Origin of the sequence: Staphylococcus sp. HMSC070D05, from assembly GCF_001815595.1 — a bacterium.
In the GTDB taxonomy this organism is placed as follows: Bacteria; Bacillota; Bacilli; order Staphylococcales; family Staphylococcaceae; genus Staphylococcus; species Staphylococcus hominis.
In genome coordinates, this window is sequence record NZ_KV821107.1 from 31265 (window position 1) to 75506 (window position 44242).

Annotated in this window: 43 protein-coding genes; 33 read left to right on the forward strand and 10 right to left on the reverse strand. The window is 30.2% G+C overall.

The window, feature by feature from the left end; translation table 11 throughout:
* The 3 genes from HMPREF3046_RS04385 to HMPREF3046_RS04395 all read left to right on the forward strand — a co-directional run.
* A partial coding sequence (locus HMPREF3046_RS04385) for a 3'-5' exonuclease (RefSeq protein WP_070716755.1) occupies nucleotides 1-1538 on the forward strand: 1538 nt, incomplete at its 5' end.
* 3 nt (nucleotides 1539-1541) lie between these two features.
* Nucleotides 1542-3545, forward strand: coding sequence for an NAD-dependent DNA ligase LigA (gene ligA, locus HMPREF3046_RS04390; protein ID WP_070716758.1), 2004 nt, complete (start codon nucleotides 1542-1544; stop codon nucleotides 3543-3545).
* An 11-nt stretch (nucleotides 3546-3556) separates the two neighbouring features.
* Nucleotides 3557-4756, forward strand: a complete 1200-nt coding sequence (locus tag HMPREF3046_RS04395) for a CamS family sex pheromone protein (RefSeq protein WP_070716760.1) — start codon at nucleotides 3557-3559, stop codon at nucleotides 4754-4756.
* A 59-nt stretch (nucleotides 4757-4815) separates the two neighbouring features.
* On the opposite strand, the gene putP is transcribed toward HMPREF3046_RS04395, so the two are convergent.
* Nucleotides 4816-6354 carry a sodium/proline symporter PutP gene (putP, locus tag HMPREF3046_RS04400; RefSeq protein WP_070716762.1) on the reverse strand — a complete coding sequence of 513 codons (1539 nt, stop codon included), beginning with the start codon at nucleotides 6352-6354 and terminating at the stop codon, nucleotides 4816-4818.
* Nucleotides 6355-6779: 425 nt separating this feature from the next.
* Here putP and gatC point away from each other — a divergent pair, with 425 nt between their 5' ends.
* The 7 genes from gatC to dinB all read left to right on the forward strand — a co-directional run bounded on the left by gatC (nucleotide 6780) and on the right by dinB (nucleotide 14573).
* Complete coding sequence (gene gatC, locus HMPREF3046_RS04405) at nucleotides 6780-7082, forward strand: Asp-tRNA(Asn)/Glu-tRNA(Gln) amidotransferase subunit GatC (RefSeq protein ID WP_002450027.1); 303 nt, start codon at nucleotides 6780-6782, stop codon at nucleotides 7080-7082.
* A 1-nt stretch (nucleotide 7083) separates the two neighbouring features.
* Nucleotides 7084-8541 carry an Asp-tRNA(Asn)/Glu-tRNA(Gln) amidotransferase subunit GatA gene (gene gatA / locus HMPREF3046_RS04410; RefSeq protein ID WP_070716765.1) on the forward strand — a complete coding sequence of 486 codons (1458 nt, stop codon included), beginning with the start codon at nucleotides 7084-7086 and terminating at the stop codon, nucleotides 8539-8541.
* A gap of 12 nt (nucleotides 8542-8553) precedes the next feature.
* Complete coding sequence (gene gatB / locus HMPREF3046_RS04415) at nucleotides 8554-9981, forward strand: Asp-tRNA(Asn)/Glu-tRNA(Gln) amidotransferase subunit GatB (protein WP_070716769.1); 1428 nt, start codon at nucleotides 8554-8556, stop codon at nucleotides 9979-9981.
* Between the two features lie 314 nt (nucleotides 9982-10295).
* Nucleotides 10296-11213 carry a diacylglycerol kinase gene (locus HMPREF3046_RS04420; RefSeq protein WP_002455119.1) on the forward strand — a complete coding sequence of 306 codons (918 nt, stop codon included), beginning with the start codon at nucleotides 10296-10298 and terminating at the stop codon, nucleotides 11211-11213.
* Nucleotides 11214-11347: 134 nt separating this feature from the next.
* Nucleotides 11348-12709 carry a 23S rRNA (uracil(1939)-C(5))-methyltransferase RlmD gene (gene rlmD, locus HMPREF3046_RS04425; protein ID WP_070716863.1) on the forward strand — a complete coding sequence of 454 codons (1362 nt, stop codon included), beginning with the start codon at nucleotides 11348-11350 and terminating at the stop codon, nucleotides 12707-12709.
* A 136-nt stretch (nucleotides 12710-12845) separates the two neighbouring features.
* Nucleotides 12846-13394, forward strand: a complete 549-nt coding sequence (locus HMPREF3046_RS04430; protein WP_070716770.1) for a DUF3267 domain-containing protein — start codon at nucleotides 12846-12848, stop codon at nucleotides 13392-13394.
* Between the two features lie 108 nt (nucleotides 13395-13502).
* A complete protein-coding gene (gene dinB / locus HMPREF3046_RS04435) occupies nucleotides 13503-14573 on the forward strand; it encodes a DNA polymerase IV (protein WP_070716775.1) in 1071 nt (356 codons plus the stop codon).
* A gap of 27 nt (nucleotides 14574-14600) precedes the next feature.
* Here dinB and HMPREF3046_RS04440 read toward each other — a convergent pair whose 3' ends face one another.
* The gene (locus HMPREF3046_RS04440) at nucleotides 14601-15158 is read right to left on the reverse strand and encodes a 3'-5' exonuclease (RefSeq protein WP_070716778.1); all 558 of its coding nucleotides are present in this window, start codon (nucleotides 15156-15158) and stop codon (nucleotides 14601-14603) included.
* 241 nt (nucleotides 15159-15399) lie between these two features.
* On the opposite strand from HMPREF3046_RS04440, the gene HMPREF3046_RS04445 reads away from it, so the two are divergent.
* Together HMPREF3046_RS04445 and HMPREF3046_RS04450 are read left to right on the forward strand one after the other, a co-directional pair.
* The gene (locus HMPREF3046_RS04445) at nucleotides 15400-16710 is read left to right on the forward strand and encodes a lipid II isoglutaminyl synthase subunit MurT (RefSeq protein ID WP_070716782.1); all 1311 of its coding nucleotides are present in this window, start codon (nucleotides 15400-15402) and stop codon (nucleotides 16708-16710) included.
* Between the two features lie 2 nt (nucleotides 16711-16712).
* Nucleotides 16713-17429 (forward strand): lipid II isoglutaminyl synthase subunit GatD, encoded by a 717-nt coding sequence (locus tag HMPREF3046_RS04450; RefSeq protein ID WP_002450023.1) that lies wholly within the window; start codon nucleotides 16713-16715, stop codon nucleotides 17427-17429.
* Nucleotides 17430-17472: 43 nt separating this feature from the next.
* Here the strand turns inward: HMPREF3046_RS04450 and HMPREF3046_RS04455 are convergent, their stop codons facing one another.
* A complete protein-coding gene (locus tag HMPREF3046_RS04455; RefSeq protein WP_070716784.1) occupies nucleotides 17473-18462 on the reverse strand; it encodes an FUSC family protein in 990 nt (329 codons plus the stop codon).
* 173 nt (nucleotides 18463-18635) lie between these two features.
* Here HMPREF3046_RS04455 and map point away from each other — a divergent pair, with 173 nt between their 5' ends.
* The 5 genes from map (at nucleotide 18636) to vraR (ending at nucleotide 22834) form a co-directional block, all read left to right on the forward strand.
* Nucleotides 18636-19388, forward strand: a complete 753-nt coding sequence (gene map / locus HMPREF3046_RS04460; protein WP_002455125.1) for a type I methionyl aminopeptidase — start codon at nucleotides 18636-18638, stop codon at nucleotides 19386-19388.
* A gap of 674 nt (nucleotides 19389-20062) precedes the next feature.
* Nucleotides 20063-20449 (forward strand): hypothetical protein, encoded by a 387-nt coding sequence (locus tag HMPREF3046_RS04465; protein WP_070716788.1) that lies wholly within the window; start codon nucleotides 20063-20065, stop codon nucleotides 20447-20449.
* Nucleotides 20450-20470: 21 nt separating this feature from the next.
* Entirely contained in the window at nucleotides 20471-21172 is a 702-nt protein-coding gene (gene liaF, locus HMPREF3046_RS04470) for a cell wall-active antibiotics response protein VraT (RefSeq protein ID WP_070716790.1), read from the forward strand.
* A complete protein-coding gene (locus HMPREF3046_RS04475; RefSeq protein ID WP_070716793.1) occupies nucleotides 21169-22203 on the forward strand; it encodes a sensor histidine kinase VraS in 1035 nt (344 codons plus the stop codon). The genes liaF and HMPREF3046_RS04475 overlap by 4 nt, the downstream gene beginning before the upstream one ends.
* Nucleotide 22204: 1 nt before the next feature.
* The gene (gene vraR, locus HMPREF3046_RS04480; RefSeq protein WP_070716796.1) at nucleotides 22205-22834 is read left to right on the forward strand and encodes a response regulator transcription factor VraR; all 630 of its coding nucleotides are present in this window, start codon (nucleotides 22205-22207) and stop codon (nucleotides 22832-22834) included.
* An 80-nt stretch (nucleotides 22835-22914) separates the two neighbouring features.
* On the opposite strand, the gene HMPREF3046_RS04485 is transcribed toward vraR, so the two are convergent.
* The 3 genes from HMPREF3046_RS04485 to HMPREF3046_RS04495 all read right to left on the reverse strand — a co-directional run bounded on the left by HMPREF3046_RS04485 (nucleotide 22915) and on the right by HMPREF3046_RS04495 (nucleotide 24966).
* Nucleotides 22915-24123, reverse strand: coding sequence for a YihY/virulence factor BrkB family protein (locus HMPREF3046_RS04485; protein ID WP_070716799.1), 1209 nt, complete (start codon nucleotides 24121-24123; stop codon nucleotides 22915-22917).
* 91 nt (nucleotides 24124-24214) lie between these two features.
* Nucleotides 24215-24496: a hypothetical protein gene (locus HMPREF3046_RS04490; RefSeq protein ID WP_070716802.1), complete on the reverse strand. Its 282-nt coding sequence runs from the start codon at nucleotides 24494-24496 to the stop codon at nucleotides 24215-24217.
* 5 nt (nucleotides 24497-24501) lie between these two features.
* Entirely contained in the window at nucleotides 24502-24966 is a 465-nt protein-coding gene (locus HMPREF3046_RS04495) for a low molecular weight protein-tyrosine-phosphatase (protein ID WP_002488081.1), read from the reverse strand.
* Between the two features lie 141 nt (nucleotides 24967-25107).
* On the opposite strand from HMPREF3046_RS04495, the gene HMPREF3046_RS04500 reads away from it, so the two are divergent.
* The 3 genes from HMPREF3046_RS04500 to HMPREF3046_RS04510 are packed head-to-tail and all read left to right on the forward strand — an operon-like array spanning nucleotide 25108 to nucleotide 27139.
* Nucleotides 25108-25314 (forward strand): DUF1128 domain-containing protein, encoded by a 207-nt coding sequence (locus tag HMPREF3046_RS04500; RefSeq protein WP_070716805.1) that lies wholly within the window; start codon nucleotides 25108-25110, stop codon nucleotides 25312-25314.
* A gap of 11 nt (nucleotides 25315-25325) precedes the next feature.
* On the forward strand, nucleotides 25326-26573 hold the full coding sequence (locus tag HMPREF3046_RS04505; RefSeq protein ID WP_070716808.1) for an aminopeptidase: 1248 nt from the start codon (nucleotides 25326-25328) through the stop codon (nucleotides 26571-26573).
* Between the two features lie 32 nt (nucleotides 26574-26605).
* Complete coding sequence (locus tag HMPREF3046_RS04510) at nucleotides 26606-27139, forward strand: acyl-CoA thioesterase (RefSeq protein ID WP_070716810.1); 534 nt, start codon at nucleotides 26606-26608, stop codon at nucleotides 27137-27139.
* Between the two features lie 296 nt (nucleotides 27140-27435).
* On the opposite strand, the gene yfkAB is transcribed toward HMPREF3046_RS04510, so the two are convergent.
* Entirely contained in the window at nucleotides 27436-28581 is a 1146-nt protein-coding gene (gene yfkAB / locus HMPREF3046_RS04515; RefSeq protein ID WP_070716813.1) for a radical SAM/CxCxxxxC motif protein YfkAB, read from the reverse strand.
* Between the two features lie 142 nt (nucleotides 28582-28723).
* Here yfkAB and HMPREF3046_RS11210 point away from each other — a divergent pair, with 142 nt between their 5' ends.
* From HMPREF3046_RS11210 to HMPREF3046_RS04545, 7 genes are all read left to right on the forward strand, one after another.
* Nucleotides 28724-28885, forward strand: a complete 162-nt coding sequence (locus HMPREF3046_RS11210; protein ID WP_141755517.1) for an SE1561 family protein — start codon at nucleotides 28724-28726, stop codon at nucleotides 28883-28885.
* A gap of 111 nt (nucleotides 28886-28996) precedes the next feature.
* Nucleotides 28997-29515, forward strand: coding sequence for a type 1 glutamine amidotransferase domain-containing protein (locus tag HMPREF3046_RS04520; RefSeq protein ID WP_049434624.1), 519 nt, complete (start codon nucleotides 28997-28999; stop codon nucleotides 29513-29515).
* A 443-nt stretch (nucleotides 29516-29958) separates the two neighbouring features.
* A complete protein-coding gene (gene sgtB, locus HMPREF3046_RS04525; protein ID WP_070716814.1) occupies nucleotides 29959-30771 on the forward strand; it encodes a monofunctional peptidoglycan glycosyltransferase SgtB in 813 nt (270 codons plus the stop codon).
* 168 nt (nucleotides 30772-30939) lie between these two features.
* Nucleotides 30940-31743, forward strand: a complete 804-nt coding sequence (gene recX / locus HMPREF3046_RS04530) for a recombination regulator RecX (protein WP_070716817.1) — start codon at nucleotides 30940-30942, stop codon at nucleotides 31741-31743.
* Nucleotides 31736-32050 carry a YfhH family protein gene (locus tag HMPREF3046_RS04535; RefSeq protein WP_070716820.1) on the forward strand — a complete coding sequence of 105 codons (315 nt, stop codon included), beginning with the start codon at nucleotides 31736-31738 and terminating at the stop codon, nucleotides 32048-32050. Before recX ends, HMPREF3046_RS04535 begins: the two co-directional genes overlap by 8 nt.
* 15 nt (nucleotides 32051-32065) lie before the next feature.
* Nucleotides 32066-33583, forward strand: coding sequence for an ATP-binding cassette domain-containing protein (locus HMPREF3046_RS04540; protein ID WP_070716823.1), 1518 nt, complete (start codon nucleotides 32066-32068; stop codon nucleotides 33581-33583).
* A complete protein-coding gene (locus HMPREF3046_RS04545; RefSeq protein ID WP_256278213.1) occupies nucleotides 33562-34356 on the forward strand; it encodes a teichoic acid transporter in 795 nt (264 codons plus the stop codon). The genes HMPREF3046_RS04540 and HMPREF3046_RS04545 overlap by 22 nt, the downstream gene beginning before the upstream one ends.
* A 108-nt stretch (nucleotides 34357-34464) precedes the next feature.
* Here the strand turns inward: HMPREF3046_RS04545 and HMPREF3046_RS04550 are convergent, their stop codons facing one another.
* Complete coding sequence (locus HMPREF3046_RS04550) at nucleotides 34465-35442, reverse strand: metal-dependent hydrolase (protein WP_070716830.1); 978 nt, start codon at nucleotides 35440-35442, stop codon at nucleotides 34465-34467.
* 134 nt (nucleotides 35443-35576) lie between these two features.
* Here HMPREF3046_RS04550 and mutY point away from each other — a divergent pair, with 134 nt between their 5' ends.
* The 3 genes from mutY (at nucleotide 35577) to HMPREF3046_RS04565 (ending at nucleotide 39141) form a co-directional block, all read left to right on the forward strand.
* A complete protein-coding gene (mutY, locus tag HMPREF3046_RS04555; RefSeq protein WP_070716834.1) occupies nucleotides 35577-36623 on the forward strand; it encodes an A/G-specific adenine glycosylase in 1047 nt (348 codons plus the stop codon).
* A gap of 84 nt (nucleotides 36624-36707) precedes the next feature.
* Nucleotides 36708-37250: a nucleoside tri-diphosphate phosphatase gene (locus HMPREF3046_RS04560; protein ID WP_017175215.1), complete on the forward strand. Its 543-nt coding sequence runs from the start codon at nucleotides 36708-36710 to the stop codon at nucleotides 37248-37250.
* Nucleotides 37251-37404: 154 nt separating this feature from the next.
* On the forward strand, nucleotides 37405-39141 hold the full coding sequence (locus HMPREF3046_RS04565) for an ABC transporter ATP-binding protein (RefSeq protein WP_070716836.1): 1737 nt from the start codon (nucleotides 37405-37407) through the stop codon (nucleotides 39139-39141).
* A 76-nt stretch (nucleotides 39142-39217) separates the two neighbouring features.
* Here the strand turns inward: HMPREF3046_RS04565 and HMPREF3046_RS04570 are convergent, their stop codons facing one another.
* Both HMPREF3046_RS04570 and HMPREF3046_RS04575 read right to left on the reverse strand, forming a co-directional pair.
* Nucleotides 39218-40312 (reverse strand): FUSC family protein, encoded by a 1095-nt coding sequence (locus HMPREF3046_RS04570; RefSeq protein WP_070716838.1) that lies wholly within the window; start codon nucleotides 40310-40312, stop codon nucleotides 39218-39220.
* Between the two features lie 154 nt (nucleotides 40313-40466).
* Nucleotides 40467-41756, reverse strand: coding sequence for a glutamate-1-semialdehyde 2,1-aminomutase (locus tag HMPREF3046_RS04575; RefSeq protein ID WP_070716841.1), 1290 nt, complete (start codon nucleotides 41754-41756; stop codon nucleotides 40467-40469).
* A gap of 80 nt (nucleotides 41757-41836) precedes the next feature.
* Between HMPREF3046_RS04575 and HMPREF3046_RS04580 the strand changes: the two genes are divergently transcribed.
* The 3 genes from HMPREF3046_RS04580 to perR all read left to right on the forward strand — a co-directional run bounded on the left by HMPREF3046_RS04580 (nucleotide 41837) and on the right by perR (nucleotide 43793).
* Complete coding sequence (locus HMPREF3046_RS04580; RefSeq protein ID WP_070716856.1) at nucleotides 41837-42292, forward strand: peroxiredoxin; 456 nt, start codon at nucleotides 41837-41839, stop codon at nucleotides 42290-42292.
* Between the two features lie 5 nt (nucleotides 42293-42297).
* Nucleotides 42298-43248, forward strand: coding sequence for a phosphoglycerate dehydrogenase (locus tag HMPREF3046_RS04585; RefSeq protein WP_070716858.1), 951 nt, complete (start codon nucleotides 42298-42300; stop codon nucleotides 43246-43248).
* A gap of 95 nt (nucleotides 43249-43343) precedes the next feature.
* Nucleotides 43344-43793: a peroxide-responsive transcriptional repressor PerR gene (perR, locus tag HMPREF3046_RS04590; protein WP_070716860.1), complete on the forward strand. Its 450-nt coding sequence runs from the start codon at nucleotides 43344-43346 to the stop codon at nucleotides 43791-43793.
* Nucleotides 43794-44242: the final 449 nt, after the last annotated feature.

Sequence of the window (44242 nt, forward strand, 5' to 3'; positions counted from 1 at the left end):
ATGAGTATCAAGATACAAATAAAGCACAATATACACTTGTTAAATTACTTGCAAGTAAATTTAAAAATTTATGTGTTGTAGGTGATTCTGATCAATCCATATATGGATGGCGTGGTGCAGATATTCAAAATATATTATCTTTCGAGAAAGACTATCCTGAAGCAAAGACTATTTTCCTAGAACAAAATTATCGATCAACAAAAACCATTTTAACAGCTGCAAATGAAGTGATTAAACATAATACTGAACGGAAACCTAAAGGGTTATGGACCGCAAATCATGGTGGGGAAAAGATTAAATATTATGAAGCGATGACTGAACGTGACGAAGCAGAATATGTAGTTCGTGAAATTATTAAACATCGTAAGTCTGGAAAAGACTATAATGATATGGCAATTTTGTATCGAACAAATGCACAATCACGTGTATTAGAAGAAACATTTATGAAATCAAATATTCCTTATACGATGGTTGGCGGCCAAAAGTTCTATGATCGTAAAGAAATCAAAGACCTGTTAAGTTATTTAAGAATAGTGGCAAATAGTAATGATGATATTAGTCTTCAAAGAATTATTAATGTTCCTAAAAGAGGGATAGGGCCATCATCAGTTGATAAAATTCAACGATATGCACTAGATAACAATATTAGTATGTTTGATGCATTAGGAGAAGTGGATTTTATAGGCCTTTCTAAAAAGGTAACTCAAGAATGTATACAATTTTATGAAATGATTCAAAACTTAATTAAAGAACAAGAATTTTTAGAAATTAGTGAGATTGTTGAGGAAATACTTGAAAAATCAGGGTATCGTCAAATGTTAGAACGTGAACAAACAATTGAATCGCGTAGTCGTCTTGAAAATATTGATGAATTTATGTCTGTACCTAAAGACTATGAAAAAGATACGCCTTTAGAAGAACAATCATTGATTAACTTTTTAACTGATTTATCACTTGTCGCAGATATTGATGAAGCACAAATTGATAGTGGTGTAACGTTAATGACCATGCATTCTGCAAAAGGATTAGAGTTTCCAATTGTATTCTTAATGGGTATGGAAGAATCACTTTTCCCTCATATTAGAGCAATTAAAAGTGATGACGAACATGAGATGGAAGAAGAAAGACGAATTTGTTATGTAGCCATCACACGTGCAGAAGAAGTGTTATATATTACACATGCGACTTCTCGTATGTTATTTGGACGTTCACAAGCAAATATACCATCACGCTTCTTAAAAGAAATCCCTGAAGAATTATTAGAAACACCAGCAAAATCAAAACGACAAACCATAACTTCTAAGTCAACTACACCGTCAAAACGTGGTTTTAGTAAACGTACGACGTCTACTAAAAAACAAGTATCTGCTTCAGATTGGAAGGTAGGAGATAAAGTGACACATAAATCATGGGGCGAAGGTATGGTGAGCAATGTAAGTGAAAAAAATGGCTCTGTTGAATTAGATATTATATTTAAATCTGAAGGTCCTAAGCGTTTATTAGCTCAATTTGCGCCTATCGAAAAAAAGGAGGATTAGTAAATGGATAACATTCAAAATCGTGTCAATGAACTGCATGATTTATTAAATCAATATAGTTACGAATATTATGTGAAAGATAATCCTTCTGTACCTGATAGTGAATATGATAAATTATTACGTGAATTAATTGATATTGAAAAGGCACATCCTGAACTAAAAACTGATGATTCTCCAACAGTTAGGGTTGGTGGAGAAGCTCAATCATCATTTGAAAAAGTAAATCATGAAACACCTATGCTTAGTTTAGGTAATGCTTTTAATGAGGAAGAACTAAGACGTTTTGATGAACGTATTCGAGCACATATTGGTAACGTGGAATATATGTGTGAGCTAAAAATTGATGGTTTAGCAGTTTCTTTAAAATATGAAGATGGACGATTTGTGCAGGGATTAACGCGAGGAGATGGTACCACAGGAGAAGATATTACAGAAAATCTACGTACGATTCATGCGATTCCTCTTAAAATTAAAGAACCTTTAAATGTTGAAGTTCGTGGAGAAGCATATATGCCACGTCGTTCCTTTATGAAATTGAATGATGAGAGAGAAAAAAATGAAGAACAACCATTTGCTAATCCACGTAATGCAGCAGCAGGTTCTTTAAGACAATTAGATCCTAAATTAGCTGCTAAACGTAAATTAAGTGTCTTTTTATATAGTGTGAATGATTTTACAGATTTTAACGCTACTACTCAAAGTGATGCATTAGATGAATTAGATCGTTTAGGGTTTAAAACTAATCATGAACGTGCACGCGTAGAAGATATAGAGGGTGTACTAGAATATATTAAAAAGTGGACTAAACAACGTGAACAGCTATCTTATGATATTGATGGAATTGTTATTAAAGTGAATGATCTTGATCAACAAGACGAAATGGGATTTACTCAAAAATCTCCACGTTGGGCAATCGCTTATAAGTTTCCAGCTGAAGAAGTTGTCACAGAACTTAAAGATATTGAATTAAGTATAGGACGTACTGGCGTCGTTACACCGACAGCCATTTTAGAACCTATTCGTGTTGCTGGTACTACAGTTTCAAGAGCATCACTGCATAATGAAGATTTAATTAAAGAACGTGATATTAGAATCGGTGATAGCGTTATAGTGAAAAAGGCTGGAGATATTATTCCTGAAGTCGTAAGAAGTATTATTGACCGTCGTCCAAATGATGCAAAACCATACCATATGCCAACGCATTGTCCAAGTTGTGGTCATGAATTAGTGCGTATTGAAGGAGAGGTTGCGCTTAGATGTATCAATCCAAAATGCCAAGCTCAACTTGTGGAAGGATTGATTCATTTTGTTTCTCGACAAGCGATGAATATAGACGGACTAGGAAATAAAATTATTCAGCAACTGTATCATCAGCAGCTTATTAAAGATGTAGGTGACATTTTCTATTTAACTAAAGAAGATTTATTGCCTTTAGAACGAATGGGCACAAAAAAAGTAGAAAACTTATTAAGCGCTATCGAACATGCAAAACAAAATTCTTTAGAACATTTATTATTTGGTTTAGGTATACGACATCTTGGCGCCAAAGCAAGTCAAATTTTAGCAGAGAAATTTGAAACCATGGATCGTTTACTTAAAGTAACAGAAGAAGAACTGGTAGCGATTCATGATATTGGAGATAAATTAGCACAATCTGTAGTAACGTATCTAGATAATGAGGATATTAAAGCACTTATTGAAAAATTAAAAGATAAAAATGTCAACATGACATATAAAGGTGTTAAATCCTCTGAAATTGAAGGACATCCAGAATTTCAAAATAAGACTATTGTTCTTACTGGAAAATTACAACAAATGACACGTAAAGAAGCAACAACATGGTTAGAAATGCAAGGTGCTAAAGTAACAAGTAGTGTAACTAAAAGTACAGATTTAGTAATAGCTGGTGAAGATGCTGGTTCAAAATTGTCTAAAGCGGAACAATTTGGTACAGAAATATGGTCCGAATCACAATTTATTGAAAAACAAAATGAAATAGCAGAATAGAGGAGAACGTAATGAAGCGGTTATTATTATTAGTTATAACGTCGCTTATGATATTGACAGCGTGTGGCAATGGGAATGATAAAAATAGTCAGTCAAATAATAAGCAACAAGAACAAAATTCAAATAATGTAAAAACAGTTGCCACTGATCAAGAAGTTCAAGGAGATAATTATCGTACAATTTTACCATTTAAAGAAAGCCAAGCTCGTGGAGTATTACAAGATAATATGGCTAATAGCTATAACGGTGAAGATTTCGAAAATGGTTTATTACATATAAGTAAGTCTGTATTTCCAACTGATAATTTTTTATATCAAGATGGGCAGTATTTAGACAAAAATACAGTTAACGCATATTTAAATCCCAAGTATTCTAAAGACGAAATTGATCACATGAGTGAAAGTGAAAAAGAATCAAAAAAAGCGACTGAAAATTTAGGTCTTAATCCATCACATGATGGAGAAACTAAACCAGAAAAAATAGCAGAACGCTCTCCTGCTTATTTATCTAATATCTTAGAACAAGATTTTTATGATACAAATGATACAAAAGGAAAAAAAATTAAAGGCATAACAATTGGTCTTGCTATGAATAGTGTCTATTATTATCAAAAAGAAAAAGATGGAGAAACATATAGCAAATCGCTAGATAATAAAGAAATTGAAAAACAAGGTAAAGCAATGGCTCAAGAGTTACTTACACGCCTTAGAGCAAATAAAGATTTGAAAAATATTCCAATTCACTTTGCAATATATATTCAATCGAGTCAAGATGCAATTACGCCAGGACACTTTATTGCTAATACGACTGTTGATGACAAACAAACTAAAATTAATAAATGGAATAAAATTGATGAGATTTCAGCACTTTTACCTTCAACAGAAGCAGAAAAATATGACAAAAATCTAAATAATAACTTTAAGCAATTTAATGACGATCTTCAATCTTATTTCTCTAATTTTACTCAAGCAATTGGAAAAGTGAAATTTGTAGATAAGAAACCTAATAGACTAGTGATTGATTTGCCAATCGATTACTATGGTCAAGCTGAAACAATAGGAATCACACAATATGTAACAGAACAAGCTAAGAAATATTTTGATAATATAGATAGTTACGAAATTCGTATCAAAGATGGTAACAATTCAAGAGCACTTATTAGTAAAACAAAAGATGACAAAGACCCACAAGTCCATATTTATAGTAATTAATTAAAAAGAGGTTGTGACACGTCGTGTCACAGCCTCTTCTTAATTTTCAATAAATTAAGTTATTTTTCGCGAACAATTGTTTTAACTTGATTTAACTGTTGTTCAATAGAATAGTCTGATTTATAGGTGAAGATGCTAACAAGGTATGTAGCGATCACACTACTAATAAAACCAGGTATAATTTCATACATGCCAAATAGTTCATTAATATTAGCAAGTGGTTTAACCCAGACAATCCAAATAATTACTACGAGAGCTCCAACAATCATACCACTTATCGCACCCTCACGTGTTAGTTTTTTCCAATATAAAGAAAAAAGAACAAGTGGGCTAAATGCTGCACCAAAACCTGCCCAAGCATTTCCAACTAGGTTCAATATGGTGTCATTAGGAGACCATGCAATAGCAAGAGCTACAATGGCCACAGCTAACACAGACAATCTGCCTACCAGTACAAATTCTTTTTGATGTGATTGAGCATGTTCTTCACCGCGAATGAGCTTATAGAAATCTTCTGTAAGTGAGCTTGAAGTCACTAATAATTGTGAAGAAATTGTACTCATAATAGCAGCTAGGATAGCAGCAAGTAAGAATCCACCTACTAAAGGATGGAAAAGAACTTGGCTCATTATAATAAATAATGTTTCTGGATCGTCCATTTTAATGTGATTTTTCGAAATAAAAGCAATTCCAGTTAACCCTACACCCACAGCTCCAAGTAAACCTACAGTCATCCAACTTATTCCTAAGCGTCGTGCTTTAGGTAAAAGTTTGTGAGATTTAATAGACATAAATCGTACAATAATATGAGGCTGACCAAAATAACCTAATCCCCATGCAAATAATGAAATCATACCTAAAAAAGTAGTCCCTCTAAATAAATCCATATTAGTTGGTTTCATTTCAGCTACTTGATGGAATGTATCCCATCCACTAAGTTGTATCAAAGCAACTATTGGTACCATTACCATTGCGATAAGCATGATGACACCTTGGAAAAAGTCAGTAATAGAAACAGCTAAATATCCTCCGAAAAAGGTATATAAAATAACGATAATTGCGACTGAAATCAGTCCCAAATGATAGTTTAATCCAAATGCGCTTTCGAATAATTTACCTCCAGAAACAAAGCCAGAGTGCGTATATAAAGTGAAAAAAATAACAATAATAAGACCAGAAATAATTTTAATGATATTATGTTTATCATTAAGACGGTTTTTGAAAAAATCAGGGAGCGTAATTGCATCTCCAGCAACTTCTGTATATACTCTAAGCCTTGGTGCAACAACGAGATAGTTAACATAGGCACCAATAGTTAAACCAATCGTAATCCATATTGCCGATAAACCTGTGCTATAAACTGACCCTGGAAGTCCCATAATCATCCAACCACTCATATCTGACGCACCGGCTGATAAAGCAGTAATATATGGGCCTATATTTCTCCCACCTAACATATACTCACTTAAATTGCCGGTTGCCTGTTTATAACCATAGTAACCAATCACTAGCAGAATAATAAAATAGATTGCAATCATAATATAAGTCTGCCAGCTTGTGTTAGCATGAGTACCTAAATTTACACCTAATACAAACATTGTAATTACCCCCTTTAAAACTTTTAAATTTATGTTTTTCAACAACATTGTACTGAGAAAAAGAAGTGACGATTTTTAAATTAGTTACATGTAATATTATACAATGATATTTATAGATTAGAGAAGTAAAATTTTATCTATAAATAACAGTTTATTTCAATGTAATTATAAGCGTTAACAAGAATGAGAGTATAGATAAAAAATAATTCATTTTATTATATAACGTTAATATTAATAAGTTATTAATAGAAATTAATGTATATTTATAGGTAACTATGTAAATGAGTTACATAAGAAAGTTGTTTTAATTCTTAACTTTGCTAAGAATAGTTAATACACCGAGTATCATAATAAATATTTAGATTTTTAACTGAAAATTTGATACAATTTTATGATGAATGAGTAATAAGGAGGCTTTTTTAATAATGACTAAAGTTACACGCGAAGAAGTTGAACATATAGCACATTTAGCAAGACTTCAAATTTCTCCTGAAGAAACTGAAGAAATGGCTAATACACTTGAAAGTATCTTAGATTTTGCAAAGCAAAATGATTCAGCAGATACTGAAGGTGTGGAACCAACATATCATGTCTTAGATTTACAAAATGTGTTACGTGATGATAAAGCAATCGAGGGTATTCCTCAAGAACTTGCATTAAAAAATGCGAAAGAAACAGAAGACGGTCAATTTAAAGTACCAGCTATCATGAATGAGGAGGACGCTTAAGATGAGTATTCGCTATGAATCTGTTGAAACACTTTCAGAAATGATTAAGAATAAAGAAATTAAACCTTCTGAAGTAGTTAAAGATATTTATGATGCTATTGAAGAAACAGATCCAACAATTAAATCATTTTTAGCTTTAGATAAAGAAAATGCAATTAAAAAAGCTAAAGAATTAGATGAGTTACAAGCTAAAGATCAATTTGAAGGTAAATTATTTGGAATCCCAATGGGAATTAAAGATAATATTATTACTAAAGATGTCGAAACAACTTGTGCAAGTAAAATGTTAGAAGGTTTTGTACCGATTTATGAATCAACAGTGATGAATAAATTACATCAAGAAAACGCAGTGTTAATTGGTAAATTAAATATGGATGAATTTGCAATGGGTGGTTCTACAGAAACATCTTATTTCAAAAAAACTGTCAATCCATTTGATCATCAAGCCGTTCCAGGGGGATCTTCTGGAGGTTCAGCTGCAGCAGTAGCAGCAGGATTAGTACCATTTAGTTTAGGTTCTGATACTGGTGGGTCAATCAGACAACCAGCTGCATATTGTGGTGTAGTAGGTATGAAACCTACATATGGCCGTGTATCACGTTTTGGTTTAGTTGCATTTGCATCTTCATTAGATCAAATTGGACCAATTACTCGTAATGTTAAAGATAATGCAATGGTATTAGAAGCAATTGCAGGCGCAGACAAAAATGACTCTACAAGTGCACCGGTTGAAGATGTTGATTTTACTTCTGAAATTGGTAAAGACATCAAAGGTCTTAAAATTGCACTTCCTAAAGAATACTTAGGAGAAGGTGTTAGCGAGGAAGTAAAAACTTCTGTAAAACAAGCAGTAGAAATATTAAAATCACTTGGTGCAGAAGTTGATGAAGTGTCATTACCAAATACTAAATATGGTATTCCTTCTTATTATGTAATCGCATCGTCTGAAGCATCTGCAAATTTAGCACGTTTCGATGGTATTCGTTATGGCTACCATTCAAAAGAAGCGCAAACATTAGAAGAACTATACAAAATGTCTCGTTCTGAAGGCTTTGGAGACGAAGTTAAACGTCGTATCTTCTTAGGTACATTCGCATTAAGTTCTGGTTATTATGATGCATTTTATAATAAATCTCAAAAAGTTAGAACATTAATTAAAAATGACTTCGATAAAGTATTCGAAAATTATGATGTTGTTGTAGGGCCTACAGCTCCAACAACGGCGTTTAATTTAGGTGAAGAAATTGATGATCCTTTAACAATGTATGCAAATGACTTATTAACTACGCCTGTTAACTTAGCTGGTTTACCTGGTATTTCTGTGCCATGTGGCCAATCAAACGGACGTCCAATCGGTTTACAATTTATTGGTAAACCATTTGATGAGAAAACATTATATCGTGTGGCATATCAATATGAAACACAATTTAACTTACACGACGCATACGAAAAATTATAAGGAGTGGAAATAATGCATTTTGAAACAGTTATCGGACTTGAAGTTCACGTTGAATTAAAAACAGACTCAAAAATGTTCTCTCCATCACCAGCGCATTTTGGGGCTGAACCTAACTCAAACACTAATGTTATTGATTTAGCTTATCCGGGTGTTTTACCTGTTGTAAATAGAAGAGCAGTAGATTGGGCGATGCGTGCGTCAATGGCTCTAAATATGGACATTGCTACAAATTCTAAATTTGATCGCAAAAACTATTTTTATCCAGATAATCCGAAAGCATATCAAATTTCTCAATTTGATCAACCAATCGGTGAAAATGGATATATTGATATTGAAGTTGATGGTGAAACGAAACGTATTGGTATTACTCGTCTTCATATGGAAGAAGATGCAGGTAAATCAACTCATAAAGATGGTTACTCTTTAGTGGACTTAAACCGTCAAGGTACACCATTAATAGAGATTGTATCTGAACCAGATATTCGCTCTCCTAAAGAAGCATATGCTTATTTAGAAAAACTACGTTCAATTATCCAATATACTGGTGTATCTGATTGTAAAATGGAAGAAGGTTCACTACGTTGTGACGCTAATATCTCATTACGTCCATACGGTCAAAAAGAATTTGGTACTAAAACTGAATTGAAAAACCTAAACTCATTTAACTATGTGAGAAAAGGTTTAGAATACGAAGAAAAACGTCAAGAAGAAGAATTATTAAACGGCGGTACGATTGGTCAAGAAACACGTCGTTTTGATGAATCAACTGGTAAAACTATTTTAATGCGTGTTAAAGAAGGTTCTGATGATTATCGTTACTTCCCAGAACCAGATATTGTACCTTTATATGTCGATGATGAGTGGAAAGAACGTGTGCGACAAACCATTCCAGAATTGCCTGACGAACGTAAAGCTAAATATGTTGATGAATTAGGCTTACCTGAATATGATGCGCATGTATTAACGCTTACTAAAGAAATGTCTGATTTCTTTGAAGGTGCGATTGAACATGGCGCAGATGTTAAACTAACATCTAACTGGTTGATGGGTGGTGTTAATGAATATCTTAATAAAAATCAAGTAGATTTAGAAGATACAAAATTAACTCCTGAAAATCTTGCTGGAATGATTAAGCTTATTGAAGATGGAACAATGAGTAGTAAAATTGCCAAAAAAGTATTCCCAGAATTAGCTGAAAATGGTGGAGATGCTAAACAAATTATGGAAGATAAAGGTTTAGTTCAAATCTCAGATGAAGCTACATTATTAAAATTTGTTAATGAAGCTTTAGATAATAATCCACAATCTGTTGAAGATTATAAAAATGGTAAAGGTAAAGCTATGGGCTTCTTAGTGGGTCAAATTATGAAAGCTTCAAAAGGTCAAGCTAATCCTCAAAAAGTTAATCAATTATTAAAACAAGAATTGGATAACAGATAATAACTCATCTCATATGAGGTATTAAAAATAAGTTTAAGCTAAACTGTTCACAAAGCATTTGAGATTGTGAACAGTTTTTTTATTCATATTTCTAGAGAAAAAACTATTGGATTTCAATAGGATAGATAAGCGCAGTATTTAGTTTGTTCTTAGTGTCAAAAGAATGAGTTATTCTTTACCTCGGTCAGTTTCTTACAACAAATGTACAACCAAATGATACACACAAAAATTTAAAAGAATTGGTATAAATACTTTTAACTCATTCATAAATCATTTAATATAGTGTTATGTAAAAAAAAGTAGAGGGATAACTTATGAGAAAACGAGCAAGAATCATTTATAACCCAACTTCTGGAAAGGAGCTATTTAAACGCACTTTACCAGATGTTTTAATAAAATTAGAACGTGCAGGTTATGAAACAAGTGCTTATGCAACTGAACGAGAAGGAGATGCTACACTTGAAGCGGAACGTGCACTTGAACAAAACTATGATATTATTATAGCCGCTGGCGGTGATGGCACTTTAAATGAAGTTGTAAATGGAATTGCTGAACAACCCAATAGACCTAAATTAGGTATTATACCTATGGGTACAGTGAATGATTTTGGACGAGCTTTACATTTACCAAATGATATTATGGGTGCAGTAGATGTTATTATTAAAGGTCATACGACAAAAGTAGATATCGGAAAAATGAATAACCGATATTTTATAAATTTAGCTGCTGGAGGTAAGCTCACGCAAGTATCCTATGAAACACCGAGTCGTTTAAAATCTATTGTTGGGCCTTTTGCATATTATATAAAAGGTTTCGAAATGTTGCCGCAAATGAAGGCAGTCGATTTGAGAATTGAATATGATAATGAAGTATTCCAAGGGGAAGCGTTGTTATTCTTACTAGGGCTTACCAATTCAATGGCAGGCTTTGAAAAACTTGTACCTGATGCTAAGTTAGATGATGGGTATTATACTTTAATTATTGTTGAGAAAGCAAACTTAGCTGAATTAGGCCATATCATGACATTAGCTTCTAGAGGTGAACATACCAAACATCCTAAAGTAATATATAAAAAAGCAAAATCAATTAATATTTCATCATTTACAGATATGCAATTAAATGTAGATGGAGAATATGGTGGTAAATTACCTGCAAACTTTTTAAATTTAAAACAGCATATTGAAGTTTGTACACCTAAAGATATTTATAATGATGAGCTATCAGAAAAATAATTAACGTATTTAAGAATTAAACTGATTAGGGAAAATGAAATAAGAAGTTAAAAAGAGGTTATCTATAATTTCTGATTTGAAATTGTAAGAAGTTATACGTACCTCTTTTTCATATGGAGTGAAAAATAATTGTGATGATTAATAAAAATGATGTAATAAAAGGAAAAGTGATAGATTTAACGCATGAAGGACATGGTGTGATTAAATTAGATCGTTATCCTATCTTTGTTCCTAATGTGTTAATTGATGAAGAAGTAGAGTTTAAGGTAATTAAAGTAAAGAAAAACTTTGCTATTGGTAAACTATTAAAAGTACTAAAACAAAGTGAGCAAAGAGTAACACCTCCTTGTATATATTATGAGAAATGTGGAGGATGCCAGTTACAACATATGACTTATGAATCTCAGTTAAAAATGAAAAAACAACAAGTTGTGAATTTATTTCATAAAAAGGCAAAATTAGAGGAAACAGTAATTCATGATACTATTGGTATGGACCATCCATGGCGATATAGAAATAAATCCCAGCTTCCTGTAGGTAAAGATAAAAATAATAAAACGATAATGGGATATTACCGTCAAAGAAGTCATGACATCATTGATATGGATAGTTGCTTAATTCAAGATGAAAAACAACAAGAACTAATGAATGATATAAAACAGTGGTTAAATGAATTGAATGTAAGCATTTATAATGAAAAAAATAAAAAAGGGTTATTACGTCATGTAGTCATTCGAACAAGTCATTATACAAATGAAGTTATGATTATATTTGTAACAAATGGTTCTAAATTTAAAGAAGCTGAAACTCTAGTACATAGACTTACAGAGGTATATCCTGACATAACAAGTATTAAACAAAATATTAATAATTCACATTCAAATGTCATAATGGGTAAGCAATCGATGACTTTATATGGAAAAGATAAAATTACAGATCAGTTAAGTGAAACTATTTTTGAAATTAGTGATCAATCGTTTTATCAAATTAATTCTGTTCAAACAGAAAAATTATATCAGAAAGCGATCGACTATGCTCAATTAAGTGGAAATGAAATTGTTTTAGATACATATTGTGGTATAGGGACGATTGGGCTTTACATGGCACCAGTGGCTAAACATGTATATGGTGTCGAAATTGTGCCATCAGCCATTCAAGATGCCAAGCAAAATGCTTTAATTAATCATTTTGATAATACAACGTTCGAATGTGGTAAAGCAGAAGAAGTGATAATTGAATGGAAACAAAAAGGAATAGAACCTGATGTTATTATGGTCGATCCTCCACGAAAAGGATGCGATCAAGTCTTTTTAGAAACATTATTAGAGTTAGCCCCTAAGCGCATTATTTATATTTCATGTAATCCTTCAACACAACAAAGAGATGCTCAGCTTTTAGCTAATCTATATCATTTAAAAGAAATAACACCAGTCGATATGTTTCCACATACAACACATATTGAGACTGTTGCCTTATTCGAAAGAAAAACATTGTAATTAAAGTAAAGTAAATAAGAAGAATTTTATTAAAATAAGATTACAAAAGGTTTAAGTTATTTATAATTGCTTTCATTCTAACACTTTTACATGTATATTATGGAAGAGTTTTAGTGAAATGAGTGGAGGTTGACAGATGCACAAAATTGATTTATCACACAATCGAATAAAAATATCAAAATTATTTACTATTCAAGTTGTTATGATGTTATTTGCAATTTTATTTACATATAAATGGGCAATTAATTATGTTGATATTATTGAACAACGTTTTTTGACAAATGTCATTTATGGAATACTTGGTTTTGTTGGAGTATTAATTATTCACGAATTAATACATAAGTATTTATTTTTTATCTTTTCTAAAGGACAAAAACCACAATTTAAATATAAAAATGGAATTTTGCTCATTTATTTGTCATCTAAATACTTTAATAAATGGCAATTTTGTGCAGTCATGCTTGCGCCATTAGTGATCATTACAATAGGGTTAATGCTTTCATTTTATCACTTTGCTTACTCTTCTATTATATTTATATCAAGCATACACATCGGGTATTGTTTGATTGATATTTATCTAGCAACTATAACAATTATTAACAAATTTAAATATATTCGTTCTACTGATGAAGGTATCTTTATGTATCATTATTTGCCTATATCTATAAATAATGACTATGATTAAACATCTGTATAAGTCTTAATATTATTATAAATGCATTTATAAAGTGTTTTCTTTTAGGGTGCAGTATAATAGTATTGGGGCTTATTTTATTTAAAAAGGAGTGAGACAATGACAGAAAGGAGAATCGTTCATATTGATATGGATTGTTTCTACGCTCAAGTAGAAATGAGAGATAATCCTAAATTACAAGGAAAACCTGTCATTGTAGGTGGAAAAGCAAGTCATCGAGGCGTCGTTTCAACTGCTTCATATGAAGCACGTAAATATGGTGTTCATTCAGCAATGCCTATGTCGCAAGCACATAAACTATGTCCAAATGGGTACTATGTTAGAGCAAGATTTGATGTATATCGTGAAGTTTCAAGCAAGATAATGGAAATTTTTAAACAGTATACTGAAATTGTAGAACCTTTAGCACTAGATGAAGCGTATTTAGATATTACTCATTTAGTTAAACCGCATAGATCAGCATCAAAAATTGCTTCAAACATACGTAAAGATATCTTTAACAAAACAGGTTTAACGTCTTCTGCTGGTGTTTCTTATAATAAGTATTTAGCTAAATTAGCTAGTGGAATGAATAAGCCTAATGGAATGATGGTTATTCATTATCAGAATGTGCATGACATACTAATGAACTTAGATATAGGCGATTTTCCAGGCGTTGGAAAAGCTTCTAAAAAAATTATGCATGAACATGATATTTATACTGGTAAAGATTTATATAGCAAATCGGAATTTGAATTGATTCGTTGGTTTGGAAAAAAAGGACGAGGACTTTATCAAAAAGTAAGAGGAATTGATGATAGTGAAGTAAAGGCAAGTAGGATTCGTAAATCAGTAGGAACTGAACGTACTTTTTCAACAGATATTAATGATGATGAAGAGATTCTACAAAAAATATGGGAACTTTCTGGTAAAACATCTGAACGATTAACTCAATTGCAAAAGTCTGGCACAACAGTTACTGTCAAAATTAAAACGCATCGCTTCGAAACATATTCTAGACAAAGAAGTTTGAGAGAAGCGGTAAGTAAAGACATCGATATTTATAATATAGCCTATGATTTATATCATGAATTAAAAGATCCTGATGTACCTATCAGATTAATTGGTGTTACAGTAGGTCATCTAGAACAATCAACATATCAAAATATGACAATTTATGATTTCATTTAAAGATAGAGATAGATAAGGCGTTTTAAATTATCTATGTCTATCTTTTAAATTTTTACCATGAAATTGAAGCACACTTTGTAAGCTATCATAGTGTTTTAATAATCTATAAGTAATCATTGCGCAAGCTTTTGCGTCATTCAGAGCATCATGATGGCCATGAAAATTTAAGTTGTAATGGTTCATTAGATATTTTAATCCATATCGATAAGCTTTGATCGTACGTCTAGCAAGTTGATACGAACAGAAATAGGTAAGTGAGGGAACAGCTATGTTTAAATGTTTTAAGCTTTGATATAATACATCCATATCAAAAGCAGCATTATGTGCCACTACGGGTAATTGATTTATAAATTGCAACATATATGGAAAGACTTCTTTAAAATTAGGCGCATCTTTAACGTCCTCCGGATGGATGCCATGAACATGAATATTTGTTTCCGAAAAATAGTCATGAGGATTAACAAGCGTGTAAAACGTTTCGACTATTTCATTATCTACTACTTTTACCATGCCAATAGAACAAATACTTGTTCTTTTTTTATTTGCAGTTTCAAAATCCAAAGCGATAAATGAATTTTTAACCATTCTATATTCCTTTCTAAATATTTAAAATGAATTATTCACAGTTTAACAGAAAGTACGGTTTAAACATAAATAGTTGCTTTTTTTCATAATCTATACATAACAGAGTAAAAAAATAGATACGGAATTTAGAATGAAAAAGTTATAATTAGAAGTGTATTTAGTTACTTTTAATTGAGAATATTTTTTGTTACTTTAGATACATGATATAATTACTCGAGTGAATTATGCGAGGAGGAAAGACATGAGACAATGGACAGCAACAAGCTTGGCTAAACTAGCACGCAAGATAAGTATCGCAGCAGGAAAAAAAGGAACTGATTTACCAGGTCAAATTGCTCGCAAAGTAGATCAAAATATTTTACGAAAGTTAGCTTCACAAGTTGATGATATTGTTTTTATCAGTGGAACAAATGGTAAAACAACAACTTCCAATTTGATTGGCCACACTTTAAAAGCAAATAATATTGAAATTATACATAATAATGAAGGTGCTAACATGGCTGCCGGAATTACCTCGGCATTCATCATGAAAAATGTAAAAGGTATTAAAGTAGCGGTCATTGAAATTGATGAGGGCTCAATTCCAAAAGTATTAAAAGAGGTTACACCTTCAATGATGGTATTTACTAATTTCTTTCGCGATCAAATGGATCGATTTGGTGAAATTGATATTATGGTTAATAATATTGCAAAATCAATTAGTAATAAAGGGATTAAATTGATTTTAAATGCCGATGATCCATTTGTAAGTCGTTTGAAAATAGCCAGTGATACAATTATATATTACGGAATGAAAGCCCATGCACATGAATTTGAACAGAGTACTATGAATGAAAGTAAATATTGTCCGAATTGTGGTAGATTATTAACTTATGATTATATCCATTATAATCAATTAGGTCATTATCATTGTGAATGTGGATTTAAGCGTGAAACACCTAAATATGAGGTTTCGCAATTTGAGGTGCAGCCATTTATTGATATAGATGTGAACGATGCGCACTTTGAAATGAAAATTGCTGGTGATTTTAATGCTTTTAATGCACTTGCTGCATATTCAGTATTAAAAGAATTAGGCTTAAATAATGATGCAATTCGTAAAGGATTTAAAACATACACTTCAAATAATGGCCGAATGCAATACTTTAAACTTAATCAAAAAGAAGCAATGATTAATTTAGCTAAAAATCCTGCTGGCATGAATGTGAGTCTATCAGTCGGAGATCAACTTAAAGAAAAAAAAGTATATGTTATCAGTCTAAATGATAATGCAGCTGATGGTAGAGATACATCTTGGATTTACGATGCGGATTTTGAAAAGTTACGTAATCAAAATATAGAAAAAATTATTGTAACGGGTACAAGAGCAGAAGAATTACAACTTAGACTGAAATTAGCTGAAGTAGATGTTCCAATTATTTTAGAGAAAGATATTTATAAAGCTATAGCTTTAACTATGAATTATGCAGGCTTTACAGTAGCGATTCCAAATTATACGTCACTTTCACCTATGTTGGAACAACTTAATCGCTCATTTGCAGGAGGACGTTAGATATGTACGAATTAACAGTTTTTCATTTTATGTCGGACAAATTAAATTTATATAGTGATATTGGAAATATCATTGCTTTAAAACAGAGAGCAAAAAAACGCAATATTAATTTAAAAGTTATCGAAATTAATGAAACTGAGGGAGTTACATTAGAAAATTGCGATATTTTCTTCATTGGTGGGGGAAGCGATAGAGAACAAAGTATCGCTACAAAAGAGTTAAGTAAAATTAAAACAATATTAAAAGATGCAATAGAAGATGGAATGCCAGGTTTAACCATTTGTGGTGGATATCAATTTTTAGGTACTAAATATATTACCCCTGATGGTACAGAGTTAGAAGGACTTGGAATTTTGGACTTTTATACAAAATCAAAAACAGATCGTTTAACAGGGGATATCGTAATTAAAAGTGATACATTTGGAACAATAGTAGGTTTTGAAAATCACGGTGGTCGTACATATCATAATTTTGATACATTGGGGCATGTAGTAACAGGGTATGGAAATAATGATGATGATAAAAAAGAAGGTATTCATTATAAAAACTTATTAGGAACTTATCTACATGGGCCTATATTACCGAAAAATCATGAACTTACTGATTATTTATTAGAGAAGGCATGTGAACGTAAAGGGATTCCATTTACACCAAAACAATTAGATAATACTGAAGAAGAAGCTGCGAAATATGTTATTATTGAACGTTCAGAAAAATAAAAAAAGTTGGATGAATTGAATTATTTCAATTCATCCAACTTTTTTATGCTTTAACAAATCGATTATCTAGTAAATTATAGATAAGTAAAATTTCATAAATAACATGACTCTTAATTTGATTCTTATCGAATTCTTCTAATATTTTGACTGAAGATTTTAAAGTAGATACAGACTTAGATTCTCTTTTAAAAACTTCATCTGAAGGGATATTGTTGATACTATTACTAATTTTTATAATTGCCATTTTTTCCTCAGTAGTAAAACAAATATTTACGTTTTTTGGTAAATAAATAATATTTGATAAATGTGTAGCAAGAAGTCTATCAATATATGCTCTATTTGACATGTTCTTTAATTGTTTCCATTCGTCTTCGTTATTTTTATGATAGCGTAATTCATCTCGTTGATAATTCATTAAAGTATCTGTTTTTTTATTCATATCAGATAAAGTTGCTAATGAAATATTACTATTATCTGAATCAAATTTTCCTAATAATAATTCATGACATCTAGAAGCGAATAGTTCATACAATTTATTTTCTGAATGAATCAAGTTCTCTTCGATTTGATGATAATATTTAGGCGGTAATACGAAAAAATTTACTAATCCAGCAGTTACTAGGCCAATTAAAGCTGTTAAGAGTCTTGAGAAAAAATTAAAAATATAGGCTTCATGAATACCAGGTATCATAGCAACTGAAGTTAATACTGCAACAGTTGTACCAACTTGGAGATTTAATTTCGTACACGCTAAAATAGTGAAAATAGCACTAAAGGTGTAAGTAAATGGAGATTGATCGCCGAAGATATAAGTAAAAATAACTGCAAATAATGCACCTATGACAGTAGCAGGAAGTCGACGATAACCTTTTCGTAAAGAAGCTTTAGCAGTTGGTTCAATCGAAACAATTGCTGTTAAAATAGCAAATATAGGAGTTAAGTTTAATAGTAAACAAAATAAAGTTGTTAGAAAAGTAGCTAGCCCCGTTTTTATTGTTCTAGCGCCTATAATATGTTTATACCATTGATTCATATTGTTAAATCCTCTCAAAGAATGAACGTGATGATTATAATGTTAGAATAAGTTTAATATCAAGCTTGATGTAGTGAGACATCAAGTCAATAGATAGTACATTTCTTATTTAGTATATCAAAAAATTTTTGGTATAATAAGGTGAAATATTTTTTAAAAAGGAACGGGATAATATGATTGTAAAAACAGATGAAGAATTACAAGCGTTAAAAGAAATAGGATATATATGTGCGAAAGTGCGAGATACAATGCAAGAAGCAACTAAACCTGGTATTACTACAAAAGAATTAGATAATATCGCTAAAGAATTATTTGAAGAACATGGTGCAATCTCAGCACCTATTCATGATGAAAAATTCCCAGGTCAAACTTGTATTAGTGTTAATGAAGAAGTAGCTCATGGCATACCTGGCAAACGTGTTATTCGTGAAGGGGATTTAGTTAATATAGATGTTTCAGCATTAAAAAATGGATATTATGCAGATACTGGCATTTCTTTTGTAGTAGGAGAAGCGGATAATCCTTTAAAACAAAAAGTATGTGATGTAGCACTTGAAGCATTTGATGCAGCAATGGCTAAAGTAAAACCAGGTACAAAACTAAGTAATATTGGTAAAGCGGTACATGCTACAGCACGTAAAAATGATTTAACTGTCATTAAAAATTTAACAGGTCATGGTGTAGGACAATCTTTACATGAAGCGCCAAGTCATGTTATGAATTATTATGATCCTAAAGATAAGACGCTTTTAAAAGAAGGCGTAGTCATTGCAGTAGAACCTTTTATTTCGTCTAAAGCAACTTTTGTTACTGAAGGCAAAAATGACTGGGCATTTGAAACTAAAGATAAAAGCTTTGTGGCCCAAATTGAGCATACTGTCATTGTTACGAAAGATGGTCCGATTTTAACAACAAAAATTGATTAAGAAAAATGAAGTTGAAAGGAAGTCATTTTGATGTCGTCGTCCCACACTGGCAATGATTCCCCAATATAGAAATGTTTCATAAAGAACGTTTTTATGTTGGGATTCGGAGTCTCTGTTGTTGAAAAAACTTGTGACAAGTGTATTTTCAAGGACTGTCAGCATATTAAAAAAGAGTCGGGGACATAAAGTTTCTGGATAAGTAAAAAAAGACAATTTCTATGCCTAAGACAACAATGATGTCTTAGGCTTTTTTATGATCAACATTGTTCTACTTTGCCAAATTTCTAAATAAGAGTGGATATAAAACATATAATCAAAAAAAAGCTAACAAGATATAGCTTAATTAGTCAAAATGAATCAACTGAACAATATTACAAAATACTCATTTTACTGAAACACCTAAAAGAACAGACTTTAAAAACACAATACCAAATCATAAATAGTTAGTATCAGCGATAAATAAAAAACTAAATTCGAAAATGTGAAGTAAAATAATGTTTAAGATATATGGAGACCACCTTAAATCACTCTTTTTAATGATATTCAACTCATATCTGCTATTTTTAAATTAAAATTAATCGTACTTAAGTATGAGAAGAAAATGGTTCCTAGGACTATATTAAGTAAGATTCCACTCATTTATAATAAAGTTTAGTAAACAACGAGGTGGTTCTATGAATTATTTAGATTTATATTTACAACACTTTTTAAAAATAATTATAAAAAATAATATTAATGATTATCGTTCATTATTAGATGATAAGCTTCAGAGTATGGAACGATATATAAAATATTTAAAAAATAAAAAAGAAAAAATCAATACATTAATTGACAGTTTATCTGCTACACTAGAGAATAAGTATATTGATATGATAAATATGTACAATATAAAGAATGCTCAGGAAGTTCATAACTATGAAATAGATTTATTAAAACAACGTTTAGATAAATTTGAAGCATATTATGCAAAAATTGAAGCTAATATTCATCGTTGTACGAAAGAACATATTGCTGCAGAAGAACAATATGTAATCATTGAACAAATGAGTTATGTAGCTTAATTAAAATCAGGAGGCGACCCATTGACACGTAAATATATATCTACTGAATTATTAATTATTTTTACAGCGCTAATGATTATCGCTAACTTTTATTACATCTTTTTTGAAAAAATTGGATATTTATTTATTTTATTATTAGGAAGTATATTAATTTATGTAGGATACCTTTACTTTCATAAAGTAAGAGGATTATTAGCGTTTTGGATAGGAGCACTACTCATAGCGTTTACTTTGTTATCCAACAAGTATACGATTATTATTTTATTTATATTTTTAGTAATAATCATTATTAGATACTTAGTTTTTAAATTTAAACCCTTGAAGATTGTGGCGTCGGAAGAAGAAGTGACCTCTCCTCAATTTATTAAACAACGTTGGCTAGGTGAACAACGTACTCCAGTATATGTATATAAATGGGAAGATGTGCAAATTCAACATGGGGTTGGAGATATTCATATTGATATGACAAAAGCAGCAAACATTAAAGAAAATAATACGATTGTAGTTAGACATATTTTAGGTAAAGTACAACTGATTGTTCCAGTAAATTATAATATTAATCTTCATATGGCAGCATTTTATGGCACAGCTTATATAAATGGAGAAGCATATAAAGTAGAAAATAATCATGTCCAAGTAGAAGAAAAACCTAAAGAAGAAAATTATAGTGTAAATATATATGTATCAACATTTATTGGTGATGTTGAGGTGATTTATCGATGAATCACTATTTAAGAGCAATAGGATCCATGCTTATTTTAGTGTATAGCATGCTAACTGCGTTTTTATTTATAGATAAAGTTTTTGTAAATATTATATATTTTCAAGGAATGTTCTATACTCAAATATTTGGTATACCTGTGTTTCTATTTCTTAATTTAGTGATTATTTTACTTTGTATTATCGTTGGTTCTGTATTAGCTTATAAAATAAATCAGCAAAATGATTGGATAAAGAATCAAATTGAACATGCCATTGAAGGTGAAACGGTAGGGATTAATGATAAAAACATAGAACTATATAATGAAACGATTGATATTTATCAAATGTTAGTGCCCTTAAATCAAGAATTACAGAGATTAAGAATTAAAACTCAAAATTTAACAAATGAAAACTACAATATGAATGACATTAAAGTTAAAAAAATCATAGAAGATGAGCGTCAGCGTTTAGCAAGAGAACTACACGATTCAGTAAGTCAACAACTTTTCGCAGCAAGTATGATGCTATCAGCTATAAAAGAAACAGAACTAGAACCACCCCTTAATCAACAAATTCCAGTACTTGAGAAAATGATACAAGAATCTCAATTAGAAATGCGAGCGCTGTTACTACATTTGCGACCTTTAGGACTCAAGGATAAATCATTAGGGGAAGGTATTAAAGATTTAGTCATTGATTTACAAAAGAAAGTACCTATGAAAGTCATTTATGATATACAAGATTTTAAAGTTCCTAAAGGAATTGAAGATCATCTATTTCGAATTACACAAGAGGCAATTTCAAATACATTAAGACATTCTAATGGAACTAAAGTGACAGTAGAATTATTTAATCATCAAGATTATTTATTATTAAGAATTCAAGATAATGGTAAAGGCTTTAACGTAGATGAAAAAGTAGAACAAAGTTATGGGTTGAAAAATATGAGAGAACGTGCATTAGAAATAGGTGCAACGTTTCATATCGTATCTCTACCAGATTCAGGAACTAGAATAGAAGTAAAAGCGCCTTTAACGAAAGAGGAGGGTTAATATGACGATTAAAGTATTATTTGTAGATGATCATGAAATGGTTAGAATTGGTATTTCGAGTTATTTATCTACTCAATCTGATATTGAAGTAGTAGGGGAAGGATCATCAGGAAAAGAGGCAATTGAAAAAGCACATACGTTAAATCCTGATTTAATTTTAATGGATTTGTTAATGAATGATATGGACGGTGTAGAAGCGACGACACAAATAAAAAAAGATTTGCCTCATATCAAAGTAGTCATGTTAACAAGTTTTATAGAAGATAAAGAAGTATATAGAGCACTTGATGCAGGTGTTGATAGTTATATATTAAAAACGACAAGTGCAAGTGGTATTGCAGAAGCAGTTAGAAAAACATATCGTGGAGAATCTGTGTTCGAGCCAGAAGTTTTAGTAAAAATGAGAAATAGAATGAAGAAGAAAGCAGAATTATATGAAATGCTCACTGAACGTGAAATGGAAATATTGTTATTAATTGCTAAAGGTTATTCTAATCAAGAAATTGCCAGTGCTTCACATATTACAATTAAAACAGTAAAAACACATGTGAGTAATATTTTAAGTAAACTAGAGGTACAAGATAGAACACAAGCGGTTATTTATGCATTCCAACATAATTTAATTCAATAATAAAAAAGCTCCTTATAAAAAGGTCAAAAAATGACTATTTCATAAGGAGTTTTTTTCGTTAGAAATTTTCTTTTCTATAGCTATTTATCATTATCTTTATCAAATTTATCTTTAATTTTATCAACAAAAGATTCTTGTTCACTATGTTTATCATTGGGTGTAGGATCCACATCATAATTTTTTTCATATTTAGATGATGCTGTAGAATCGTATTCATATTTTGTATTTTCATTGTAGTGATTTTCATTATTATCATCGTGTTTTAAGGCAGCCTCTTCAGGTGTAGAACCTTTAATCACATGTCTTTGATGAATAATTGCATTAATTTCAGCACCAATAATGATAATGAAACATGTAATATAAATCCATAGTAATAAAATGATGATTCCAGCAAGACTACCATATGTTTTAGAATAGTTACCAAAGTTAGATAAATACCAACCAAATGCAAATGATCCTAATAACCATACAATAGAAGTAAAGATTGCACCAGGATATACAGATTTAAACTTAGTTTTAACGTTAGGTGCTACTGAATATAATGTTAAGAATAAAATAATAATAACGATAAGTGGTAACAATATACGCACTAAATCAAATATCCAAGCGACTTGTTGATCTAAACCTAACGGACCAAATAGATGATCTTTAATAAAATTACCAAATGTAGGTAACGTTAGAGCTATAGCTAATACAATAGCCATAACAATTGTAAACAAAATGCTTAATAATTTAAGAACAATAGGATTACGAGCATCTTCAACATCATAAGCAACATTAAATGAATTCATAATTGCTGTCATACCATTTGATGCTGACCAAATAGCTAAAATCAAACCAACTGATAATAAGCTACCACTAGAGTTACTTGTAATATCTTTAAAAATTTTAGTAACAACATCAGCAGTCTCAGCAGGAGCATTTTGACTAACTAAGTCTTTAATTTGCTGAGGATCAATTTGGAATAATGGTAATAAAGTTAATAAAAAGATTAACATTGGGAATAAAGCTAATACAAAGTGATACGTCATTTGAGCCGCTAAACCTGAAGCATCATCTTTACCAATACGATAAATAAGATAAGATAAAAAATTAGAATTTTTAGTATATTTTGCAGGTTTATTTAATCTAGAAACGAAAAAAACTTGTTTATCTTTTTTAGGCTTCTTTGATTGAAATTCCTGAGGTTCTACGTATGTACGATCAACCTTTATTTTCTCTTTATTTTCTTTCTCTTTTTCCTTAATAGAGTTAAGGTACTTAGAATTTGATTGACTTTTTTTTGACATAGACGTCTCCTTAAAAATTAATTCTAAAATAAAGGCAAAACTACCTAAGTAAAAAGGAATTTTGCCTTTATTTTCTGTCAATTATATTTGATTAGCTAAGACGATTGTTTTTACGATTTACAAATGTATCTTTAGCATCTTTAATTGATTTTTCTAATTCTGGATTATTACGACGAATTTCTTCGATTGTATCTTTCCAATACAATACTTCATTTTTAATTGAAGTAATTTTAGAAGGTTTACGAGAACGATTACCTTCTTTAATATTTTTGAATGATTGTACTAATGCATTACGTGTTGATTTATCTGCTAAAGTAGCAGCGCCACCAACGATAGCACCAATAATAATACCTGGAACAAATTTGTTTTCCATTTTAGTTACCCCTCTTTCAAATTAGCATCTTTAACGATAAAATCTATTAAATTGTCACAAGATGATTGTACCATGTCATATACACCTTCAAAATTATTTGTGTAATAAGGATCAGGCACATCAGTCTCTTCCATGTTACTAAATTCTAGCAATTTAAACAATTGACCTTTAAGATTTGGATTAATTGATTTAATATTATTCACATTACTTTGGTCCATAGCGATAATATAATCAAAATCATCATCGGGTTCAAATAATTCACTAACAATACCATCAAAAGGTATATGGTGTTGTTTCAGAATTTTTTGAGTACCTTGATGAGGAGGTTCACCTAGATTCCAACGTCCAGTACCCCTAGAATGTACAATAACATCAGAAATACCGCGTTCTTTTAATCGTTGACGCATGATTGCTTCAGCCATTGTAGAACGGCAAATATTTCCAAGACATACAAAAGCTACATCTACCATCTTGTACTCCTCCAAACTTTAATATATAAACTATTTTATAGTTATTTTTAACATTTATAAAGTCATAATTTTACTAATTTCTATAAAAGTTTAATAAATTTTTATACTTTGATAAAATATGATAATAAAGAGGTGAAATAAATGGCACAGAATAATGAACAAATGATTAAAAATATTCGAAAAAAATTAAATATTGTAAATCAATCTTTAATTAATCCAGAAAAATTTAAAGATACAGATACAAAGGATATTAAAGAAATTCATGATTTTGTTATGTCTAAAGATTCATTTTCACCAAGTGAAATTACAGCAATTGCTGATGAATTAGGTAATTTACGTCACGAGTAAGGAGAATTTAAATGGCCAATCAAGATTATCAAGACAAATTAAAACAATATGCAGAATTATTAGTAAAAGTGGGTATGAACGTTCAACAAAATCAACCTGTGTTTATAAGAACTTCTGTAGAAACTATAGAATTAACGCGCTTAATTATCGAAGTAGCCTATCAAGAAGGCGCTTCAGATGTAAGAGTGGTATATTCAGATCCTATTTTGGAACGTTTAAAATATGAAAATGAATCTGTTGATTATTTTGAAAACCATGCTGTTAAAGCTTATGATGTTGAAGAGCGTATGGATTATGCTCATAGAGGAGCAGCGAATTTAGCGCTTATTTCCGGTGATCCAGATTTATTAAATGGCATTGATGCAGAAAAATTAAAAGCGTCTCAGTTTAATTATGGACAAGCATTCAAAGGGTATATGGAAGGTAGCCAAAAAAATGCATTTCCGTGGGTAGTAGCTGCATTTCCATCTAAAGCATGGGCAAAACGTGTATATCCTAATTTGCCTGAAGAAGAAGCATACAGTCAATTTATCGATGAAGTATTCGAAATTGTACGTGTGGATGGAAATGACCCAATAACAAATTGGGAGCAGCATGTGAAATCTCTAAGTGTCCATGCAAATAAACTTCAAGAAAAAAATTATAAAGCATTGCATTATATTTCCGAAGGCACTGATTTAACAGTAGGGCTACCAAAAGGACATATTTGGGAAGATGCAACAAGCTATGTAAATGGAAATCAACAACCATTTATTGCGAACATCCCAACAGAAGAAGTATTTACTGCACCAGATAGAAATCATGTAGATGGCTATGTCACTAATAAATTACCATTAAGTTATAATGGTAATATTATTGATGGGTTCACTTTAACATTTAAAAATGGTGAAATTATCGATGTTAAAGCAGAAAAAGGTGAAGAAGTTTTAAAAGATTTAATTAGCACAGATGAAGGTTCTAAGCGATTAGGAGAAGTTGCTTTAGTTCCAGATGATTCGCCAATTTCAAATCGTAATACCATTTTTTATAATACTTTATTTGATGAAAATGCATCTTGTCATCTTGCTATTGGTTCAGCCTACGGGTTTAATATTAAAGGTGGCACAGAAATGTCTACTCAAGAAAAAGTAGCAAGTGGGTTAAATGATTCTAATGTTCATGTGGACTTTATGATTGGAAGTTCAGATCTAACAATATATGGTATATTACAAGACGGTTCTAAAGAATTAGTTTTCGAAAATGGGAATTGGGCACAATAACTCATTTAAATTAGGAAGAGGAGAAATAAAGTATGTCAAATTCTCAAGTTAATAAAAAATCTATGTCTGAATCAAAAAGTATTAAAACACGACAAGTATTTCCTCAAGATACTAACCATCACCATACAATGTTTGGTGGATCATTGATGGCTAACATTGATGAAATAGCTGCAATTACAGCTATGAAACATGCGAATGCACAAGTAGTGACCGCTTCTACCGACTCGGTGGATTTTTTAAGACCTATAAAAACAGGGGATATTACATCTTATGAAGCTATGGTAAGTTACGCAGGGTCAAGTTCAATGGAAATCTGTGTGCAAATTATTATTGAAGATGTGCTAAATAAGGAAAGGCATTTAGCAGCATTAAGCTTTTTAACATTTGTTGCACTAGATGAAAATGGAAAACCGACACGTATTCCTAAAGTGTACCCTGAAAATAAAATAGAAACGTGGTTCTATGAAGGAGCACTAAAACGTGTTCAACGAAGAAAAGAACGACGCGAAGAAAGTAAAAGAACGATTGAATTTTTATCTGAAGCACAGCACATAGAAGATATTTAAGATTTATAATAAAAGTCAATCCATATGATATAAAATATATGGATTGGTGTTAAATTATACGAAAGATCCTTATTTTTTAAAAACATATGTCAATGTAAAGTTATATAAAGACTAGATATTTTGGTGAGACTTTTGAGCAGCGAATAGGATAAGCTGAATATTACAAACTGAAGTTGTCTTCTAAAAAAGCGAGTCAACAATACGAAGAATTGTAAATAAAGAAGCCAGTAAATGAATTTATAGTAATCTCATTTACTGGCTATTTTTCTAGGATTTCTGTCCCATCTTTTTTTATATTATTGAAAAATATGTTCAGTGTGCATTGCGATTTCATTTTCTCTAAAGTTTGTATTTGGATAATACATATTTTTAACTAATACGTTTGGTCCTAAGCATTGGAAAGCTTCACAATGACAATTTAAAGATTTTGCTAAATCTGTTGATAACCAGGCATCAAATACATCTGTGAGCTTATCATTTTTAATATTAGAAATTGTTCCATTTTCATCACCAAAATCTGTTACAATAACGTCTCCACTAAATACATTTACATTTAAGCGACTACGGCCATCTGGATCATTTCGAACAGTAACATTTTTTTCATTTCTTAATCGTTCAAGTAAAAGTTGGTCATTTTCATCGTTTATGCAAGGATAGATTGGTAGAGTACCAAATAACATCCAAGTATTTTTATCACGAATGTCTAATAAATGATGAATAGCTTGTTTCATGTCTTTTAATGATAATACATTGAGTTGGCTTGCAAAGTCTGCTGGATACATAGGATGAACTTCATGACGACTACACTTCATATCATTAACAATTTCTTTATGTATGTTTTCTAAATATGGTAGGGTATTTTGATTTAACATTGTTTCCGCTGAAACAAACATTCCTTGGTCGGATAATGTACTAGCATTATCTAGCATTTGTTCATATAATTTTAACTTTGCTTTTAAAGGGGGCTGTTTTTTCATTGCGCCAAAGCCCACCTCGGCAAATTCTTGGATGGTACCCCAATTATGAGAAATGTGCATAACATCAATATATTCTGCAATTTCTAGGTATCGATCTTGAGGTAACGTTAAATTAGAATTCATTTGCACATATATACCTCTTTGATGCGCATATTTCAATAATGGTTTAACAACATTATTTATAGATTTCTTTGAAAACATAGGTTCTCCACCAGTAATCGACATAGTACGTAAATTGGGAATTTCATCTAAGCGTTGGTAAATAAGGTTCATAGGTAATGGATCAGGATCTTTTGTTTGTAATGTATAACCAACTGCACAGTGACTACATCTCATATTACATAAATTTGTAGTAGTAAATTCTACATTACTCAAAGTGAGTTGATCGAACTGTTTAATATCATTATAAGCTTCCCATGGATCATTATAAATTGAGATTGCTTGTTTAATTTTTGAGGTTGTCATTATAAAAACTCCTAAACTTTTAAAACATTTTTCTTTATAAATTACAATAAATATTATTAGAATTATATCTCTTTTTGTCAAATTTTGTTAGGATAGTTATGAATAAAAGCTAAAAATATTATATATAAGGAGTTAAATTCCGATGGATGAAAAACAAACTATTGAACAAATTAAAACAAGATTGTCTAAATTTTTAGAAGATATTGACCACGTTAATCCCGATGAAGTAAGTGTAAGAGATATTGATGAATGGATTGGACTATTAGATCAATTAGAAGAAAAAGTTAAGTTAGTTTCTAAGTAATCGTGGAGTATGAAAAAATTTTTTAACTAAATTTAATACTTATGTTTAAAATATCTTAAATTTGTCTATACACTAAATATAATAAAAATGAAAGAAAAGGTGATTTTGATTATGGCTAAAAAAGTAGCAATTATTTTAGCAGATGAATTTGAAGATATAGAATTAACAAGTCCTAAAGAAGCATTAGAAGAAGCAGGATTTGAAACTGAAGTTATCGGAGATACTGCGAACGCTGAAGTTGTTGGGAAACATGGCGAAAAAGTTACAGTAAATGTAAGTATTGCTGATGCTAAACCAGAAAATTATGATGCGTTATTAATTCCTGGTGGTTTCTCTCCAGATAATTTACGTGGAGATGCAGAAGGACGTTATGGAACATTTGCAAAATACTTTACTAAAAATGATGTTCCAACATTTGCTATTTGTCACGGACCTCAAGTTCTAATTGATACTGATGATTTAAATGGTCGCACGTTAACTGCAGTATTAAATGTTCGTAAAGATTTATCAAATGCAGGTGCAAATGTTGTTGATGAATCAGTAGTAGTTGATAATAATATTGTAACAAGTCGTGTACCTGATGATTTAGATGACTTCAATAGAGAAATTGTTAAAAAATTAAATGATTAATCTAAAATAACTTTTTGAAAGTTATAGTTGAGCCTGAGACATATGTAATTGTCTCAGGCATTTTTAATGTGTTGATAGTCGATGATTGAATTACAATGTAATTGTATTCTGGAGTAGACTCCAATGAAACTGAGAATGTATCATTACAAGTCGTGTCGATTCGTAAGCGTCTGATTGATTTGTTTTCCAGAAATAGAGAAAATACGTTTTAAATGTTACTTTTAAGAATTCATATATTTATGATCTTCATATAGTTGTTTAAATCCGTTTATCCATATTTAAATAATCTCTCTCTATCTTCTTTAAAGTAACTTGAAAATTTAAGCTATATAAAAACCAATGATACACCTTGAGACTGATTTTTGATTGTTTATATAGATAAAAATAACACTTACTGTTAAACTCTCAATTATAGAGTGACCTTTAAGTAAAGGAGCAAGCTTATGAAAAGAAGACAAAGAGATAACTATCCAAAAGAGAAAACAACTTATGATCAAAATGAGCCTCATTATAATACCTATTATCAACCTGTGGGTTCACCACCGAAAAAGAAGAAAAGTAAACGGCTCTTTCTAAGAATGTTTATTATATTTATTGTTATATTTGCTTTGTTTATTGGATTAATGTATTTTTTATCATCTAGAGCGAATGTCGATGATTTACAAACGATTGAAAATAAGAGTAATTTTGTATCCTCAGACAATATGCCGAATTATGTTAAGGGCGCATTTATATCTATGGAAGATGAACGTTTTTCTAAACATCATGGATTCGATATAAAAGGTACAACACGTGCATTATTTTCAACGATTGGTGAACATGATGTACAAGGTGGGAGTACCATTACTCAACAAACTGTAAAAAACTATTATTACAATAATGAACGTTCATTTACACGTAAACTAAAAGAATTATTTGTCGCTCATAAAGTTGAACAGCAATACAGTAAAAATCAAATATTAAGTTTTTATTTGAATAATATTTACTATGGTAATAATCAATATGATATTGAAAGTGCAGCAAATTATTATTTTGGTGCAACTACAAATCAAAATAATAGTAGTCATCCGATTATTACTGTATTACAAAGTGCAATGCTAGCAAGTAAAGTTAATGCCCCAAGTGTATATGATATCAATAACGTATCAAATAATTTCAAGAATCGAATTAAAGTGAATTTAGAAAAAATGAGACAACAGAATTATATTTCTGACAGTCAATATCAAGAAGCCTTATCACAACTTAATAATTATTAATATAGTAATATAACAATTTAATTGAATATAAACTAAGAGTGAGAATGAGAATAAATAAAATTCCATTTCGCTCTTTTTTAATATCAAATACTATGTGTGTTAGACTTTCTGTTATAAAATAAATATATTATTAAAATACTATTTTTAATTAGTATGAGGAGAATGATGATGCCTAAAATTACTAAAATAGAAGTTCAAAAAAATAATAAAGAACGATTTAATCTCTTTCTTGATGAAGCATTTGAAATGGGAATTGATATAGATACACTCGTTAAATTCAATTTGAAAAAGAACCAAATGATAGATGCTGCAGAAATGGAAAAAATCCAAAAATACGAACACTATCGTCTAGGGGTTAATATGGCAATACAATATTTATCATATAAAAAACGAACTGAAAAAGAAGTTAGTGATTATTTGAAAAAGAATGATATTAATGAAATGGCAGTACAAAAAGTGATTGAATATTGTTATAAAGAGCAATATATTAATCACGAAGATTACGCTGAAAGTTTAAAAAATACAATGATCAACACAACAGATAAAGGACCTGAAGTATTTAAACAAAAACTATACCAAGTTGGAGTAGAACCTAATATCATAAATACATATGTTAAACGATATGAAGAAGAGCAACCTATAGAATCTATCATTCATGTTGCTAAAAAAATAATGAAAACTAAAAAAGGTCCTGTTGTTAAAATAAAGCAAAAAGTGATGCATAGCTTAATCCAAAAAGGATATACAATGGAAACTGCACAATATGTACTTAATGAGTTAGACTTTGATCAAGACGAAGAAGTGCTAGATGACTTATTACAAAAGGATTTAGAAAAAGTTTATAATAAACAACGTCGTAAACATGACGGTACTACATTAAAAATGAAAACAATAGAAGCACTTATGAGAAAAGGATATAATTATGATAAAATAAAAATTAAATTAGCAGAAAGTGGTATTTTAGATGAGTGACAAAAGATTAAGTGAAATGTCTGAACAGGAATTGAGACATGAAATACAATTATGTAAAGAAAAAATGCGTAAAGCTGAAATGAATGGCATAATGAATGAATATGATGTTTATGAAAGTAAAGTCATTGTAGCTGAGAGTTATTTAGTCGATCGTTCTAAAATCAAAATAGGAAGAATATATAAATTAAATGATGGTAGTGAACAATACTTTAAAGTTGAACGTTTAAAAGGGGTTTTTGCTTGGGGTTATAGAATAAATAGTACGAATCCTGAAGAGGGGTTACCCATTGCATTATTAAAAATTTAGAAGGATGTAACACAAATGGGAAGTTCAATCGTTTTAAAATTATTAAATGTTACACAATACTATAGAAACCAAAAGAATAGAAAGTGGTATCTGCCGTTTGGTTATGCCGCGGAAGACATAGAATTAAATAAAATATCTTTACATATTTATCAAGGAGAAGCCCTTGCACTTATAGGAGAACCTGGTTCATCCAAAACATTGATTGGAAGAATTATGGCACAAGATATTTCACCTGATAGAGGAAAAGTTGTACAATCAGCAAGTGTTTATTATGGAGATATAAAAAACAAATATTTATTAAATATGTCTGTTAAAAGTTATATTGAAGAAACACAATACTTATTTAATTACGAGACTTCTTCACATATTGTCGATCAAATTATTAAATATGCACATTTAGATGATAAATCTTCGATTCAAGTGAATCAACTTAGTCACTCTGAGTATGCACAATTGATTTTAAGTGTTGCAAGAGTTTGTAAAACAGAAATCATTATTTTAAGTCATATTCTCGAATATCTTGATGAAGCTTTTTTAAATAAGGCGAAACAACTTTCAAAAGACTATGTGTCTAATGATTTATCCATTATATTTGTAGACAATGATATTTCTAAAATATCTCAAGTGAGTAACTATGTTACATGGATTTCTCACGGACAAGTGCGTATGGAAGGGTCTTTAAATGACGTTTTACCAGTATTTAATGATCATGAAAGAGATAGATTAAGTATCGAAGATGAAGAGACACTTAAGAACTTTGATTTAGATTGGAAGAAAAGTAGAAGTAAATTGCCGGAAATGAGTTATAACTTTAAAAGAGTCGAACGATACAAACATGTTAAAGTTCCGGATTTTATAGTTAAATTTTGGACGCTTTTAGTTTCAACGTTAATCGTCTTAGTGTTACTTGGCTCACTAGTAGTGAATAATATAGGAAAAATTGAAATTCCTATCAACGAATCTCAGAAGAAAGTTCAAAATCAAGACACGAATCCTTTTGAAAATAAACTTTCTTATGGAATTGTTCTACATGAGGAAGTGACATTATCTAATCATCAAGATATTGAAATGCCAAAATATTCTTTTGTGACGATTACTGGAGAAAGTGCTTCAAAATACCGCTTAATTGTCGATGATGATACATATGAAGTAGGTAAGAACAAAATTTATTATTTTAATCCTGCAGCATTATATGAAACGCATAAATTTAGTACTTTAGCGCCTTATATGAAGTCAAACTACAGTAAGTATGTTGATTATTTTAATACTCAATTACATAAACCACATAAGCAAGTGAAAAAGACGCTTGTTCCTGAAAAAGATCAACGATTTGTGGTGCCTATTACACAACAACCTATTAAAATGTTATTCAATGATGAGGATAAGTTAACTGGTTTTGTATTTCCTATAGTAGATAAATCAAAATTAGAGCGTAAATTTAATATTAAAGATAATGTATGGATTTCAAAATTAAATAATGGATATTTAATTGCTGATATGAAAAACAGTAAATGGATTTATATCGAATTGTAGGTGTAAACATGATAGATAAGTTAATATTATATTTTAAACATTTTCCATCTCTTTTACATTTGGCTAAAGCAAAAGTAAAAGAGACTTGGAAATATGATGTGGTTTTACTTTTAATACAACTAATTATCATTAGTATAATAATTGGAGTGATGTATTTATTTAATACAGAAGAAATTGAAAAGGCCCAATGGATATATCGAATAATTGCGTTCTATACTTTTGTAACCATTGCTTATATGATATATAAATCATTCAAATTATATAATTATGATTATCTTATTGCTAAATCATTTCAACTCACACCTATGATTACGCCCATCCTTAATGCACTGATAGGGTCTATAATTATCTGTGTTTTATCATTGATTACGTCAATCTTTAAGCCAGTAAACCTTGAAACCTCGGTGATATCTTTTGTTTATTTTATAATTATGTCGATTATATTTATTGTTTTTATATCAATAACATTAGGTTTATTAACTTTAATAAGTAAAAAAGTATTTAAATTTTATGTGATAGCAACAATTGTGTTATTCTTTTTAGTGCCTATCATTTTTATACCTAATAATAAAGCAAATATGATTGATCAAATATTAAAAATTAATCCATTATATTATTTGATTGACGGATTATCATCTTCACTCGTTTTTGGAGCTGTAAATATGTACAATATTGTGTATCATATTTATTTTATTGCTTTTTTAGTATTAATTGGAGTTATCAATTTTATTTTAAGTCGACTTGTTACCCATAAGAAGTATAAATATATTTAATATATGAATAGATAGCTATAAATAATATATAATTTTATAATAATAACCCCTAAATGACTGTCAATAAGTCATCTAGGGGTTGTTTAAATTATAGTTAAAGTTAATGGATTAATGAGAGTACAATTTTTTTTGAAGTTTTTCTTCTGTAAATACCCATCCAATATAGGAATGGTCAATTTTTTGATCTTGAGTAAGATGTGCAATTGCTGCAAAAGAATAATGTCCTTTATTTAGATAACGTAAATCTATCAATCGTATCTCAGTTGTTTGATCATCAAGTTTGCGTATGTGCCAACGATAGATAGAAGAGAATTTTAAAAACGTTCTTATTTCAGGATTACTTTTTATTTGCCATAAAAGTGTATCGGGTGAAAATTGTTGACGTTTTACTTTATCACTAAACGTTATATTACGACCATAAGCCCTACCTACATAATCATAGCTTTCAGTTTGAATAGCTACACGCCATTCCATAAATTTCATAGTAGGGGCAACAAAAATTTTCACAGGATGATGTTCATCATGAATGTGTTTCAATGCTTGAGATTTGATTATTGATTGCATTTTAAATCTAACGATATAATAAATAATTAAAATGCCAACAATTGGAAAGAACACTAGATATGGATGAACGCCTAATAACCATAGCGTGATTCCTATACATAATATTAAAAAAATAATTGGATCGAATGTATTGATTACACTAAGTTGTATCCACTTATTTGATATAGGTCTAAGTGCTTGTGTACCATATGAATTAAAGATATCTACAAAAACATGTAAAAAGACCGCTAACTGAGCCCACATCCATATATGAGTCACATCTACATGTGGAAAGATAACATATATTATAAAAGCAAGTAATATTGGCCATAAAATCGTAAAGGGTATGGAATGTGTAATACCACGATGATGTGAAATATAAGTTGCATTATTTTTTAATTTTAAAACCGTATCGCCATCTGGTATTAAAGAACCCGCAATTAAAGTTGTTGCAGTAGCTGTCATAGAATGTGACATTGCGGGATCTTGTGTAGCTAAAGCAGTTAGTCCAATGCCGATAGCAATATGAGTGGCTGTATCCATAAAAGTTCACTCTTTTCATCTTGATTTAATATATATTATAATCTAAAAATTAGAATAACAAAATTAAGATACTTATCAAATATTAGCGATTATTATAACTTATAATTTTTTTATGTAAGAGAAAGGATAATGTAATGTTAAATGAAGCGACGTTTAAAAATAATATTGTGACATGGTTTGAGAAAAATCAAAGAGAAATGCCTTGGAGAGAAACAACTAATCCATATTATATATGGCTAAGTGAAGTTATGCTTCAACAAACACAAGTTAAAACAGTCATTGATTATTACAATAAATTTATTAATCGATTTCCTACAGTTGAAGCGTTAAGTGAAGCAGAAGAAGATGAAGTATTAAAGTATTGGGAAGGTCTTGGATATTATAGTCGTGCCCGCAATTTTCATACGGCAATTAAAGAAGTACACCATAATTATAATGGTGAAGTGCCATCATCCCCTAAAGTTTTTGGTGAATTAAAGGGAGTAGGTCCGTATACTCAAGCAGCTGTAATGAGTATTGCTTTTAATCGCCCTTTAGCTACTGTAGATGGAAATGTGTTTAGAGTATGGACTCGACTTAATAATGACTATCGTGATATCAAATTACAATCTACTAGAAAAGCATTTGAAAAAGAGCTTGAAGCTTTTGTACAAGAAGAAGCGGGTACATTTAATCAATCAATGATGGAATTAGGTGCAACAATATGTACACCTAAGAATCCATTATGCTTATTTTGTCCAGTACAGGAAAATTGTGAAGCGTTTCGAAAAGGAACTACGTTAGATTTACCTATCAAAACTAAAAAACAAGCTAAGAAAATAATTAATCAGGAGGTTTTTTTAGTCAGAAATCAGAAAGGTCAATATCTGATTGAAAAACGTCAAGAAAAGCTACTTAATGATATGTGGCAATTTCCAATGTTTGAAAGCCCGAATGGGATTCAAAAACTAGAATATAAGTTAAACCATTCATTAACTTTAGCTGAGAATGCAATATTTCAATTAAAGCACCAATTTACACATAAAACTTGGAATTTAAATGTTTATAGTGTGATTGAAGATATAAATATTGAATCAGCACAATTACCGGACTTTATGGAATGGTTTGATTTAGAAAATCGAGACGAGTATTCTTTCCCTGTATCAATGAGTAAAATATATGAGTTTATAGTTGGTAAATAGAAAAACATATTATCTCTCTTTAAAGAAGTTTAAAAAAATATGGTATAATTCAAATTGTAAAAACTTTAAAAGGTGGTGTGGAGTATGGTCAAAGAATCCATACCTAAAGAAGGCGAAAATATAAAAATTCAAAGCTATAAACATGATGGAAATATTCATAGAGTATGGTCTGAAACAACGATTTTAAAAGGAACAGATCACGTCATCATTGGTGGAAATGATCATACCTTAGTAACTGAAAGTGATGGACGTACATGGATTACTAGAGAACCTGCAATCGTGTACTTTCATTCTGAGTATTGGTTTAATGTAATTTGCATGTTTAGAGAAGATGGTATTTACTATTACTGTAATTTATCTTCGCCTTTTGTATGTGATGAAGAAGCTTTAAAATATATTGATTATGATTTAGATATTAAAGTTTATCCAAATGGTAAATATCATTTATTAGATGAGGATGAATATGAACAACATATGAAACAAATGAATTATCCTCATGAAATAGACGTAATACTAAGAAGAAATGTAGACATTTTACAACAATGGATAGAACAGAAAAAAGGGCCTTTCGCTCCTGACTTTATAAAAGTATGGAAACAAAGATATAAAAAAATTCGTAATTACTAAGCATAATTGAAGCAAATAGTAATTAATTAGTTTATAGTACTTGAGTAATAAATAAGAGGTTGAAACTACTTGCTTATTCTTAAATAAATGAGTTTATGAATAGAGGGTTCAACCTCTATTCATTTTTTGATAATAAAATTAAGGAGGAGTCAGTGTGATTCGGCGATATTTAGAATTTGTCAAACCATATAAATATCGTATTTTCGCAACGATTATTATTGGAATTATAAAATTTGGTATTCCAATGTTAATTCCATTATTAATTAAATATGCGATTGATGGTGTAATTAATAATGGTACATTAACCACCAATGAAAAGTTTCATCATCTTGCTATAGCGATAGGTATTACTCTATTTATATTTTTAATTGTGCGCCCGCCAATTGAATACCTTCGACAATATTTAGCACAATGGACGAGTAATAAAATTTTATATGATATTCGTAAGCAATTATATGACCATTTACAAGCCTTAAGTGCTCGATTTTATGCAAATAATCAAGTGGGACAAGTTATATCGAGAGTAATTAATGACGTAGAACAAACGAAAGACTTTATTTTAACTGGATTAATGAATATTTGGTTAGACTGTGTAACAATTATTATTGCGCTTTCTATTATGTTCTTCTTAGATATTAAATTAACACTTGCAGCAATTATTATTTTTCCTTTTTATGTCTTTACAGTATATTTTTTCTTTGGACGTTTAAGAAAATTAACACGTAAACGTTCACAAGCGTTAGCAGAAGTACAAGGATTTTTACATGAACGTGTTCAAGGTATGTCTGTAATAAAAAGCTTTGCAATTGAAGATAATGAAGCGAAAAACTTTGATAAAAAAAATAAAAACTTTTTAAGTAGAGCGTTTCAACATACTTCATGGAATGCCTATTCATTTGCAGCTATTAATACAGTCACAGATTTAGGTCCGATCATTGTTATTGGCGTAGGGTCATATTTAGCAATTACTGGTTCAATTACAGTAGGTACCTTAGCAGCTTTTGTAGGATATCTAGAACAACTATTCGGACCATTAAGACGTTTAGTTTCTTCATTCACAACTTTAACGCAAAGTTTCGCCTCTATGGATCGTATTTTTCAATTAATGGATGAAGACTATGACATTAAAAATAAAAAAGGTGCGCAACCTATTGAAATAAAAGAAGGACATATTGAATTAAAAAATGTCAGCTTTAAATATAATGAAGATGAATCTTTAGTTTTAAAAAATATAAATTTAAATATAAACAAAGGTGAAACAGTAGCATTCGTTGGTATGAGCGGGGGAGGTAAATCTACGCTTATTAATCTGATTCCACGTTTCTATGATGTAAGTGAAGGTGAAATTTTGATTGATAGTCATAATATTAAAGATTATTTAACAGGAAGCTTAAGAAATCAAATTGGACTTGTTCAACAAGACAATATTCTATTTTCTGATACAGTAAGAGAGAATATTTTATTAGGACGTCCTGATGCTACTGAAGAAGAAATAATCGAAGCAGCTAAAATGGCAAATGCGCACGACTTTATTATGAATTTACCGAATGGCTATGATACTGAAGTTGGAGAACGTGGCGTAAAATTATCTGGTGGCCAAAAGCAACGTTTATCTATTGCGCGTATTTTCTTAAATAATCCACCTATATTAATTTTAGATGAAGCGACAAGTGCACTTGATTTAGAAAGTGAAGCAATTATTCAAGACGCATTAGATGTTTTAAGTAAAGATAGAACTACACTTATTGTAGCTCATAGATTATCAACAATCACACATGCAGATAAAATTATTGTTATGCAGCATGGTCAAATCGTTGAAACTGGTACACATAAAGAACTGATTGCTAAAAAAGGTGAATACGAACATTTATATAGCATTCAAGATTTATAACTAAATAATGACTAATGAAAAAGACAAACTCAACTTTGATAGTTAAGTTTGTCTTTTTTTTATTGATATTTAATTTTTATAAATCAAAGTCTTCTTCTTGAATTTCAATATCTGTGTCACTGCGATGATACGTAAAGAAACTTAATCTTAGTCTATCTAAATGCTCTAAATAATATCGATATTCTTCAATAGCTGCGATAATTTGCATGATATTCGAATATGAATATTCTACTTGATATGGATTTTGAATTAATTGATATTGAAAAGCATCCATAAGATTTTTCTTTTGAGGATTTAAAATTTGATTATCAAAATCATCTACATTATAACGCGCCTTTTTTGATAAACTTTTTAAAATTTGTTCGTGATACGCTGTTAATGAATCTAACTCTAATTTAATTTGAAATAATAAATGATGATTCGTATTATGCAAATCATTTTGATATCTAGCCATACGATTTAATACTTCGTAAGCTTGTCGAGTTGTTCCAACGACCTCTTTAAATAATATCTTTTTACGATTTTGTTGAAAAGCAGCTTTTCTTGTAAACGTACGTTCTTCGTGATAATAGTTATAGATTTGTTCTAATTTTATAATGCGAGATTCTAACTGTTCACCATCTTCCTTTATCTGATGATATTCAGAAGTATCATTAATTACAAGTTTAAACCATATAAATATGTCGGAAGAAATATTAACTGCATTATGATAAATTTTAGTTTCGAATTTTGGAGGTAAGAATACTAGGTTTACAAGTGAAGCACTTAAAACTCCAATCATAACTAAAATAAATCTAAATGTAGCTGCAAGATAAAACGATCCTGTGTGTTGCCCCATAATGATTAACGCAGTGACACCTGCTAATGTTGCTACATGCGCCAAGTTTAATTTGTATAAAATGGCGATTAATAGAATGACTGTGATACCCATAATCACAATGTTTTTACCAAAAATGGTTACCATAATCACTGCTAATATAGCACCGATTAAATTACCTGTAGCTTGTTCAGATATCGTTTTCATTGAACGATATATATTAGGTTGCATTGCAAAAATAGCACTTATTCCTGCTACAGATTTCAAACCAACATTATCAGGTAAAAAAGAAGCGATAAAAAGGGCGAGAATGATAGCAATTCCAGTTTTAAGTATACGTGCGCCTAATTTCAAATATAACGCTCCTTTAAATAACAAGTTTATAGTTTAATGTATTTTTAAATTAGTATACACTCAACAAATAAAACTGTACAAGTATACGTATATATAAAAACCTAAGAATGTATATTTACGATATGACATTCTTAGGTTCGTTCAATTTTAAATATTATTTCATTTGACTGAAGGCATAGTCAGCCGCTTCTAATGTTTGATCAATATCTTCTTCAGTGTGTTCAGTAGTTAAGAACCATGCTTCAAATTTAGAAGGTGCTAAATTAATACCTTGGTTAAGCATAAGTTTAAAGAATTTTGCAAATGCCTCACCATCAGAATTTTCTACTTGTTCGTAGTGTGTTACTTTTTCATCTGTAAAATAGAGTGTTAGAGATCCATAGATACGATTAATTGTCGCAGTAATATGATGTTTTTCAATAAGTTTATTTAAACCATCTTCTAAACGTTTACCTAAAACATCTAATTTTTCATATACACCATCTTGCTCTAAAACTTCAAGTAATGCAATACCTGCTCTCATTGAAAGTGGGTTACCTGCCATTGTTCCTGCTTGGTATGCTGGACCTAATGGAGCAACATGTTCCATGATATCTTGACGGCCACCGTAGCCACCGATTGGTAATCCACCACCAACAATTTTACCAAATGCTGTTAAATCTGGATAAACATTTAATAAATCTTGTGCAGCGCCATAATGGAAGCGGAAAGCAGTGATGACTTCATCGTAAATCACTAAAGCTCCATGCTCATGAGTGATGTTGTTAACTTCTTCTAAAAAGCCTGGTTGAGGTTTTACCATGCCAAAATTACCTACAATAGGTTCTACTAATACAGCTGCTACTTCATCCCCCCAATGTGACATGGCTTCTTTATAAGATTCGATGTCATTAAAAGGTACAGTAATGACTTCTCTAGCGACACTTTCAGGTACACCAGCTGAATCTGGAGAACCTAATTGAGAAGGTCCACTTCCTGCAGCAACTAATACTAAATCAGAATGGCCATGATAAGAACCTGCAAATTTAATGATTTTATTTCTTTTACTATAAGCTCTAGCAACTCGAATTGTAGTCATTACTGCTTCTGTTCCAGAATTAACAAAACGAATTTTTTCTAATGAAGGAATAGCTGCTCGTAATTTTTTACTGAAATCAATTTCAAGTTCAGTAGGTGTACCATATAAAACGCCTTTAGCTGCTTGATCTTGGATAGCTTCAGTAATATGAGGATGAGCATGACCAGTAATTATGGGACCATAAGCTTGTAAATAATCAATGTACTTATTTCCATCGACATCGTAAAGATAAGCGCCATGACCTTCACGCATAACTACGGGAGCACCTCCGCCAACAGCTTTATAAGAGCGTGAAGGAGAATTAACTCCACCTAAAATATATTCATTTGATAACTTTTGAAGACGTTCACTTTCTGTGAAATTCATAGAGTATCAACCTTTCTTATTTAATAATATGCATTACTATCGTAACATAATAATTATAATATGAAGAAATGAGTGATACGATGTTAAAAATAGGAGATCTTTTTCCAAAATTTGAATTAGAGAATCAAAATGGTGAATTAATTACTAATGAAAAAATTATGGGAGAAAAAACAATATTATATTTCTACCCACGAGATAACACACCAACGTGTACAACAGAAGCATGTGATTTTAGAGATAATATACAATACTTTAATGATATGAAAGTTAAAGTTTATGGTATTAGCGGGGATTCTAAAAAAAAACATGAAAACTTTATTAAGAAGCATCATTTAAATTTTGATTTATTAGTTGATGATGAATTTAAGTTATCGGATGCAGTAGGAATATATCGTTTGAAGAAAAGTTTTGGAAAAGAAAATATGGGAATAGTGAGAACAACGTTTGTAATAGATGAAGCGGGATATATTACAAATATCATTGAAAAAGTAAAAGTTAAAACACAAATAGATGAATTAAAACAAATGCTGGAGTGAGATAAATGAAAATCGTAAGTTTGAAACGTCTAGGTAATATAGAAAATGAATTAATAGAAAAGTATCCTGATATTTCATTTTCGTTTTATGATAAAGCAAATAATATTCCAGATAACGAAAAAAAAGATCTTGAGGTGTTGATAGGATACGACGGGGAGATTAATGAAAGATTTATAAAGTCTTGCCCGAATTTAAAATGGATTGCATGGTATGCCACAGGTGTAAACAATCTACCATTAGACTACATTAAGAATAAAGGAATTACTTTAACCAATGCTAGAGGAATACAATCAAAGCAACTTTCAGAATATATACTAACTTTTATATTAGATGACCATAAAAAAATGAAAACATCCTTTATTAATCAACAAAAGCATATTTATGATAGTACTTTGATAGGTAAACGTTTAAAGAACGAAACAATTTTATTTTTAGGTACTGGAGCTATTGCTCAAGATACTGTAAAGTTATTGACACCTTTCGAATTGGACATAATAGGTGTAAGTAAAACAGGAAAACAAAAAGAAGGATTTAATCAAACATATGAGATAAATGAATTAGACAAGTTATTAGGAGAAGCGGATATAATAATTAATACCTTACCAGAAACCAAAGAAACATATCATTTATTAAACAAACATCATTTCCAATTAATGAAGGAAGATACTTTATTTATTAATGTAGGAAGAGGAACTATAGTAGAAGAACACGATTTAATAGAAATACTTAAAGAAAAATTAATACGTCATGCATACTTGGATGTATTCGAAAATGAACCACTAGAATCAGAACATCCACTTTATGATTTAGATAACGTGACAATTACTGCACATATAACTGGTAATGATAAAGAAAATAAAAAGGAAGCAACAAAAATATTTGAAAGAAATCTCTTTTATTTTCTCAATAAAGAAGAAATAAGTGAGAATGTAGTAGATTTAAAAGATGGCTATTAATATATAACTTATGGAATAATTGACAATGCCGTAGGAAAGTAGTTATATTATTAATAAGTTAATAATAATTATAAAGTAGAAAGATGGTGAAAATGATGAGTGCAGAAATAGAATCAATTGAACATGAGCTTGACCAAGCTATAATAGCATTAAGAAAGTCAGGCGTTCGTATCACGCCTCAAAGACAAGCTATTGTTAGATTTTTAATTAGCTCACATACACATCCTACAGCGGATGAAATTTATCAAGCACTTTCACCTGATTTTCCTAATATAAGTGTTGCGACAATTTACAACAATTTAAGAGTATTTAAGAAGATAGGTATTGTAAAAGAATTGACTTATGGAGATGCATCAAGTAGGTTCGACTTTAATACTCATAATCATTATCATGTTATTTGTGAACGATGCGGTAAAATAGTAGATTTCCACTATCCTCAATTGGATGAAATTGAACAATTAGCTCAACACGTTACAAACTTTGACGTAACACATCATCGAATGGAAATTTATGGACTGTGTGAAGACTGTAAAAACAAAGAATAAAGTTAGGCAATGACTTTAATGTCATTGCTTTTTTTGTTTGTAAGTAATCAAAAAAATTAAAAGATAAATACTAAATAAAAAAATCATAGAGTTTTAGTATAAAAAATACTCATTAAAGATAATGAATACATTAGGTGTGAAATATTAAACGATTTTATATTATAAAATTCATTGACGTTCAATAATAATCTTGTTATTATGTAAAAGTCGTCAAAAACAGAAGATATTGTTTGAAAACACAAAGTAAATTAGTTTAAAACAATGTTAAGAAAGTGTAATTTTGACTATTGATTATAAAAACAATTTATTATAAGATATTATTTGTTGAATTATTAATCAACTTCAAGAAAAGAAAAATTAAAAAAGTTCTTGACAAAAGTGGTTAGTATTTGATAAAATTAATAAATGTAATTGTTAAAAATGAACATTGAAAACTGAATGACAATATG

Bases quoted from the DNA above. Each gene is read 5' to 3' on its own strand.
- ligA (WP_070716758.1), top strand. From the start codon at position 1,542: ATGGATAACATTCAAAATCGTGTCAATGAACTGCATGATTTATTAAAT.
- HMPREF3046_RS04395 (WP_070716760.1), top strand. From the start codon at position 3,557: ATGAAGCGGTTATTATTATTAGTTATAACGTCGCTTATGATATTGACA.
- putP (WP_070716762.1), bottom strand. From the start codon at position 6,354: ATGTTTGTATTAGGTGTAAATTTAGGTACTCATGCTAACACAAGCTGG.
- gatC (WP_002450027.1), top strand. From the start codon at position 6,780: ATGACTAAAGTTACACGCGAAGAAGTTGAACATATAGCACATTTAGCA.
- gatA (WP_070716765.1), top strand. From the start codon at position 7,084: ATGAGTATTCGCTATGAATCTGTTGAAACACTTTCAGAAATGATTAAG.
- gatB (WP_070716769.1), top strand. From the start codon at position 8,554: ATGCATTTTGAAACAGTTATCGGACTTGAAGTTCACGTTGAATTAAAA.
- HMPREF3046_RS04420 (WP_002455119.1), top strand. From the start codon at position 10,296: ATGAGAAAACGAGCAAGAATCATTTATAACCCAACTTCTGGAAAGGAG.
- rlmD (WP_070716863.1), top strand. From the start codon at position 11,348: ATGATTAATAAAAATGATGTAATAAAAGGAAAAGTGATAGATTTAACG.
- HMPREF3046_RS04430 (WP_070716770.1), top strand. From the start codon at position 12,846: ATGCACAAAATTGATTTATCACACAATCGAATAAAAATATCAAAATTA.
- dinB (WP_070716775.1), top strand. From the start codon at position 13,503: ATGACAGAAAGGAGAATCGTTCATATTGATATGGATTGTTTCTACGCT.
- HMPREF3046_RS04440 (WP_070716778.1), bottom strand. From the start codon at position 15,158: ATGGTTAAAAATTCATTTATCGCTTTGGATTTTGAAACTGCAAATAAA.
- HMPREF3046_RS04445 (WP_070716782.1), top strand. From the start codon at position 15,400: ATGAGACAATGGACAGCAACAAGCTTGGCTAAACTAGCACGCAAGATA.
- HMPREF3046_RS04450 (WP_002450023.1), top strand. From the start codon at position 16,713: ATGTACGAATTAACAGTTTTTCATTTTATGTCGGACAAATTAAATTTA.
- HMPREF3046_RS04455 (WP_070716784.1), bottom strand. From the start codon at position 18,462: ATGAATCAATGGTATAAACATATTATAGGCGCTAGAACAATAAAAACG.
- map (WP_002455125.1), top strand. From the start codon at position 18,636: ATGATTGTAAAAACAGATGAAGAATTACAAGCGTTAAAAGAAATAGGA.
- HMPREF3046_RS04465 (WP_070716788.1), top strand. From the start codon at position 20,063: ATGAATTATTTAGATTTATATTTACAACACTTTTTAAAAATAATTATA.
- HMPREF3046_RS04475 (WP_070716793.1), top strand. From the start codon at position 21,169: ATGAATCACTATTTAAGAGCAATAGGATCCATGCTTATTTTAGTGTAT.
- vraR (WP_070716796.1), top strand. From the start codon at position 22,205: ATGACGATTAAAGTATTATTTGTAGATGATCATGAAATGGTTAGAATT.
- HMPREF3046_RS04485 (WP_070716799.1), bottom strand. From the start codon at position 24,123: ATGTCAAAAAAAAGTCAATCAAATTCTAAGTACCTTAACTCTATTAAG.
- HMPREF3046_RS04490 (WP_070716802.1), bottom strand. From the start codon at position 24,496: ATGGAAAACAAATTTGTTCCAGGTATTATTATTGGTGCTATCGTTGGT.
- HMPREF3046_RS04495 (WP_002488081.1), bottom strand. From the start codon at position 24,966: ATGGTAGATGTAGCTTTTGTATGTCTTGGAAATATTTGCCGTTCTACA.
- HMPREF3046_RS04500 (WP_070716805.1), top strand. From the start codon at position 25,108: ATGGCACAGAATAATGAACAAATGATTAAAAATATTCGAAAAAAATTA.
- HMPREF3046_RS04505 (WP_070716808.1), top strand. From the start codon at position 25,326: ATGGCCAATCAAGATTATCAAGACAAATTAAAACAATATGCAGAATTA.
- HMPREF3046_RS04510 (WP_070716810.1), top strand. From the start codon at position 26,606: ATGTCAAATTCTCAAGTTAATAAAAAATCTATGTCTGAATCAAAAAGT.
- yfkAB (WP_070716813.1), bottom strand. From the start codon at position 28,581: ATGACAACCTCAAAAATTAAACAAGCAATCTCAATTTATAATGATCCA.
- HMPREF3046_RS11210 (WP_141755517.1), top strand. From the start codon at position 28,724: ATGGATGAAAAACAAACTATTGAACAAATTAAAACAAGATTGTCTAAA.
- HMPREF3046_RS04520 (WP_049434624.1), top strand. From the start codon at position 28,997: ATGGCTAAAAAAGTAGCAATTATTTTAGCAGATGAATTTGAAGATATA.
- sgtB (WP_070716814.1), top strand. From the start codon at position 29,959: ATGAAAAGAAGACAAAGAGATAACTATCCAAAAGAGAAAACAACTTAT.
- recX (WP_070716817.1), top strand. From the start codon at position 30,940: ATGCCTAAAATTACTAAAATAGAAGTTCAAAAAAATAATAAAGAACGA.
- HMPREF3046_RS04535 (WP_070716820.1), top strand. From the start codon at position 31,736: ATGAGTGACAAAAGATTAAGTGAAATGTCTGAACAGGAATTGAGACAT.
- HMPREF3046_RS04540 (WP_070716823.1), top strand. From the start codon at position 32,066: ATGGGAAGTTCAATCGTTTTAAAATTATTAAATGTTACACAATACTAT.
- HMPREF3046_RS04545 (WP_256278213.1), top strand. From the start codon at position 33,562: ATGGATTTATATCGAATTGTAGGTGTAAACATGATAGATAAGTTAATA.
- HMPREF3046_RS04550 (WP_070716830.1), bottom strand. From the start codon at position 35,442: ATGGATACAGCCACTCATATTGCTATCGGCATTGGACTAACTGCTTTA.
- mutY (WP_070716834.1), top strand. From the start codon at position 35,577: ATGTTAAATGAAGCGACGTTTAAAAATAATATTGTGACATGGTTTGAG.
- HMPREF3046_RS04560 (WP_017175215.1), top strand. From the start codon at position 36,708: ATGGTCAAAGAATCCATACCTAAAGAAGGCGAAAATATAAAAATTCAA.
- HMPREF3046_RS04575 (WP_070716841.1), bottom strand. From the start codon at position 41,756: ATGAATTTCACAGAAAGTGAACGTCTTCAAAAGTTATCAAATGAATAT.
- HMPREF3046_RS04580 (WP_070716856.1), top strand. From the start codon at position 41,837: ATGTTAAAAATAGGAGATCTTTTTCCAAAATTTGAATTAGAGAATCAA.
- HMPREF3046_RS04585 (WP_070716858.1), top strand. From the start codon at position 42,298: ATGAAAATCGTAAGTTTGAAACGTCTAGGTAATATAGAAAATGAATTA.
- perR (WP_070716860.1), top strand. From the start codon at position 43,344: ATGAGTGCAGAAATAGAATCAATTGAACATGAGCTTGACCAAGCTATA.